The organism is Streptomyces sp. NPDC028298 (assembly GCF_055565895.1).
Genome location: NZ_JBVHTL010000007.1, coordinates 243,023 through 298,692 on the forward strand (window position 1 = coordinate 243,023; position 55,670 = coordinate 298,692).

Consider the following 55,670-nt stretch of genomic DNA (forward strand, 5'->3'; position numbering starts at 1 on the left):
CGAGCGAGTGGTGCAGCGCATCGACGATCCGGCGGTGCGCTGGCTGCTGCGCTACGGGGTGATCCCCCGGCGTCTGCGCCGGCAGGACGTGTTCACGGTGATGCGCCCCTGGCTGGCCCAGGGCATGACGGACCGTTCCGACGCGGACGACCCGCGTCACGACGACCACCACCTCCGGGGCAGCGACGCCGTCTTCCCCTTCGCTGCGGCCGAGCCCACCGACGAGGAGATGGACCGCGCCTGGCAGCGGCTGCTCGACTACGCCGGCACCTCGGCGTGGGTCTCACGGCACGCGGGCGACGACGACACCGTCATCTTCCATCCGAACGTCCTGGCCCCGATGCGTCTTCTGATCTCGGGCCATCAGGTCTTCGAGCGGTTGCACCAGGCCTTCATCGCGCACTTCGACGAGCTCGGCAGGACACACCCCGAGCAGTGGGTCACGTACATGAAGGAGGCGACGTATCACCGGTTCCAGGCCGGAGATCCGCAGGCCGGCACGACGTGGGCCCATGCCGTCCAGAAGGCAAACATGGACGGCAGTCGGGTCGAACAGATCCTGGAGCTGTGCGAAGAGGTGCTCGGCGACGAATACCTCGACGAGGGCCTTCCCCGGCTCCGCCTCGACGGCGGGCTGCTGATCAGCCACCGAGCCGTCGCCGACGCCCACCTGGCCATCGCCGCGGTCGCCGCGCGCAGCTATCTGAACGTTCCTTCCGTCAACCCGTCCGACCCGGCCTGGAACGAGGTCGAACGCCGGCTCGCGTTCGTCCGCAGGTTGCGCGGGGCGGCGAACCGGGCGTTCGGCATGCTGGATCGCGAGGCCTATCTGCAGGCGCTGGTCCTCTACGGCCGCGATCACCTCGACAGGGCGGCTCAGGTCGTACAGAACGCCCTTGACGGCGGAGTCCGCGACGAACTGCGGGAAGACCTCCAGGTGTTGCTCTCGCGCATCCAGGCCCGGACGAGCGATCCGCAGGCCGAAGTCAGCTACCGGGCCGCGATCGACACCGCGCGGACCCGGGGTGGTGGCGCCGAGAGCGAGGCACGGATCTCGCTGGAGCTGGCCGCGAACCTCCAGGCACAGGGGTTCATCGGCGAAGCCGTGGCGCTCCACAACCACGTGGCCTCCTCCGGTTCGCGTATCGATACGGAGCGGCCCTTCACGCGCTTGCAGAACCGGGCGCTGCTGCGCCGAGCGGGTGCCGAGATCGCCTCGTACGCTCCGAGTGCCGCGCTGCGCACGCTGCGAGACCTCGACATGAGCGCCCTGCGTCCGACCGAACGCGTCGACGCCTGTCTGGCCGAGGCGCGAGCACACCTCCTGCTGTGGCACTCCATCCGCGCCCTGGAAGCCCTGGACAGGGCGGAGGAGATCTCCCACTCCGACGTCCGCGACTCCACCCGGTACCAGGGGCTGGCCGAGTGCGCTGTTCTGCGCGCTGTCGTCGAGGGGGGTTTGCTGGCGGTGGACGAGGCGGAGCGGTCCTTCGCACGGGCAGCGGGCCTCTGGAGCGATCTGGGACACCCGGACGGTCATCCACCGACGTTGCTCGCCTACGCCCAGTTCCTCGCCCGGTCGGTGGGTGATCTCCACCGGGCGGCCAACGTGCTCGGGCAACTGCGGACGGTGGACACCTCCGGTGAATTCGCCGTCCCCGCCGCGCTGTTGTGGCGCGAGATGGCGCGCAGCGGTTACGTCGTGGCCGACTCCTCGCTGCTGGAGGTCCCCTTGCGTTCACGCAAGGACCTGCTCGACGGTGGGGTGGCGGCCGTCCTCGCCGACCCTTCCCGCGCCCCGGCTCTGGCCGCGGCTCTCGCCGGCATGGAACCGCCCGAAGCACGTTTGCGCGCACTCGAATCCCTTGCGGGCTGCTCGTCCCCGGAAGGCGACCCCGTACCCGGACTCGACCGGCTCCGGCCGCTCTTCGCCCCTTTGACCGACGGGCCCCGTACGGACGCCGACCAGTGTCTTCGGCTGGCCGAACTGGCGGAGTTCGAGCGGGTGTCGGGGCGCCACCAGGAGGCGGGCCGACTGGTGGAGCAGGCGTACCGAGGTCTCGCTGATTCGGCGGACAAGTGGGATCCGCTCCCGACATGGGCCTGGGCGCGGGCTCAGGTTCGCGTCAACGGCGTCCCCGACCATCGACTCAGCCGCTCCCTGTGCGCCAAGGCCGACAGACAGCCATCACTCCTGCTGAAGGCGACGGCGCATTGGATGCTCGCGCTCACGGAGGGCGAAGTCGACGACAAGCGCGCCTTGTTGAACCAAGCCTCGGAGTACGTGAGCAAGGTCCAGCGGCCGTCTCTGTGGACGCAGTACATCCTGCGGTCCATCGCCCTCGTGAACCAGGACAGGTCGACGGGCCAGGCGGCCCTGCGCATGGCGTCGACCCTGGGGTACCCGCCGGAGGACGACTCCGCGCCCTCGGTGGAGCTCGTCCGGTCCGAGCACGAGGACGTCTACGACGTGGACCCCTCCTTCCGGATCACCTCCACGCCGCTGCCGACGGCTCATGCCCTGTATGCCGACTGGCGCAACGCCGTGTCCGCCAACTCCTCCTCCCTGCAGCGTCACGCGCGGGCCGCCCCGCCGGTCGACACCGTCAGGATCCAGTCCGACGACGCCTGGTTGCACGCCTTCCCCTGGGAACTCGCGCTCCGGGACGACACGGCGGCCGTCTACCGCACGCTTCCGCAGGCGGCGGAGATCGTCGACGTGCGGGCGGTCCAGGCGGCGCTCAACGCGGGCACGACGGACAAGACGGACAGGAAGCTGGCCACCGACGGTGTCTGGGGATCCCGCACCCAGATGGCCGCCGCGGGCGCACTCGGAGTCGCGCTGGTCGCGGTGGGCGGGCCGCTCATCGCGTTCGAGGCCATGACCATGGCCTTGAGTCTCGTACGGAGGACGCGTGAACTCACGCAGAAGCGTTCCGGTCTCCGGACGGTCCTCGTCCTGCGTGACGACTCGGCCGAGGACGACGCCTCGGCCCTCTCCCCCACCGCTCGCCTCATCGGCTACCACATGCACGGATTCGACGTCCGGGTGATCCAGGCGTCCGCCGGGTTGCCCACCCTCAAGGTTCCGCCCGCCGTGGTCCATGTGCGTGCCCCGCTCCGTCTGAAGGGGGGCACGGTTCCCTTCTTCGACCTGTCGGCCACCCGCCTGAGCCACGGCGAACGGCTCGCGCGCGCGGCGAGTGGCTCGGACCTCACACCGGACCTGCTCACGGACTGGCTGGCGCAGTTCGAGCCGGGCACACAGCCGATGGTCGTCCTCGATCCGCCGCTGCCCGGATCGCCCGCGGACATCCCCCTGCAGGTGGTGCTCCGCAATTTGTTCGCAGCCACCCTCTTCTCCTCGGGATTCGCGCCGACGGTGCTCGGAACGGGGCTCGTCGCCCAGGCGGGCAGCCGTCAGACAGAGCTCCTGGCACAGGCCGCCGCGGGAGACCTCTCCCTGTTGCAGTTGTCCTCGCGACTGCGCCGCGCGTCCAACGGCACGCCGCTCGACCTGGCGGGCGCGGACTGGGGCGAGGGCATCCTCGAAGCGGCCTGCGTCACGCTGTTCGCGAGCCCGGCCGCCCTGAGGATCTCCGAACCCGAGACGGCCTCCGCGCCATGACCGGCGACCCCGCCACCGGCCGTCCGACGGAGGACGCCGGCTACCGGGCCCGTCGCGAGGCCGAGGTACGCCACCTCACCGGCGGACTGACGGGCGAGCTGGACGACTGGGTCCGCGCGGCAAGGGAAAAGGGCCCGTTCGAAAAGCACCGATCGCAGATCGAGAGTGTCGTACGGGTCGTGTCCGGGGCGCTCCGCAGGCTCCAGGAGCTGCCACCGGCCGAACATGAACAGCGCGCGCCCGAACTCGTCCTCGACCTGCATCACCTGTGGGACTTCTTCCGCACCAAGCTGCTCGCCCGCCACATCCCGCGCTACAAGACGTTCCTCGACGCGGCCGACGAACTGGCCTGGGCCGTCTACGACCCTGTCCGCAACGCCGCACAGGATCGCTCGGCCCTCAAGGAACCGCCGCTCGTCTTCCTGAACCGGAACCCGGTGCCCTTCGCCACGCCTCGGGGCAGCGACTTCGAGGACCTGCTGCCCGCGGGAAAGCAGCGCACCCTCGGTGGACGTCGGGCGAGCCGCTACCTGCCGTTCCCGCTCATCGGCGTCCCCTGGTCCGCCGGCCATCACCTTCCGGCGCTTCTCGTCGTCGCGCACGAGACCGGCCACCACGTCGAGGACGACTTCGCCCTCACCGAGCCGCTGCGCACCCGCTTGGCGGAGCGTTCCGGGCTCACGCGGGAGGGCATCGCACGCTGGGAAGGGTGGCTGGGCGAGACGTTCGCCGACGTGTGCGCGACACTCGCGTGCGGAGAAGCGTACGTGTGGGCGCTCACCGACATGCTCAATGCCGCCGGAGAAGCGGCAGGAACGGGCACCGACACCTATCCCCCTCTGCGCACGCGCCTGCTCGTCTGCCGTGCCGCACTCACCGTCGGCCCCGACTCCACCGGACCCGGCGCCGTCACGGCCGGACTGCCACCCTTCGGGAGCCCGCAACCGGGAGACACGGAGGCGGAAGCGGTGGTCGCCGCGCTCACCGGTGAGGGGTTCACCGAGCTGGGCGGGGCGACACTCGGTTCGCTGATCGGTCTGCGTCGCGCCGACAGACTGGGAGAGGCCGTCGACCGGCTCCTCACCGGCCTGTGGTCCCGCCGCGGCGACGTCACCGGGGTCCTGGCCGCGGCAACCTTGGCTTTCGTCCACAGCCCGCGGTCGTACGACGAACACGACGTCGGCGACCTCGCACTCACCGAGGTCCTGTCCCTCGTCCCCGACGGGCCCCGAGCGGCCCCGGCCCCCGTCGCGATGCTGGCCCGACGCGACGAGGACGCGGGCGGGGAGCTGCTCGATCTCCTCATATCGGGCGAATGACCAACGAGGGCGGCGCTTCGGAGCACCGGGTGCGCGGGCCCCATCATCCTGGTCGGCATGTTCCGCCGCATCGCCTACACCGCCGCCGACGCTGCGTGCCGCCAGGAGCCCAAGACCATGATGCGGTCCCTGGCAGGCTCAGTCGGTCCCCCGGCGGGGCCGCGGGTCAGAGGCAAATGCAGATGCAGCGACTGCGGGTCGCAAGCGTGTTGAACGCCCACGGAGGAACCAAACCGTGACCTCCGACCTCCAGCTGTGCGGCGCGAACACCCTGGATCTCTCGCGTGCGGCGGTCGACGTCTCCCTCTGTGAGGAGTTCGCGGGGCTTCTCCTACGGGTAAAATTGGGCACAACGGGATAAGTAGTCTCCCCGGGGCACACGCTGCCTCCGATGGTTCGGCAGCGTTCCTTCGCCAGGGGTGTCCGGCTGTCCCGAATCGGGGTGCAGATGAGAGTCAGGCCCTTACGTCACACCGGTCAGTAGAGGCTCGCGATGGATCCATGGCTGATCTGGTTGATCACCGCGGCCGTGTTGGCTGCGGCCGAGATCTTCACCGTCACCGCTGCGCTCGGAATGCTGAGTGTGGCCGCTTTGGTCACGGCGGGGTCCGCGGCTGTCGGACTTCCACTGCCGATTCAGTTCTTGGTGTTCACCGTCGTGGCTGCGGTCAGCGTGTTGTTGGTGCGTCCCATTGCGCTGCGCCACGTTCTCCGGCCCCAAGCGGCGAGGTTCGGCGTAGACGCACTGATCGGAAGGGGCGCGCTCGTCATCTCGGAGGTGACGGGCCTGGGTGGCAGGGTCCGCATCGGTGGTGAGGAGTGGACGGCCCGCGCCTACGACGAGACGGTGGTGATTCCTCCTGGAAAGATTGTTGACGTCATGGAGATCAGCGGCGCCACCGCGATCGTCTACCCCCGGGACTGAGGCCATGGAAACAACGGCGGCGTTGATCGGCGGCCTGATCGTGGCGCTGATCGTGGTTTTCACCGTGGTGCGGGCGGTCCGGATCGTGCCCCAGGCGCGCGCTCGCAACGTCGAGCGGCTCGGCCGTTACCACCGGACGCTGAGTCCCGGCCTCAGCCTCGTAATCCCTTACATCGACCGCGTTCGACCGATGATCGATCTGCGCGAACAGGTCGTTTCCTTCAAACCGCAGCCTGTCATCACCGAAGACAATCTGGTTGTCGAGATCGACACCGTTCTGTACTTCCAGGTGACCGACCCACGCGCGGCTTTCTACGAGATCGCCAATTTCCTTCAGGCGGTCGAGCAGCTCACCGTCACCACCTTGCGCAATGTCGTGGGGTCCATGGACCTGGAGAAGACGCTCACCTCACGGGACACCATCAACAGCCAGCTCCGTGGTGTGTTGGACGAGGCCACCGGAAAATGGGGGCTGAGGGTCAACCGGGTGGAGATCAAGGCCATCGACCCTCCGCAGTCCATCAAGGACGCCATGCAGAAGCAGATGCGAGCAGAGCGGGACAAGCGGGCCGCGATTCTCGGGGCCGAGGGGCAGCGCCAGTCGCAGATCCTCACCGCCGAAGGCGACAAGCAGGCGGCTGTGCTGCGTGCGGAAGGTAACCGGACCGCTGCGATCCTCCAGGCCGAGGGCCAGTCCCGGGCCATCGACGAGGTGTTCCAGGCCGTGCATCGCAACGATCCCGACCCCAAGCTGCTCGCCTACCAGTACCTTCAGACCCTGCCCCAGCTCGCGCAGGGCTCGGGCAACAATTTCTGGGTGATCCCCAGCGAGATCACCTCCGCGCTCCAGGGCGTGTCCCGCGCCTTTAGTGAGGTGCTGCCCCAGTCGCCGGCCACTCGCGAGAAGCCCTCGGACGACATGGTCGCCCAGGCCGCCAACGATAAGGCTCAGGCGGAAGAGGCCGCCGCCGCGGCCCTCGCCGACGCAGCCAAGGCCGAGGGTGCCAACCCCGATACGCTCCCGTCCGACCCGCCTCACTGAAAGAGGAAGCCGACTTGCACCGTATGGTGCGGCGGTCCGTATGGTCAGGATCGCTCGGTCACATTCAGGGTGCCGCCGAGCACGGCGATCCGGCCGTCGGCGGTCTGTTTCCATCGTCGACGTCGTCGGCGAACATGCACCAACGTGCTGCGACACGGGACACAACTTCTGGAGCACTCGGCGTCGCATGGATCGCCCGTCAGCTGCGCGACGGGACCGCTACCTGATGCTCCCAGAGAATTGGCCGTCGGCCGCACCCTGTAGCTGGCGGACAGGGATCCGTGAAATGGCTCCCGCGCAATTCCGTGCCGGGCTTACGTCCTCAGGCTGAGTGCTGATGCCGTGCCGGGCTCCGCTGGAGCCTCTCGTCTGGCTGCTGATCGCAAGGACGCGGATCAACACCGTGCGCTCGCACCTGTCGGTGGCGAATCTGGGGTGGCTGGCCGCCGCCCAGGGTGGACGCGCGGCCGGCCCGGCGCCGCTGCCTGCCGGTGACGGGGCCGCGTTCGAGGTGGACCGGGTCGTGAACAACAGCGGCCCGGTGGGCCTGGCGGTCGACAAGTGCTGGCGGCGGGGATCCTCGGCGGCCGCCAGGCCGGCATCCGCATCGACGACGAAACACTGTCGTTCATCGACCTGTCCTCGCGACAGGTGCTGCAGGTGCGGCGCAACCCGCTGACCCGCGATGAAATCCGCGGCCTGCGCGGCCTGCGCCGGGCCGGACCGCCGCCGCGTCCGGGCATCGAGCCCGTGCGGGTGCGGCGGCGGGTATCCCGGTGACGTGGGGTTGGGCCGGCGCATCGTGGCACGACGTCCGAGCAGTACCCCGGGGTCGAACTGCCCCCGGTAGCAAAGCGTTCCTTGAACTGTACGGGCCTGGACCATCGACGGTTCCCTGTCGCTGAGCAGCCTGCCTCAGAGGACGTCGTATGGCATGCGGTGGCCCTCCAGCCCCTTACAGGAAAGCCCGCGAAGTCCATCGTGCCCACGGGTGACTCCCATGCTTCGACTGAGGGCGTCCGCGCGCGGGGCACGGAATTTCCCGGAGACACGTGGACAAGGTGAACAGCCAGTCGTCGGCAGTCGGCTGCCAGGCGAAGCGTTCGCGCCGGGGACTACGGGCAAACCGTGCGCTAATCGGCCGTACGCGCGAGAATCGCAGAGTGCGTTCCTGCATGCAGGAAGGGCGTGGCACCGTGGCAACCTTTTCTCCCGGCTTCCGGGGACGGCCGAGATCATCCGACGGGCGGCTGCCGCCCGGACAGTACGAGGCGTACGACTTCCCCGTGCTGTCCGCCGGACCCACGCCCCGGGTCAGCCGTGACTCCTGGCAGTTCACGGTGACCACCGAGACCGGTGCCGAGCACACCTGGTCGTGGACGGACCTGATGGGGCTCGCCTCCGAGCGGCCGACCGTGGATCTGCACTGCGTCACCAAGTGGTCCAAGTTCGACACCCACTGGCAGGGCGTCTCGCTCGACCTCCTGCTCGCGGACATCGAGACGGCCGCCGAATTCGCCCTGGTCCATGCCTACGGCGGCTACACCACGAACCTGCCCCTGGAGGACCTGCTGGACGGCCAGGCATGGATCGCCTACGGCTATGACGGCGAGGACGTGCCGCCCGAGCACGGTGGCCCGGCTCGGCTGCTGGTGCCGCACCTGTACCTGTGGAAGTCGGCGAAGTGGGTGCGCGGGATCCAGCTCCTCCTGGACGACGAACCGGGGTTCTGGGAGAGCGCCGGCTACCACGACTATGGAGACCCATGGCGCGAACAGCGGTACCAAGGCGACTAGGCGACCGGCTGCGCTGGCGGGCGGCCACGCTGACGGAGCGGCGGCCGGAGACACCGGCCGCGAGCACCCTCCTCCTGGACGTCCCCGGCTGGCCCGGACACCTCGCCGGCCAGCACGTGGACGTGCGGCTGACCGCCGCTGACGGCTACAGCACCCAGCGCAGCTACTCGATCGCCTCCGCGCCGGGCGCGGAACAGGTCGAGCTGACGGTACAGCGCGTCCCGGACGGGGAGGTGTCGCCGTACCTCGTCGACGCGTTCGGTGTCGGTGACGCGGTGGAGCTGCGCGGGCCGGTCGGCGGCTGGTTCGTGTGGCGCCCGGAGCAGACCGAGCCCGTGCTCCTGGTCGCCGGCGGCTCCGGACTCGTTCCTCTGATGGCGATGATCCGCGCACGCCGTGCCGTCGGCGGCCGGTCGCCGTTCCGGCTCATCTACTCGGTGCGCACCCAGGAGGATCGGCTCTACCAGGACGAACTGCGCCACACCGACCCGGGGTTGGACGTGGCGTACGTCTACACGCGCGCCGCCCCCGAGGGTTCGCGGCGCCCACCCGGGCGGCTGCGGGCCGAGGACCTGGTGGCGTCCGGGTGGCCGCCCGACTTCGAGCCGACCGTCTACGTCTGCGGGCCCACCGGCTTCGTCGAGTACGCGGCCGATCATCTGGTCGGGCTCGGCCACGCCCCCCGCCTTGTCCGCACCGAACGCTTCGGTCCCAGCGGAGGCTGACATGACCACGCTCCCCATCGACACACCGTACGACGCCTACGACGACGACGCTCACGAGGACGGCAACGTCCTGGCCGGTCCCCTCTCGGAGGTGTTCGCCGTCGACCTGACCGTGGCGGTCGCCACCTGCACCGGCTGCGGCAGCGCGGGACCTGTCGCCCGGCTCCGGGTCTACGGCCGCGGGCCGGGGCTGGTCGCCCGCTGCCCGGACTGCGCCCACGTCGTGCTTCGGCTGGTTCGCGGCCCCGACACGGCCTGGTTGGACCTGCGCGGAACCGTCAGCCTGCGCATACCACTCGAAAACAGCTGAGCGAGCGACGCCCGACGGAAGGGCCACTCCGCCGACGGGTACAGCTACGGGCACGTGAGTGGCGAGGCAAGGGAGCTACTTCTCCACTCAGCACTGCTCGGTGACCTACCGCTCACGAAACTGCGCCGGCTGTGGCGCTGCCGCCGCGCAACTGAGCGGCGCGCACCGGGCCTGCGCCGATCCCGGATCGATCCCTGGCCCACGCCCCTTCAGGAACACTGCCTGCGGAGCGTGCCGCAACGAAAAAGACCCCGTCCCCGACAACCGGGACGGGGTCTTCGCAGAGCGCCGGGCAGGCGTGGGGGCTTCCGCGCATCCGAGGGCGGCCGAAGCGGCATCCGGGTCTTCTTCCGCCGGCGTGAGCCCTCCTCCCCGGAGTACCGGGCTCCCGGGCTCCCGGGGCCTCGCACCGACCGGAGAACGTGAGCAATTGCGCATGCAGCGCGCGACCGTGCCTCCTGTGCAGTCCCGCGGTGCACGAGTACGACAGCTGACCACTGGGCGCGCCCCGGCGACGGGACGGACCGCGCCCGTCCACTCGTTCAGGGAGAGCCGACAGCGTCCAGTCGTGCTCCGGCGGCCAGTCGGGCCACCACCTTCACGTGCGGCCGGCGGGGCGCGGGCAGCGCGAGTGTCCGCCCTTCCTTCGAGGCCGACACGCCTCCGCTCACCGACAGACCCGTCACGGCCCGGCTGCCGGCTGCCAGCACGTACCAATGACCGCGCGGCGAACGCCACCCCGTGGTGGCGACGACGTGCTGACCGAAGCGGCTACAGGTCGCGGTCGACCGCGCGTGGGCCACGATCCGGGCCGGCGCGTCCGGCGCGTCCCTGCTCGTCCGCAGGGCCACCGTCACGTCGCCGGGACCGCGCCAGGTGTCGGCGCGGGCGCAGGTCCATACGGCCTGACCGCCGCCGTCGGGCAGGTGCTGCTCGGCGAAGTCCCACGCGTTGACGGCACGCACACCGGTGTTGCCGAGCGACCCGAGCACGCAAGCCTGGTGTGCCCACGCCACCAGGGCCGCCGAACCGGTGGCCTCACGGGGCTGGTGCGGACGCCCTCGTCCCGGCAGGGGGGTGTAGGTGAGGTGGACCGGGGACAGGTCGCCCAACCCGGCGAGCAGGAAGGTGTGGTGCTCGGCGATGCGCTCCGAGGACCGCAGCTGCAGCACCGGACGGCTGCCGCAGCCCCGGCCCACGGGCATCGTCGGCACCGGTTCCGTGATGCCGTCCTTCGACACCCGCAACGGCCGGGCGAGGACATCGGGGCGCAGCAGGTCGCGAGTTCCGGCCTCGGCGATCCAAGGGGCCAGCAAATAGCGCGTGGAGCCCTTGCCCGAGCCGAGGGCGACGGCCGCCGCGGTCGTGACGTCCGCGTCGTCGGTGCGGGCGACGCTCAGCTCCGTGTCCCCGGCCGAGGAGAGGGACTCGCTGTACCGGGCCAGGCGCGTGCCGTCGTGGAGCAGCACCACGGTGCGGTCGGCGACATCTCCCGCGTACAGCAGGAATGGCGCGTTCGTCGGCGCGGCGGCGGTCGTGTCGGGAGCGAGCCGGACACGGCTCCCGGCCTTCGGACGCGCCCAGGCGGACAGGGCCCGGCCCAGCAGTTCTCTGTCGTTCACCCTCGAACCACGGGCCGGCCACGCGGTGAAGTCGACGCGTGACGTGTTGTCCCACACTCCCGCCGCGGTGCGCACCAGGTTCGCCGGCGCAGCTGCGGCACCGGCGGCAGGCGCGGACGGGCCGGGCGTCGTGTCACCGGCGACGGTCACCACCAACGCGGCCGCCGCGAGGCCGATCGCGGCGACTCCCAGGCCCAGCCTGGTCCGTCGGCTGCGGCGCAGCAGATCGGTGGGGCCGACCTGGAGGGCGCAGGCGTCGAACTCCTGCGAGGACAGCAGCGCGGCGACCGCCCCGCCGGGGACCGCCTCGAGCAGCCGGGCGGTACTCAGGGCGGCGGCCGCGTCCGCCACGCCCGCCGATTCGAGCACGTGGTGGACGGCGTCGTCGGACAGGCCGTGAACCGCGCGCAGCAGACAGGCGGCACGGGCGGCGGCGGACACGTCCGAAAGGCGCCGGAACAGGTCAAGTTCGTCCAACCCGCCCGACCGCGGGAACATCCGGAGCCCCACGACGAAGGGCATCCGGGGCACGAGCGCCCCGGATGGAGCGAACCGTGCGGGCCACAGGCGCGGACGCCGGCCGTGGGCCAGCGCGGCGCGCAGCACCTCCACGAGGAGCGACCGCTGGACCGTCTGCCTGCCGCTCGCTTCCTCGCGCGGTCGAGGGACGATGGGCAGGCCCGGCGTTGCCCGCACATGGGGCAGAGCCCGCTGTACCAGAGAATGTGCCGCGAGCACCCGCCGATGTCGGCCGAGCGATGCGGGAAGGACGAGATGTGCCAGGCGGACCAGGTCCCCGTACTGCTCGACAAGGACGGATTCGGCCTCCCGCGCCCGGGGCCTGACGGCGGTGGCGGGCCGGAACGAGCGAAGGTGCATGAAGCGGGATGCTTTCCGGGAAGGGTCGTGGACAATACCGATCCGTCAAACGAGTGAACGTCGGGCCGGTCACCGGCCTGTCGCGTCGAGCACTGTCGGGACCGTCCGCACGCCGCCGGTCGGCGCGCCCCGCGGACGGGCACGTCGTGGAGAGCAAACGCCCCGTGTCAGCGACGATCGGGCCCTCCTGGGCCGGGCCGGATGCTCACTCCGGGTCGGCGAACTCCGTGCAGGTGCCGTTGCACATCAACCTCTCCCGCCAGCCGTCCTCCAGGGCGTCCGCGATCTCCACCGTGACCTCCCCGCTGCGCTCCCAGGCCCGCCACCACTGGGCGGTCCGGGACGTCCAGAAGTCCGCGTCGGCCGCCCACGGCGACAGATGCTCCGGCACCGGCTCGGCGTCGAGGTCGACCCGGGGCCCCATCCCGGGTCGCCTCATCCGAGACCCCAGGGTGGAGAGAAGAAGTGACAACTGGCTGACCAAGGCGTGTGCGCTGAGGGTGAGGAGACGGCATGACCGAACCCATCGATCGCAAAATCGAGTCCGTATGGGACTATCCGCGGCCCCCCGCTGTACTACAGGACGACCGCCTCGTCCGGGTCGAATGCGGTGGCCATGTAATCGCTGAGACTCGACGGGCATTGCGGGTACTCGAGACCAGCCATCCCCCGACGTTCTACATCCCGCCGGAAGACGTCAGGTCCGATCTGCTGTTCCCGACCAACGGCCACTCCTGGTGTGAATGGAAGGTGCTGCCGGCCAGTTATCCCTCAAGCGGCTTCGAGACCATCGCCACCCTCGCCGAGCGCGCCGCAGTCAGCGCCCCCACCGTCCTGCGCTTCGTCAATCGCCTCGGCTACAGCGGCTTCCCGGACTTCCAGGCGGCCCTGCGCGCCGAGCTCGAAACCCGCAACGCCTCTCCCCTCTCCCTGTACGAGGCCACCGACGACGCCGGCTCCGCCGACTCCGCCGCCGGGCTCATGGCCCGCAGCAGCAAGCTGTTCACCGCCGCCGTCACCCAGACACTCGCCGAGACCCCGCCGCACGACCTCGAACACGCCATCGCCCTTCTGTCCGACCGCAAACGGCGCATCACTCTGGCCGGAGGGCGCTTCACCAACCTCCTGGCCCAGTACCTCGGCCTTCACCTCATGCAGCTGCGCGAGGACGTCCGCTTCCTTCCCGAACGGGCCGTGGAGCGCACCGCTGTGCTGGCCGTGCTCACGCGCCGGGACGTTCTCGTGATCTTCGACTACCGTCGCTACGAGCAGGACAAGCTCGCCATCGCACAGCTGGCCCAGGAGCACGGGGGCAAGGTCATCGTCTTCACCGACACCTGGCTCTCGCCGGCCGCATCTCACGCCGAAGTCGTCTTTCCCAGCCAGGTCGCCACCCCCTCCCCGTACGACAGCCTCGTTCCGACCCTCGCTGTCATCGAGACCGTGGTCGCCGGCCTCATCACCGCAATGGGAAGCGAGGCCCATCAGCACATGAAGCACGTCGAGGACACGGCCCATCGCATCGGCCTGGTCTGATGGACAGCCCGGAAGAACGCAGCGTCACGCTTCATCCGCCGAGGAGTACGTAGCAAAACCGCGTCAAGCGCCGGTCAGTGCCCGGTTCGTCCATCCGTCACGGCCCTGAACTCGGCCCACAGAAGCGCATCCCGAAGATCAGCGGGGCTGAGCAGCGGCAGCGGCCGGGGAATCGACCCCGGTCTCAGGGTTTCCAGGTACGCAAGAACGACGAGATCCGGTCTGGGGTGCAGCGTGGGTTGTTCAGTTCGTGGGCGAGTGCCGTGAGCTGTTCGCGGGTGGGGCTGACAGGGATGTTGCTGGCTTCGAGGTACATGACGGCGACGGCGCAGGCGACGGTGAGGTTGGAGCGCTCCAACCAGCGGCAGCGGCCCAGGGTGTGAACGAGAGCGGCGGCACGGGCATAGGGGCCGTCGTAGACGGCGATGTCGAGGAGTTCTCCGCGGTGGCGGGCGACGGCTGCGATGGGCACGCCGTAGTCGTCGGGGGCCGGGTCGCGGCGCCCGGCCCGTTCCGCCACTTCGAGGATCCAGGATTCGTCGACGTGCAGGATCACGCGGCAGCGCCCGGCCGCGTGTCGGCGTAGGGGGCTTCGAGCTGCTGCTCCAGGTCGTCGAGAAAGCCGCCGTGGGAATCGATGAATCGTTGGGCGGCTGCCATGCCGGCGGCGCGGGCGCCTGTGGTGTCCTCGATGATGAGCCGCTCCACGTAGCGATTGAAGTCCAGCTGACGGGCCCGGGCGGCGGCCTGGCCCGCCTCCAGCACATCCGGTTCGAGCCTGACCTGCGTCTGCTTCTTCGCCGTAGCCATACTCGAAGGGTAGCAGGGTGGTAGCAGGATGAGGGGCTCTTGACCGGAATACCGGCTACACCAACTGCTCCGCAACCGCCAGGGCGGTCCACGCACGTAGGGGTCGACCGGGCTGTTCAGTTGGCCACCGGGTGGTAATTCCACGCCGGCCGCCGCGCTTCGACCACCCGTCCCGTCACGCGGCAGGTGTCGCCGGCGCTGCCGGTACAGGCCACGCAGTACCAGACGCCCGGGCCTTCGCTGGCGGACGGCTCGGAGATGATGTCGACCGTCTGCGACTGGTCGAGTACGCGGTTCAGGGTGCGCCCGAGCTGGGTGATCTCGTCGTCGCGGTCGGTCGGCACTTCCAGCCGCAGACCGGGTGACGTGTCGGCACCGGCGGCGACAACGGCGGCGAGCGCCGGGAAGCGGTGCCCGTCGTGCTCGAGTACTTCGTGTGCCGTTGGGTAAGGCTTCGAACACTTCCCCCAACGGCACAGGAGCCTCGTGCGTTGCGGTTCCCTCTGCGTGAGGCGAACGGCTTATTGGATCAGGTCGGTGTGCGGATGCTCGGGAGAGGCCGGGCAGACGTAGATCTGCATGTTGTCGGTGCTGCCGACTTCGACCTTGGTCGGCTGCGAGGGGCGCTGGCCACAGCAGCTACCGACGGTGTTGGCGGCGTAGGCGGCGGCCTGGTCTTCGTGAGGTGCCCAGTTGTGTCCCTCGCCGCCGTCCCATTCGTAGGAGGCGATGGTCAGCAGCGGGACCATCTGTACATCACAGACCGTGCAGTGGCGGGGGTTGGGGTCGGTGCGGCCCCACGGAGGCCAGCCACCGACCTTCCAGCCGGGAGCGTCAGCCAGATGGACGTCATAGAACTCCCGTGGATAGTCCGCGTAGGAGTCGTCCACGTCGGCACCGCCTGCCTGCCATCTGCTCCAGTCCTCCACCATCAGCCGCATCTGCGGGCTCAGGTCGAGGCTGTTGGGGTACTCGGTGATCGCTTCCGGTGCCAGCACACAGGGTTCCGGCACATAGCCTTCATGGTTCACCTCGTACGGCTCGGGGGGTGTGTCGAGGAGGTCGACGACCTCGGCGGCGGAGCGCCAGAACAGCGCGGTCGCCGGCTTCCAATTCGGATCGTGATCGTAGGGGCACCAGAGAACCTGGAGCAGATCGGCCTGTCCGGGCGGCCGCAGCAGGGGTATGTCACGCAGATACAGCTGGGCGACGGGCAGCATGGGGACCGGGCAGTCCGCAGGCAACGGAGGGGCGGCGTCGAGTCGCGCCGCGATCCTTGCGGCATTCCGTTCCTTGCTCGCCTCCTCCTCGGGCGTTGTCCCACGGCCATGGTGATCACCGTGTCGCCGGGCCCGCATGCGCCTTGTGAGCCGCACGTCGTCCGGCGACTGGCGGAACCGACTGTCACGGTGCAGGTGCGAGGCTTCGCAGTGCGGCCACGGCTCCGCAGCCGGCCACAGCAACGGCCCGCCGACCGAGCTCTCCCCGACCGAAGGCGACCCCGGGCGGGGATGCAGCCGCATCGCAGGACGCGCCAACGGCACCAGCTCGGGAAAGACCGCGGTCACATCCACGGAACGCGGCGGAGTAGTACGTACAAACACCATGCCGGTGATCCTGTCACCAGCCACTGACAACCTATGGCCGCCTCAACCGGCTTCGGTGGCATCAGTGTTCAGCTGGTCGAGTCCAACGCACGTAGCCTCCGTCACAGCGACAGCAGGCGTGCCTGTGTGAACACCTGCCGTGCTTCGGCTCAGCCATCACTCGATCAGTGGCCACTCTGAAATGGCTCAATCCTTGACGAACACCAGGGAAGCGATGAGGGAGCCCTCGAGAAAGCCCAGGAATGCAGCCAGAAAACCCACGAGGGCGAGTGGCACGAGGACCATCAACAGGATCAGCATGAGGCTCCGCGCGAGGCGGGCACCAGCCTCGTGGAGTCTGTTCCCCGCCGGGTCCTTGTCCGTCATGATCCCCTCCCCTGCCCGGACACTACAACGCGAGCAGGACAGTGATGGTGGCGTTGAGGCCCGGCGCCGGACGCCCCTGTTCACGCTTGTCGGTGTCAGCTGCCGGTGTCAGTCGACTGGATCGCCCATGGCGGGTGTGGGCGCTCCTGCCTCAGACTCGCCGAGGAGCCGCGTGGCCTCCTCGCGCACGCCGGCGTCCTCATCATCTGAAAGCGCTTCGAGTAGCTGCACGAACTGGTCCCGCCGGCCATCGGCGATCATCCAGCTCTGATGGTTGAACACGTCTGCCTGGAGCTGGTCAGCTGTCCACCACTCTTCGGCCCGTGACAGCGTCGCCAGCACGATGCGCAGACCGACAAGGTCCCGTCGTCGCAGCAGTGCCTTCGCCGTTTCTTGCGTGACAGCAGTGTCGTGCCGGTCCAACAGAAGTCGTTCAAGGACCGGCGCGACTTCTTCCCGACCTGCGATCACCGCAAGGTGCCTGCCTGCGGCGGCTCTGCGGGCCCATGACTCCGACTCGGCATCGCGGAGAGCTGCCGTCAATCCGCCCGCCCCTGATTCTTCGCTCACGCAGCCATAGTGCCTTCCCGCGGGTTGATCACTTCGCCTGGGCGAGCCAGACCGCGTCGGGGCCGGCCGGGAAGCGCAGTTGTCCGGTCGTGTCGTGCACGGCGCGCCACACCGTCTCCGCGACGTCGCTCTCCTTGGTGAACAGGTCTTGGCCCGTGAAGGCGTCCATGGTCTTCCTCGCCCACGGTGCGTAGGGGGCCGGGACCAGTTCGTCCATCGAGGCGCCGTTCGTCGCGTTGGCCGCGAAGTTGGTCGTCAGGCAGGCGCCCGGCTCGACCGTCTTCGCCTGTACGCCGAAGGGAGCGAGTTCGAGCGCGAGGGATGCGGTGAACCCCTCGATGGCCATCTTGCTCGCCTTGTAGACGGCCGAGAGGGGCATGTGGCCGAGCACCACGCTGGAGGTCACGTTGACCACCACGCCGGAGCCCCGCTCGCGGAACTGGGGCAGCACCACCTGGGTTGTGGCCATCACACCGAACGTGTTGGTCTCGAAGACGTCCCGCACCCGAGCCATGGGGGTGCCTTCGAACACGCCCATCGACGGAACTCCAGCGTTGTTGACCAGGACGTCGATGGGCCCCGCTGCCTCGAACGCGGCGGCAATGGACTCGGGCTTGGTCACGTCGAGTTCGACGACGCGCAGCCGGTCCGACTCGGGGAAGAGCTCCGCACGCGGCGTACGCATCGTGGCGATGACGTTCCACCCCTGCGAGTGGAAGTAGAGGGCGGTCTCCCGTCCGTATCCGGATGAGGCGCCAGTGATCAGAACCGTCTTCATGCTGAGATCCTCACGATGTGGTGGGATCCGCGACGAGCAGGCATTTTCCTACTCAGCGGATGAACTACTCATCCCATTGAATCGCTCTGACCTGCATAAATAGTAGAACTATTCTCCTGTTGACTTGCACGATCCTCTTGGCGTGTGTCAATTCCGATCAGGGCAGGACGTTCACGGGGGTGCGCGCGGTGTTCCGCAGGCGGGCCGCATCCCGGCTCGGCGGCTCACCGAACTGGCGGCGGTACTCGCGGCTGAACTGCGACGGGTTGTCGTAGCCGACGCGGTGTCCGACGCCTGTGACGTCTCCGGGGTGGGTGGCGAGCAGCAGTCGGGCCTCCTGGAGACGGATCTGTTTCTGGAACTGGATGGGGCTCATCGCCGTCACCGCCTGGAAACTCCGGTAGAAGGCGGAGACGCTCATGCCTGACATCCGCGCCACGTCCTCGACCCGGAAGGGCTGCGCGTAGTGCTCGCGGATCCAGCGCACGGCCCGGGAGATGTGGCTGAGGCCGCTGTCGGCCAGGCCGAGCTGGCGCACGGTCGCACCCTGCTCGCCGGTGATCAGGCGCCACAGGATCTCGCGCTTGACCAGCGGGGCCAGTACGGCCCGGTCGCGCGGCTGGTCGAGCAGGCGCAGCAGCCGGACCACCGCGTCGAGCAGGGCGGGCGCGGCGTCGCTGACGGCGATCCCCGACGGCGTGCCGCCGGCAGGGCGGGGGAGGTCGCCCGGGCCGGCCTGCAGCAGCAGTTCGGCGACGGCGGACGGTTCCAGGGTGAGGCCGAAGCCGAGGGCGGGCTCCTTGGGATCGGCCTGGGTGAACTGCCCGGTGACGGGCAGGTCGACGGATGCGACCAGGTACTGCCCGGGGCCGTACTCGTAGACCCTCTCGCCCAGCGCGAGTCGTTTGGCGCCCTGGGCGATGACGGCGAGCACCGTGCCGGACGTGGAGGGCGCCGGCGGATCCGGCCGGGCGACCTTCGAGATCAGGACGCCGTCGATGGCGGTGGTCCAGTCGGGCCGGGCATGCCGGTCCAGCAGGGTTCGGAACTCTTCCAGGGACATGCTCCCATTGCAGCACCTCTCCGCCGCCCCGCCCTCGATCGCGAGGATCGTGCAAGTAGTCGCGAGCATCGTTCTAACGTTTCAGCAGGTCAGGAGCTTTGAATGGAAGCAGCTACTCCATCACTATCTCTACGAAGGAGAAACATCGTGCTTTCCCGATACGGCTTCAACGCCACCCTGACCGCCAAGCCCGGGTTGGGCGGCCGGCTGGTCGATCTGCTGCTGACCGGCCTGAACGAGGGGAGCCCCGGCGCGAGCGAGCACTGCGTCGTCTACCTCGTCTCCCGTTCCGCCTCCGACACCGACGTCATCCATGTCACCGAGGGCTGGACCAGCGAGGAGGAGCACCACCGGATCTTCGCCGGCGAGCCCGCCCAGGCCATCGTGGCGCAGATCGCCGGACTGCTGGCCATGGAGCCCGAGTACACCGACCACGTCCCGGTCCTCGGCAAGACCGCCTTCTGAGCCCCCGGACCGATCTGCCGAACAGCCACTCAGCCTCCCGCCCAGGTGCCCGTCTTCGCTCGTCCGGCACCACACCACGAAAGGCCCACGCCATGACCCAGGCACGTCCCGCCCTGGACCCCGAACTGCGCGAGCTGCTGACCGGCATGCCGCTCATCCCCCAGCTCACTCCGGACGTTCTCGCGCACCTGCGACAGCTCCCCTCGGCGCCCGTCGACTCGCTCTTGGCGCACCGGCAGGTCGACAGGCGCGAGGTCAGCGTGCCAGCCACGGACGGTGCCGAGATCCGCCTGTCGGTCTTCAGCCCGACGAACACCGATAGCACCAAGCCCGCCCCTTGCATCTACTGGATCCATGGCGGCGGGATGGTCATGGGCGACCGCTTCTCGCAGATCGACATCCCGCTGGAATGGCTCGACGAGTTCGGCGCGGTCGTGGTCTCCGTGGACTACCGGCTCGCACCGGAAGCGACCGGCACCAGCCTCGTCGACGACTGCTACCAAGGGCTGCTCTGGACCGCCGAACACTGCGAGGAACTGGGCATCGACCCCACCCGGATCATCGTCGCCGGCGCCAGCGCCGGAGGTGGCCTCGCTGCCGGCCTCACCCTGCTGGCACGCGACCTCGCCGCCCCCACGATCGCGGCTCAGGTACTGATCTGCCCCATGCTCGACCACCGCAACACCACCACCTCCAGCCGCCAGTACTCCGGTGTGCCCGGTGTCTGGACCGGCGAGATGAACGAGTTCGGTTGGCGAGCCGTTCTCGGCGACCTCACGGTCGAGGAGGTGTCCGCATACGTCTCACCCGCCTTGGCCGAGGACCTCTCGGGCCTGCCGCCCACCTACATCGACGTCGGCTCCGCGGAGGTCTTCCGCGACGAGGACACCGGCTACGCCACCCGCATCTGGGCTGCCGGCGGCCAGGCCGAACTCCACGTCTGGGCAGGCGGCTTCCACGGCTTCGACGCCCTGTACCCGCAAGCGAACATCTCGGTCACGGCCCGCCGAACCCGCACCGACTGGCTCACCCGACTCCTGCGCTCGAACGGCTCCGCGTGACGCGGACAACCCACTCATGCCGGTGCCGCAATCAGAGGTCGAGGTCGGCGACGCCTGAGACTCGAACGAGGCCGGCCTCTTGTCGGGCGACATGGGCGGGGCAGTGGTTCACGGCACCTTGTATGTCAGAGCTGATCTCGTCGCAGATGTACGTGTGTCCCCTCGCCCTGTGCGTCCCTGACGTCGATGGTGATGCTCTGCCAGTCCTCGGCGGGTTCCTCCGGGACTTCCCCCACCCGGTACTCGGCCTCCGCCAGTAGCTCCTCGGTCACCCGTACGCCGGTGAGGCGCTCTGCCAGCGCCAGGACCGCTGCCTTCCTGTCGATATCGGGATGTTCGTCGCCCGACGGGTTGAGGCCGACCTCCAGCATCACGCCGTTCAGTTCGTCGGGAGTGCTGCCTGTCCTTCGCGCGGGCCACTCGAAGGTGGTCCGCAACTCGCCCTCTTCGTACCAGTGGAAGAAATGCATGGGCTTCCCACCGTTGCTCGAATGCGAGACAGCACGCGTCCCGGCGGAGAGCGTCTCCATGAGGCGAGCTCGGGTGCCCAGATCGCCGCCGAACTCCAACGCGAGGGTCCAGTCCGCTCCCCCTCCCCGCACGGTGAACGCTCCCGCCAGGAAGGCTTCGGGCCATTCCTCGTACCCGTCCGACAACTCCTGCTGCGCTTCGATGAACTCGCTGAGCCCCTGACACACACCTCGCGGCTGGGCCCCCACGATCCGGAACAACTCCGCAGGCGAGACTCCCCGCACCAGCGTCAGGGTGTAACCGACGTCCAATCCGTAGGCGAACAGGGAGGACGAGGAACGTATCCAGCCGTAATCGGCTGCGGTGGCGGAAGTCATGCGGGACATCCTGCCAACGCCCACTGACAGTGGGCCGCGGCGTGCTGAACCCTCAGGGATGGCATTGGCCGTTCGCGATGAGGTCTGGCGCAAGTCACGTGATTTGGCTACGCAACGTCACGTGCAAGAAGGCATTTGCGGAGGAGGCGGAAGCCAGTGCCGCCGAATATTCACGGTAGTCCTTGGGCAGGGCACACCTTGGGTCAAGCTGTGACCCTATAGCCGTACAAGTCCGGGGGCAGGCACGATGAACGATCAGGTGGTGACGGCGTTAATCTCTGGCCTGGTAGCGCTGCTGGTGGCTGGTGCCAGCGGGCTGCTGACTCTGGTGCAGATTCGCCGCGAACGCCGGAGGTGGCTAACGGACCTCAAGGTGGCCTGGGCGCTGGAGAACCACAAGGCACGCCTGTCGTCCTACCCTGATGCCTTCGCCGTTCTCCAGCGTTTGTCGCATGGCGGTGCCGACCCTGTGACGCCGCAGGTTGCCGCCAGGGTCGCGACCGAGCTGAACGATTGGTTGTACTCCGCGGGCGGCATGTGCGCCGATGCGGCCACCCGGGGTGCGCTTCTGGGACTGCGTCAGCGCTGCCGCAGATGGGCCAAGAGCGGGGGCCGACGGCCTGACGACCTCTACACCTGGCGCAATCTGGCGCTCGCGTTTCTGCGGCGCGATCTCGACATTGTGGGACTCGAGAACTATGAGTCCGACCCAGACGCCGCAATGTTGAAACAGCTGCAACAGGAGCTGGAAGCCTCACTGGGGTCGGATACTCGCTCCACAAGCTGGCTGCGAAGCGTTACGCGAGGAGCACACGCTTCCGGAGGAGGAGGAATCCGGGGCGGCCGAGCATCTGCCGTTTGAGCATTTCGATCCGGTTGACAGCTCATTCGGCTGGGCCGGAGTTCCGGTCGGTGGTCAGGCCGGCGGTCACTGCTGGCTCTGCGAGGGCGATCGCAGCCCCCGCAAAGTCCCCCTCGGCGACCATCTGCCGCCGCAACAGCGAGCTGCCCTCGAAGCCTGCCTCATTCCCCGCTGACCGCCTCAAGCCGCGGCGACAACAGCCCCCCATAGGCGAGCGAACTGGGCGCTGACCGCGTTGCCGGTGCGTCTCCTAAAACGAGGCCTGAGCAGCGGCGTCGCGTTGGGCTCAGTCGCGGTGGGCGTGCGCCCCCGCCGCCCGCGGCCGCGACGACGCCCTCGGTCGCCCAGTCGTCGTCGAAGAGCATGGGCGACCAGGCGGGCGTGAGCCTCGGGGAGTCGGCCGTCGCGGTGTTTGGTGCGGGCCTTGGCGAACCAGGCACCGAGCCTGACCGTGTCGCCGTCGAGGGCCTTGCGGGGTCGTGATCACTCCTCCAGCGGCAGCTCCCGCCCAAAGTCTCGGAGCCAACCAACCCCCTCACCGTCTTCGACCACAGGCTGGTGGCCCTACGCGTCCGTGCGCGCCTTGCTGGCCGCGGGCTTCTGCTGAAAGAAGGCGTCCGCTCCGAACCCTTCCCAATCGACGGTCATGGACTTCCTTGACAGCCCATACACCCGCCCTACTGTCCGGTCGGTATTGCCGTCATCACACTTAAGTCTGATGACGTACAGTCCAGCCTCTTTGGACGCTTTGCCTCGACAGTGATGTTTGCCGTTCAGTTCGACTTGTTGGCCGTCGACAAGGAGGATGACTGCGCTTCCGCCGTTATCCCAGGCGGGGTAGAGCCAATGGCCATCGAGTGGAGGGTCAGCCTCGCCTCCGACGGCCTGAGCGCTGGGTGTACTGGCCGTGCTGCCAGGGCTTGCCGTCGACGTGGGCTCCGAGGAGGACTTCGCTCCCTCAGACTCTGCGCCGCCACACCCGGAAACAGCGACAGCTGCCACCAGGACGATCCCGGCGACCTCGCGTACTCGCTTGATCACATGATCCCCTCGAAAGACCCGCCTGGACACGCCGGAAGCGGCAGGTCGGCAGCGGATCATAGCTTCCAGGGAACCCATGACACAGCCCCAGCTCATCAGGCCAAGACCGCCACGGGCGCCGGCGATCCTATGGATCGGTGCCCAGACCGCCGGATCGTCCACAACCTGGTTCAGGTCCGTCATCTGGAGCTTCTCCAGCCAGTGCGACAGCACCAGTACCTCGTCACTCGTGAGCTTGATCGTGACCTGGCTATCACCCATGCACACCCCTACGGTTCGGCGAGTTGGGCACCCCAAGGAAACGCGGCGAGCTCCTCCTCGAACTGCGGCCACGTCTTCCCGATGCGAGGGAAGCGGCGCACCAAGTCGTCGATGTCCGGGACGATATGCGACCTCGGAGTCGACCCCTCCCCCGCTCCCGGCCTCCGCCTCCGCCTCCACCAAGCCGCGGTACAGCCGGGTGCGGGCGGCAGGGAACCACCGGACCAGCGCTGCCCCAGGACTGTCCGGTGCAGCCGCATCGAACGAGGCTTCAACGCATACGTTCATCCCGCGCACCCTGCTGGTGCCCGGCCATAGGAAATCCTGCGACGATCCCCACATTCCGAAGCGATCACTGAACTCGCACTTCAGAAGCCTCTCTGGCTCCTCAACCTCTGCCGAAACCGCAGCTCAGGTCGACACATCACAACAACCAGAAATCCTGCAACGATCCTTCTGCAATTGCCTGCGCGCGTTTCCCGGGAGTGTGGCGGGCGTGGCGTCACGGGACGATGGTGGCCGCGTCCCACACGATAAGTGTGTCGCCACGGTCCTTGGTCATCAGGTGTGTTCGGTCGGGTGACATGCGGCAGTCGAGTACGACGTCCGTGTGGGCCTCGAGGGTGTTCAGGAGTTCGCCGGTGCGGGTCGACCGGATCTGCACGCGTCGGGCGTCAGGCACGGCCAGCCAGTCCTCGGTGGTGGCGAAACGTGTACGTGTCTGTTCCAGTGTGAAGCGCTCACGAAAGCCGGGCAGTTCCAGGACCCGGAGTCGGTACAGGTCGCCGATCGCGATCCACGAGCCGTCCGGGGCCAGACCGAGCCGGTAGATCTCGTGCGGCTGATCGGGCAGCTCCGTGAGCAGTCGCCCGGAACGCGGGTCCCAGAGCAGGATCTGACCCCTGCGGCCGCAGGCGGCAAGGGTTGCTCCGTCGGCGGCGAGCGCCAGTTGTGACATCCCCTGCGACGTGGGCTTCGTTCCCACGCGTTCGTTGGTGAGCGGGTGGACGAAGCTTCCGGTTGAGGTGTTGTAGGCAACCCACATGCCGTCCGGACCATACACGGACTCACCCACGGCGCCGACCTTGAAGGGGACTATTTCCTCGCTGCTGACAGCGTCCCAGGCCTGGGCTTTTTGGCCCACCGTTTTGGTCATGATGAAACTGCCGTCCGGAGCGACGGCGCAGTGCCGGAGCATGTCGGACGGGCCTCGGATCGCCCGTCGCAGCGCCTGGGATTCCAGGTCGTACACGTGGACGAGCCGGTCGTTTCCGACCGCCACCAGCCATGTGGCGTCCGGTGCCAGAGCGAAGTCGAAGGTGAACCGAGGCAACTGCAGCACGGCACGGACCGCCGACTGCGTCTGGACCGCGAACTGCCCGGCGACGGAGGGCTGCTCCGCATCTCCGTGGTGGTCCGCGTGCGCTCGCGGAAGCGGCACATGGCCCAGGGCCTGCAGCAGTTCGGCCTGCCTCCCCGGATCCAGCCGGGAGCCATGCTCCGCCCCGCTCATGACCTCGTCGATCACCGAAGCGGTGGCCCTGGACTCCGGGGAGTCGACCAGTGCAAGATCGGCCAGCAGGCTCTGTGCTCCGAGCCGCTGGATCTTGGCGATCTGCCAGCCTGGAAGTGTCACGAGTCTGGCGGCCTGAGTCGGGTCGCAGTGCTGCATGTGCCACACCAGATGCCGCCACCAGTACCCGGCGCCGGCGGGCAGGGCCGACCAGGGGTCGCCGGGTTTCAGCAGTGCGAGGGCGTTGTCCACGAGTCGTCCGTGCCAGTCGGCCGCCTCGTCCGCCGACCAGCGCGACCTCAGGCGCTCGTGCAGGGCTTCTGGGACGGTCAGTCGCCACCTGCCGTCGTCGGCCTTGGCGGCGCGTACGAGACCCACGCGCTCGAAGTCCTCAAGCAGGACCAAGGTGCGGTGGGGATGGCGATTCGGTCCGGAGTCCACATCGACCCAGGCTTCCTTGACCTCGGCCATGTCCAGCTCGACGCCCGGGGGGACAGCCGCCAGACGGCGAGCGTCGAGGGAATCCGAGCGACTGAGCCCCAGATCCTCCAGCGCCCGGCCGACAGAGTCATCGCCCCAGTCTTTGTAGCCTGTTACCTGCTCCCAGTGCTCCCCGAGCCGGCGATCGAGCCGACGCCGACCCCACCGTGTTCTCATCACCTGCGCCTCTCCCACCCGGACACCCAGTGAAACAGTCCGAACGCCTGGTTGCAGACATTCCCTCCAGGCCGGCGCGCGAACTCTGAGTATGCCCTCAACCCGGGACGGTTCTGCCATCCGGCCATGCCCTCGAGGACTTGCTCAGCCACCTGGGCCGTCACCGCTGGGTCGTGGAGCGGCAACGCTGAAAGGGCTCACTCATTCATCATCCGAACCTTCGAGCCCGAGATGGTCCGGCGTTTCGAGGAGTGCCGCCTGTCTCTGGGCATCGGGCTCCCGGCCGGCTACCTCGCGGATGATCTGCGCAAGCCTGTGCCGATCATCGGCGGAGAGCTGGTCGAGCGTGGACGTGACGTCTTCGAGCCACGGCACGCAGATTTCCGGATCTGCGGCGATGAACTCAGCCTGGGTGTCACGCTGGAGCCACGTGTACACAATCGCCTGAGGGTTGCCGCCAACTTTGGTCTTCGAGGGGGCGGCCCAGTAGTCCAGATGCGCCGGGTCCGGGTCCGTGGCGAGGTAGACCCAGCCGTTGAGCCAGCGTGTGGGCGGCTTCGATATGACCTTGACGAGTTGAGGGAACGATGTTCGCAATCGATGGCGGATCCGTGGTCGCCAGTCCAGTTCGGAGCGAAATCGCAGGTGTGCTCGGGGCGTTTGTGTTGGCATCATGCGGCCTCGGTGGCGCATCCGCTGGTGGCACGTATGTCATAGGCGGATGATGATCAAGGCGACGTCGTCGCGGGCGCTGCTGCTGACGCCGAGGTCCGCGAGCAGGGCGTCGGCAAGGTGTTCGGGTTCATGATGGGCGTGGTGGGTGAGCGCGTGAGTGAGGCGTTGCAGGCCGACGTCGATGTCCTCGCCGGGGCGTTCGATGAGGCCGTCGGTGTAGAGCACGAAGGTGTCGCCGCTGGTGTAGGGCAGCTCCGCCTGGGGGTAGGGGACGGGTTCGGGACGGGTTCCCAGCGGAGGGTCGGTGGCCTGGTCGAGAAGGTCGAAGGTGCCACCCGGGTGGACCACGATGGGGGGCGGGTGGCCGGCGTTGCTGTACGTGATGCGGGAAGCACGGGTGTCGACAACGGCTTGGACGACGGTGGTGGCCAGGGCACCCTCCACGTCGCCTGCGTACAGGCACAGGACGTCCAGGGCTCCCGCAGGCTGTTCCACGGCCCGGACGACGGCGGACAATGCGCTGCGGAGCATACCCATGACGGCGGCGGCCTCCAGGCCGTGGCCGACGACGTCGCCGACCGCGACGGCAAATCTGTCCTCGGGCAGGTCGACGACGTCGTACCAGTCGCCGCACACATTCAGTGACCCGGTGGCCGGCAGGTATCGCACTGCGGTCTCCCGGTGCCGGGCCAGGTGAGGCGCGTGGAGCATGGCCTCCTGCAAGGTGACGGCGACCCGGCGTTCCCGGGTGTGGGCTTGGTGCAGTTCCTCGTTCAGCCGCTTGAGCTCAAGTGCCCGCGCGTACAGTTCGACCTCCCTGGCTTCCACGTCGCTCAGCGCGCCGCCTTCCCCCAGGCGAGCATGGGAGCGGATGAACGAGGTCACGTCCTCCCCCCTGTGCAGGATCCACTCCACCTGCCCATCCGGCCCGAGCACCGGGGTGTTGATCGCGGACCACCAACGCTCCTCGAACACACCAGGCCGGCCGGCCACGGGAATGTCGTACTTCATGGGCGCCATCGTGTCCCGCTCCTTCGAGCGCAGGACCCGGCGCAGGGAGGCGTGCAGATTCCGCACCCCGTCAGCATCCGGGTCCTCCGGATTGTCGGGGAAGGCATCGAAGAGATATCTCCCCAGCAGATCCTCCCGAGTACGGCCCGTCACCTGGCAGGCCGCCTCGTTGATGTCCGCGAGCACCAGATCCGGGCCCAGCACCATGCAAGGGCTGGGCGTGACCGCGAAGAGCGCCTGGTAGTCGATCGCCGCCCCTGCCACACGGCGCGGACCCGCAACTGGGCTGTCTTCGTCCCTCACCCTTACGTTTCTACCGGTCGTCGAGGCCCACGGCACCTGCGCGCTTCGCGGAGCGGGCATCGGCCGCTTTGGTGCAGTTGTCGACCCCACGAACAACACCGCGCCCCTGCCTGCGGCATCTGCAGGACCGCGCCCGCAGGAGTGTGCAGTGTGACCCGTACCCCCGGGGCACGGACGCCGCGTGATCACGCTGCAGGCAACTCAGCCCAACCCCCGGCGGGCACTTAGGCCAATCACGACCGATCCAGTTCACCACGGGCGGTGGCAATTCAGGTCCGGTCGGTGGTGGAAATGCTGGCGGCCCCAGGAGGCGGCGTCGGTGAAGTGGCCACCGCCGCGACCCTGGCCGTGGCCACTGCGTTCGACGCCGCCTCCCTGCCCGAGTCCGCCATCCCCTACCTCGGCGTTTGGGCTGCCCCGACCCGCTGCACAGCGATTTCAGCTCCTGGCCCTGGGGCGCCGACTGCAGCACTGGGCGTTCGAGGTGGCGAGCCGTCGCTACGCCCTCCGCCCTCTCAGCTTCGACTCGCGGTGGCGGATGGGCACAGGGGCGCCTTAGTGAAACGCCTTCGTCCGAATCGGTGCTTTTACACAGCGTCCATCCGCATGAATTATGAGCGTTTCGTGATGGTTTGCCGTTCACAGCGTCACCGTCCGGGCCGATAAAAGATGTCGTGGTCCCGTGTCTGCTTCTTACGATGCTTGTGCAATACCTGCCCAGAGAGCACACACCGGGAGTCGAGGGACGAAATTGGCGATCGCACACGGCGGGGATTGCTTGTTCGTCGGGACTTCGGGTACTGCGATTGAATGAGCATGGCATCAGAAAATGCCCCGGGCTTACTGAAAGTTGTTGTTCGTGACGCACCTCGACGACCTCGGTGGTGAACAGGCGAGAGGATCGCGCGGTGACCCCGAGGCCATCGCCCTGGAGATTTCCGACGCCGTCGAAAGCCTCGCCGACCTGTGGTCCGGCGCCGTACAGGATGCGGCAATGCGGTTGTCTCCGGCCCAGTCAAAGGCGTTGCGCACCCTGAGCAGGTCGCCGGCCTTGAATCTCACGGCCTTGGCCGAGTGGCTGGACATCGGGCTGCCCACGGCCAGTCGGCTATGTGATCGCCTTGAGGCGGCTGGTTTGATGGAACGGGCCTCGCATCCGAGCAACCGGCGCGAGGTGCAGCTGATTCTGACCCGGGCCGGCCGGCACGTGCTCAGTGATATGGCCGGGCGTCGAGCACAAGCTCTGGCTGCCGCTCTGGGAGGGATGGCGCCTGCCGAGAGGGCCGCGTTGAGCCGGGGGCTGAAGGCCTTTCTCGTAGCGCAGGAAGCAGCCTTGTCGCGGTCTGAGGAGACTTGACGGGGTTCGTAGCGCCTGAGGGGTACAGGGACCTGTTCCGGGGCGCGGCCGTTCCGGTCCAGGCAGGCGACCGAAGCGTCGGCGGCGAGTTCTTTGCTGCCGACGTTCCTGGCCAGGCCCGGGGGCCGTGGCGCGTGCTGCTTCGTAGAGGGAGGCTCGGGTCATGTGGCGCTGAGGGTCTGGCGCAGGGCTCGTTCTCCGAGGAAACCGCCGTCGGCGTCGCGGGCGCCGTGTCTCCAGGGCCTGGCACCCGTCACGATGGCCGTCCGCGCCAGTCCAGGCACACCACTAGGGCGTCGTCGGTCGGCAGGGCCTGGCCACGGTGGCCCGTCAGTTCCCGCAGGACGGCCCGGGGGACGTCGGCGGGCGGCAGCAGCCGGGTGGACATGATCGCCCGGGTCAGGGCGGCATCCCCGTACGACTCTCCGCCGGGAGAAAAGGCTCCGTAGACGCCGTCGCTGACGAAGACGAGACGGTCGCCTGGCTCGACCTGGAATTCCTGGGCTGCGTAGTCGGTCTCCTCGAACATGCCCAGAGGCATCTGCGCCTCGAAGGCGACGCGCTCGAGCGTTCCGTTGCGCAGGCGCAGCACCTGCGGGGAGCCGGCGTCCACGACCTGGACCTGTCCGCTGATCAGGTCGAAGTCGAACATGAGGGCAGACAGGTAGCAGCGCCCCCGGTAGTGGGCGTAGACCGCCTGGTCGGCGAGGGCGGCCTGGTCGGCGAGGCCGATGCCGGCCCGCCGGGCGTTGCGCAGAGCGTTGACGGACAGATTGGTCAGCAGGGAGGCCTCCATCCCCTCGCCCATGCCGTTGGAGACGTACAGGAGGAGCCGGTCGGCGGTCACGGACCAGTCGAAGTTGTCGCCGAAGATCGCGTAGGCGGGCTCCAGCTGTGCTCCGAGCTCGTATTCGGGGCAGGCGTAGGAGCGGCCGGGCAGCAGTTGCCACTGCATCTCGGCAGCCAGGGTGAGCCGGTCCTTGCGTCGTGCTTGCAGGTAGAGGTCCGTGTCGCGTTCGGCCACGACGACCTCGTGGGCGAGTACCTCGGCGATCTCTGTCAGTTCGTTCAGGCAGCTGCGTGCGTGCTCCCCGCCGGGGAGGGTCACCGAAAGGACGCCGAGTCGGTCGCCGCGCGCGATGACGGGCAGGTGGACGCTCACCAGTCCGTCTGAAAGGCCCTCGATGAAGGGTTCCTGGGCACCGAAGGCTCGTCCTGCCGGGCTGTTGTGTATCGACACCGGCTCCAGAGTGTGCGGCAGTCTGGAGACCGGTTGCAGCACGGTCAGGCCGTAGTCGGCCATGAAGAGCTCGACGGTGTCCGCTTCGTACTGCTCAGCCAGGACGCGGCGGACCGCGTCGAGCAACTGGTGGGGCGCCGCCGTGCGCAGAGCGCGCTCAGCGGCCACGAATCTGTTCACAGTGGTGAATACGCCGATCTTTTGTCTGACGTGGGAGGCCTTCGGCTCGCGACGAAGTCATGGAGAGGTGCATGGTCCGGTGCAATCCATCTCTAGCCAGTTCGCTCGCCCCGTACGCCGGCCGTCGTCTTCGTGCCTGCGAGAGGGTGAACCGGACCTCGTCTCGGCGTTGCCCGTCGCCGGGCACGTCGCGCGGAGCAGTCTCATGGCCACGGAGCGGCAGGCGCCGGGTGTCAACGGCGCACTCGTGCCGGTGTCCCCTTTGTGGGTGCTGCTCGCCCGCGAGGCGGCCAGTGCGGGCTGAGCGGTGCGCCGCGCGATGAGACGCAATCTCGGCTGCCGGGTCCCGGTGAGCAGAAAGCGGCGTGATCTCCATCCAGCGGAAGACTGCCGCACGCTCCTGGAGGGCAGGTGGTGGTCGCGCCTTCCGCTCAGGCTGCCGTTTCTCGATGCCTGCCTGCGGGCGTCGCGCCCTCTTGGGCCAGGTGGAGTGCGGGCTGGCTGAGCAGCGTGTGCTGCAGGCTGGTGAGACCGTCGGTCAGTGCGGTGCGCTGGCTGGAGGGCACGGCAGCAATCGCCTGGTGCAGCAGTTGGTCGCGCAGTTCACGAATCCGGGCCAGTTGGTTGTGGCCGGCGGGAGTGATGGAGAGCAGGACTTCGCGGCGGCTGTCGGGACAGGCACGGCGTTCTACGAAACCGAGGGCCTGCAGGCGGTCGATCAGGCGGCTGACCGAGGGGGGCGCGGCACCCAGGAGCTGGGTGAGGTCGCGCATGCGGATGCCATCCTCGCGGTCGACAATGCACATCACGCGCAGCTGTGAGGCCGGAATGTAGGGCGGCGGGGTCTGGCTACGGGCCTGTTCCCAGAGGATGTCGAGAAGTTCGACGATGCCCTGGACCTGACGGGCCGCTGCGCGGACGGGTTCGGAGGTGGGGCGGGTGCGCTCGGTCATGCGGTTCCCCTCCGAGAGGTTGGGCCCCCCTTTTACACCGGTCCGTGTGTTCGGACATCACTCGCTGACGTCCGATCCAGCACACGTGGAGCCGGCGGGGGTGCCGTCCTTGGACGTATGACGATATGCCATGCGCTGGGAGTCGTGCAGCCCGCCGGCCGGGCCGGCGTCCTGCGCCTCGTCCCGAGCGCTCTTTTCGACCGTCTGGTCGGGGGCCAGGTGGTCCAGAGTGCCGGTGATGTCCAGCATCCGTTCCAGAGCCGGTGTCCGGTTGTCCAGGTGGAGGGTGACACGCGCGGCGACGGCCCGGCGGTGGAGCATGAGCAGCATGGCGAGCCCCATGGAGTCGATACCGCTCAGGGCCGTGCAGTCCAGGTGCAGGTGGCGCAGACGCGGATTGACGGTGAGGTGCCGGGTGGCGCCGGCGAGGAAGTGGTCGGCGCTGTCGTAGTCGAGGAACCCGTGCACCTCGACGTGAATCGCCTCTCCTTGGGCGGGGGCGGTGGTCAGGCGCAGGTGGTCGAGGTCGAATCCGTCAAGGCGTGTCATACGGTGTTCCTGGTGTCGGAGGCGATCACTGATCCTGCCCGGGTGAGGAGGTCGACGGCCTGGTGGAGCGTGGATGTGGCCCGGGGGAAGTCCTTGAGCTGCTCGCTCAGGATGCCCAGGGCCGGGATGAGGGAACGGGCGGGGACGCCGCGGGTGGTGAGGATGCCGGCCGTCCAGAGGATGAAGTCGGTGAAGAGGTCCACGTCGTCGGTGTAGAGGGCGGTGGCCAGGAAATCGACGATGTGTGCGATGTCCTCGGCGGTGCGTTCACGCTGGGCGTCGGTGTAGTCCCGTATCGCGGGAAAACGTTCTTCCAGGGTGCCCGTCACCGTTCGCACCAGGCGGGTACGGGTGCGGGCGACCATCGTGTACTCCTGGTCAGCCAGGTGCGGCAGGTCGTCGATGGGCTGGTGCGCCGCTGCGGGGCGGGGAAGGGGGCCCTGCTCGAGCCGGTCGGCGGCGGCCCGGGCGTCGGGCGCCCACGCGTCGGCGCCCAGCTGGCGGGCGTACTGGCCGTGCCGGCCGAAGGCTGCGCCGCCGACCAGGACGGGGGTGCTGGTGGCCTGGACCGCGGTGATCGTGGCGTGCGCGGTCGGCAGACGGACGGGGATCGAGCTGGACAGCGCGACGAACTCGGGGCCGGTCTGGTGGATGTGGCTGATCAGATGGCTGGTGGGGACCTGGGCACCGAGATAGTCCACCTTCCAGCCCCGCAGCTTGAGCACTTCGGCGACCAGGCGTGCGGGCAGGCCGTGCCATTCGCCGTCCACGCACGCCACGGTCGCCCGGCCCCGGCCGGCTGCCGTGTGCTGGGCACAGCGGTAGGACAGGGCGGCGACGGCGCGTTCGTTGATGGCGGTGGCCGCATGCTCCTGGGCAACCGTGATGCGGTTCGCCGCCCACTCCTGGCCCAACCTGCGTTGCACAGCGCCGACGAGGTCCAGGAGCACGGTCTCGGGTGAGGCGCCGTCGTCCAGGGCGCCAAAGACGGTGCGGGTGGCTGTCTCTTCGTCGCCGGTGCTGACCGCCTCCCACAGCTGTTCTTCCCACTGCTGCGGAGCGTTTGATATACGGGTCACGCGGTGAACCTGCCCCGGGTATGGCCGCCCACCGCACTGAGATGAGCCGAGCGGGGTGCAGCGATGATCATCACCGCCATATCGTCGTGGACCTCGGATCCGACCCACTCGGAGGCGAGCATCAGCATGTGCTCGACGACCGCTTCGGCCGGCATGGCCGCGCAGTGCGCGAGGGCCTTCTTCAGCCGGGACTGCCCGAACAGCTCATCGCCCAGCGGGCCACCCTTGGCCTCGGTGAAACCGTCGGTGAACAGCACGCAGAAGTCCCCGGGTGCCAGCGTCTCCTGCGTCGTCGTCGCACGGGCCTCGGGCAGCACGCCGACGAGCGTGCCGCGTGACGCGCCTTCCTCGACGCTGCCGTCGCCTCGCACGATCAAAGGCGGCTCATGCCCGGCGCTGGTCACCCGCAGCCGCACGCCGCTCCCTTCCCGCACGACGGACGCCATGATCAGTGTGGCGAAGCGTGTCGCCTGAGAGTTGAGGAGTGCACTGTTGAGGAGGTCGATCACGCGTTGGTGGTCATCGGCCATCGGCAGCAGCGCCTGCAGCGTGTTGCGGATCTTCCCCGTCAGCACTGCCGCCTCAAGGCCCTTCCCGCAGACATCGCCCAGGACGGCGAAGGACTCCTCGCCGTCGGTGGCGGCCGGATGGACGTCGTAGAAATCGCCGCCGATCCGCTCATGGTCCTTCGCCGCCCGATAGCCGCCCGCGAACTCGACGCCGCCCGCCCTCCGGAGAACGGGCGGAAGCAGATCCCGCATCAGCGTCTGGGCGAGGGAGGACTGCTCGGCGTACAGGCGGGCCGCAGACATGGCTGCGCCGGCCCGAGCCGCGAACAGACGGGCGAAGACCTCCTCTTCCGCGCTGAACGCGGCCTCTCCGCTGCGCCGCAGGAGGACCAGGGCACCGGCGGGAACTCCGTGACCGGGAAGCGGCGTGATGACGATGGAGCCGACCGGCCCGAAGCCGTCCGGGACCAGCCAGCCCGGAGCGGTCGCGGGGTCTATCCACCGCGACGGCACCGGCGGGAACCCCTGCAGGGCCTCACCGAGGCCGAGGACCTCTTCAGGATCAACATTCCACGTGAAGCGCTGCGGTTCACCCCCGCTCAGACACAGGACGACCGGCAAGCCGCGTGCCTTGCGCGGGGCGATGACCAGGGCGGCATCGGCAAGGTACTCCGCCGCGAGCTGCGCGGTCACGTCCATGCATCGCTCCAGATTCAACGACGAGAGCAGCGTGTTGGACGCCTCGGTCAGAAAAGCCGTCCGCTCACGCTCCATCCGCAGAGCCTCACGCGCCAGCCGACGGTCCGTGTCGTCCACCAGCCACCACAGCACGTCCCCGTCGTCCTGCACCGAGGGATGAGCCTCGAAGACCCGCTCGTCCACCGGCCCGAACACCACAGCGCCCGCCAGAGGGGCGCCTGTCATGTGTAGCGCGTGCCCGTCCGCAAGCCATGCCGGAACGTTGCCGCGCAACGGCTCGCCGGGGCAAAGAGCGGGAAAGAGATGGCCGGCCTGTGGGTTCGCGTGACGTACCGTGCCGGACCGGTCCACGATCACGACCGGGTACGGCACCGACACCAAGGCCATGGCCGCGTGCGCCGGAGCGCCAGTGCTCACGGCAGGTCCCTGCTCGATGGAAGTCACAAACACCAAGGCCCGCTGAGCGAACCCCTCACCTCATCCGGTCGATGAATTATTGCCTCACGGCAACCATCCTCTACCGCTACCTCTCCTGGCAACCCGCACCCCGCTCGCCCTTGCTCCAGGCGTGCGTGTCGCCGCCAAAACAGCGGGAGGGACGTGGGGCCGCCACCAGGACGGACCGGCCCCATCGGACAAAGGAGCAGGTCAGCGGCCCTTCAGAGTGAGATGGCACACGTCCGGAGCAGCAGGGGTCCAAGGAGTGAAGAACTTGAGGAGAGCCTGCAAAGTTCACCGCTGAGCAGGCAGCGGACACTCAAGCCGACCATCCGACGGCGGCCGGTCGAGGCAACATTGTTGATGCGCACCGACCCGTTCCGTGAACTCGACCGCCTCGCCCAGCACCTGATGGGCCCGGGAACGTGGTCCCGCCCCTCCGCGATGCCGATGGACGCCTACCGGGACGGCGACCAGTACGTCATCGCCTTCAACCTGCCGGGCATCGATCCCGACGCCCTGGACATCGACGTCGAGCGGAACATGCTCACCGTGAAGGCGGAACGTCGGCCCCTGCCTCGGTCGGAGAGCGCCCAGACGGAACTGTCCGAGCGGCCGCTCGGTGTCTTCTCCCGCCAGATCGTCCTGGCCGACACCCTCGACACCGAGCGCATCTCCGCGGACTACGAAGCCGGCGTCCTGACGCTCCGTATCCCGATCGCCGAGCGGGCCAAGCCCCGCAAGATCAGCGTCAACAGCACCGGCGACCGCAGGGAACTCGACAGCTGACCCGGTGAACGTGCCCCACCGGCCGGGGCCCGGGCGGTTTGCCTGCCATCCCGCCTGGGCCCGGTGGCACTGACTCCTCACTCCAGGCCGGACAACCGACTCCGCGAGGAACGCGGTTCACGCGGAACAGCCGGTCCACCGCAGGAAGACGACGGTCACGCAAGGAAAGCCGACGCGCCCCATGACTCCTCTCCCTCCCCCCGCGCCCCCTGTCCAGACGGCCACATCCACCTTCGAGCAGATGCTGGAGAAGGTGCGCTACGAAGGCGCCTACCCCACCCGCGCCCAGGCCGAAGGCGTCGTACGCCGGGTCATCGCAGGCCTCGGCCGCCAGTTGACGGGCGCCGAGCGGATGGCACTGGCCGCTCGCCTCCCCCAAGAGGCAGCCGACATCCTCACCTCCCAGATCCCCACCGGCAGACCTTTGACGGGCTGGGGCTTCGTGAAGGACCTCGCGGAGCGAAGCGGAGGCAGTCTGGCGACGACCCGCTGGGACACCGGGTCGGTGCTCGGCGTCGTCGCACGCCTGGCCGGAGACGACCTGACCGCCCGGATCATCGGACAACTGCCCGACGGTTATGCCCTGTTGTTCGGGCGGGCTCAGCTCGTCCGGGCCGCCTGACCGCCGGCTCGCCGCCTGACCGCGGGCCCGGCGCCGTCACCCAGAACGCATCACACCCAGTACTGTGACCGCGAAGGTTCACCGGGTTCGCCGGTCGCTGCGATCGCTGGACTGGTTGGATTACGGCCGACAATGAGGTGTTCGGTCCGGGGCGGGCAAGGTTCCCCGGCGATCCTGCGTCGGGAGGGCACATGCAGCGCGGCGAGGTCTGGTTGGCGGACTTTGACGAGCGGAGGCCGGTAGTACTGCTGTCGGGAGACGAAGCGTCCGGGTTCCGAGCGATGCAGGTCGTCGCTCCTGCGGGGACCGAGATCAGCGGTGTGGCCGTCGAGGTGGCAGTGGGGGCGCCCGAGGGGCTGCCTCTTGAGGGCGTCCTTCGAGCGGCGCTGCCACGTCCCGGTCTTGTCCCGTGCACTTGGCTGGTGACGCTGGCCCAGGAAGATCTGACCGAGCAGGTGGGAGTCTTGTCGCCAGCGAAGCTCGGCGAGATCGAGAATGCCCTCCGTGCCGGCGGACTCGAGGAGGCGGCGCACCAGGCTGCTTGATCAGGCACCGAGCGAGGGTCGGCCTCCCCGGCAAAGGCCCTTCTCGCTGCGGATGCGGGCGCGTTCCTTGGGCTGGACGGCCAGGACGTCAGGATGGCGGGCAGCGGTACGCCGCGCGGTACAACAAGATGACCAAAGCTTCTGCCGTTCGGCCGCGGCCAGTTGGCCAGTTGGCCGCAAACCGTATGCCCTCCCGGCCTGTTGCCGTCGCGGGCCAATGATGTAGCCCTCCGGCCATCCACCGCCCTGAGCGGGCCGGCACAGACGGCACGGATCCCGGCAGCCACCAGGCTGCCGGGATCAGGGTCGCTGAGCGCCTACTTGGGCCGGACAGCGTCCTTGACCTTCTCCTTCGCCGCACGCAGGTCCCCCTGGGACTCCTCGGCCTGACCCTGGGCCTTCAAGGACTCGTTGCCGACCACACCGCCGACGACCTTCTTCACCTTGCCCTCGACCTGCTCGCCCTTGGCCTGAGCCTTCTCGTCCGCAGCCACAACCGCCCACCCCTGCCTCACATCGGAACTCACGTACGCCCTCCATGTCACCCCAGAACGCATTCTCAAACCAGCGCGACGACCGCCACGCTTTCGCAGCCGCGGACCACTTAAGAGATACGTAAATCCCGCAGGAATGAAGATCGGACTGCAGGGCACACGAAGGTCCGGAGGTTGATAACTATGGTTCCTATTCTTCTTGTTCTTCTGCTCGCCCTGATCCTCTTCGGTGCCGGTTTCGCGCTGAAGGCACTGTGGTGGATCGCCGTCATCGTGCTGATCGTGTGGGTCCTCGGCTTCGTGATCCGCCCGACAGCAGGCGGCGGCAAGCGTGGCCGCTGGTACCGCTGGTAGGCAGCAACAACAACAGAAACCATGGGTGGGGCCCGACGCCACGGCGTCGGGCCCCACCCATGTCCCGTCCCGGTGACCGCGGGATGAAAGTGGTGATTGCGTAGATGCGGGGTATCAGGGACTCATGGCCGGGGGTGGCCGTGACGCCAGGAACCATGGCCTCCAGCACGGCACCTCCGGCCATCCGCATTCGACGTGAACGTGATGTGTGGGGCCCGGAAGCAGGGGAACCCGACTTTCTGAGAAGGCGTCACCAAATTCGATGATGCCTGCAAAAACCGCAGTTCGGCTGCGGCGGAAGCAATCAATCTCGACAAGGGAGCCGTTCTTTATGAGTGACAACATCTGGGGCTACCAGCCGACCACCGGCCACATCGCGGGCACCGACCTGATCGGATACAAGGTCGAGGCCACCGACGGCAGCATCGGGAAGGTCGACAAGCACTCGGACGACGTCAACTCCGCCTACCTCGTCGTCGACACCGGCGTATGGATCTTCGGCAAGCACGTACTGCTGCCGGCCGGGACCGTGCAGTCGGTCGACCCGGCCGAGCGGAAGATCTACGTCGCCCTCACCAAGGACCAGATCAAGGACTCCCCCGAGTTCGACAAGGACAAGCACGTCGGCGACGCCGGGTACCACGAGCAGGTCGGCAGCTACTACCAGGGCCAGCGCGGTATCTGACGTCCAGCACCAACCCAGAAGTGGGGCCGCCCGGAGACGCTCCGGACGGCCCCACTTCTCGTGCGCCAGAGACCGTCCGCCAAGTGGTCGCTCGGGCGCGCTGAGTCCGTTCTAAAATCTGCCGGCATGCATTGTTCGGACCCGGGTACACCGTCTGTCGCCGGCGTGCACGGAGCCGGCGATCAAGGGCTGGATCACGCAGGAGGGGCCTGATATGGCAGTGACGAAGACAGCAGAAGCACGCACCGAGGTGCTGCCCGAGATAGCGGACCCTTCCCAGATCGCCCCCAAAGATGCCCGGCAGTTGTCCCGGCTGTTCTTCGACCGGCTCGCCGTCCTGGAAGAGGGCACACCCGAGTACCAGTACGCCCGCAACACCCTCATCGAAATGAACATCACCCTCGTTCAGTACGCCGCGGGACGTTTCCGCAGCCGCGGTCAGGACGAGATGGAGGACATCGTCCAGGTCGGCACGATCGGACTGATCAAGGCCATCGACCGGTTCGAGCTGTCCCGCGAAGTCGAGTTCACCTCCTTCGCGGTCCCCTACATCGTCGGTGAGATCAAGCGCTTCTTCCGCGACACCTCCTGGGCCGTCCACGTCCCCCGACGCCTCCAGGAAGCCCGCGTCCAGCTCGCCAAAGCCACGGAAGAACTCCGCAGCAGGCTCGGGCGCACGCCCACCACCCATGAACTGTCCCAGCTGATGTCACTGTCGGAGAAGGACGTCATCGAGGCCCGAAAGGCCTCCAACGGCTACACATCAAGCTCCCTCGATGCCGCCATCACGTCCAGCGAAGACGGCGAAACCGCACTAGCCGACTTCATCGGAGTGGACGACAACGCCCTCGAACTGGTGGAGGACTTCCATGCCCTCGCCCCGATGATCGCCCAGCTCGACGACCGCGAACGCCGCATCATCCACATGCGGTTCGTCGATGAACTCACCCAGGCCCAGATCGGCGAACACCTCGGCATCTCCCAGATGCACGTCTCCCGCCTCCTCAACCGCACCCTCGCCAAGCTCCGCGAAGGCATGCTCGCCACCCACTGAGCTCACTCGTTCGCCACACACACCGGCGGCGCCCCCACGGTTCGACGTGGGCAGCGCCGCCGGGTCGTTCATCGGTGGAGCCCGGCGCCCGGCACAAACCCTCCCCCATGTGGCTGGGCAACCCCCACCGCGAAGTCGGTAGCCGACGTTCTCAAGGCAGTCGCTGCCAGCAGGGTCGTGGCATGCCTGTCGCCGGCGGATGTCGTTTCGCGAGAGATCGCGCGCTGGGAGCGATCCTGTGGCGCGGCTGCTGAGAATTCGGCTTCCGCTGCCCGGTGGCGGCGGCCATGCCAAGTTCCCCATATGCAGCCATTTGGCGCCCCGTTGGCGGCCTCGAGGTTCCCCGCGCGCGGCTGGTCAGGACTTCCCCGCCTGCTTCGGGAAAGTCCGCTCTGGGGCGGCTCAGGGCGGGTGAGGAAGAGCAGGGAGATCCTTCAGGCGTATGACCTGACAGACGGTTACCGCGCCACGACGGAGTGGGCCGGGTGCGCAAGCCGGCAAACCCTGAGCGCAGGGAGAGCAGTCATCTGGCGGGCGAGCCAGACCTCGATGGTCTGAAGGAGGTCGTCCTCGAGGAACCGTGGGCGGTGAGGAACCCGCGCAGCAGGTGGGCTGCAAGGCTTTTGCCCGAGAGCTGCTGGAGCACGTCGGCCGGCACCGGTCCGCCGGGGGTGACCTGGATGGCCAGCAGGATCCGCTGGACCCGCCGGGCGCGGGTCAACGTCGAGCGCGTCCAACCGTGCATGTCCCCCAGCGGGCCGGCTCTGCCTCCAGCCGGCGGCACGTACCGGATCGAGCGGCACACCAGTGGAGGCTGTCACCAGGCGTGGCGGGCTCGAACAGGACCGGCTGCCGGTGATCATGTGGCGCCGGAACAGCCGGCGGCACGGCGACAGGCTCCGCGCTCCCCTCCGTCCCGGCGCCGCCACCCACACCCGCGTAGGCGGAACGGCGTTCCTGGGGGCGGGTGTTGGCCAGGGACAGCCGCACCCAGGTGAGCCAAGGCGCATTGGCTGTCACCATCGGTATCCGCTGGCCTGCGACTTCGACCGGCAAAGCACGTTGGCTGTCACCAGATTGGCGCGCTTCTGTCACCAGTAGCGCTCGAAGCATGGTGGGTGTCACCGGCTCCTGACCTCGGGTTCCTGCACGGCGACTCCAGGACGGGGCTCACACTTCAAGCCGTCGGCGGCGGCCGTGTCCCGTCAGCCGGCGGGCTCCTCCGGCACTGTGCTGTACCGGTGCCGTGCCCAAGCGGCAGCGCGACCCAGCACGCGAGGTACCAGGCCACCACCACGCCCACCAACCAGGGTACGAAGCCGTCGTGCGTGGCCACCCGGAGGATCAGGAACAGGGCGGAAGTGAGCGTGGCGACCAGCAGCGCCAGGCCGAGGAAGATGAGCCGCGCCGCCCAGCGCACCGCCTGCGCCTTGATGCTGCGGCCGGAGATCAGCCGGTGGAAGGGGACGGGCGCGATGAGGGCGCCTGTCGCCGTCGCGCCGAGGACGACCGTCGTGATGTAGATGAACCGGTCCGCGTGCGACAGGTGCCCGAAGGCCGGGGTGAACGCCACGCTCAGCAGGAAGCCGAAGAGGATCTGGACGCCGGTCTGTGCGACCCGGATCTCCTGCATCAGTTCGTTCCACTGCCGGTCGGCCCGCTCGGCCTCGGACTCCTCCCGCTGCGCTCCCTCGGCGCCCTGCGCCTGACTCGCCGCCGGTCTCGCTTCCGCGACCCCGCTGTCCGCCACAACCCCTCCCGGTGTGCTCGTCCGTATGGGCGAGCGGATACCCCCATTCGCCGCCACCGTGCACCCCGAATTGGCTTTTCCTTGACCTCGCGTTGAACGGCGCCATACATGGGACTACGCGTTCGCAGCGTGCACCAGCGCCGCTGCCTGCGCTGGTTAGCGGCGCGGCGGCATGCCCCGGGCCACCTCGCCGCTTCCTTCAGCGCGCTGGGCTGTCTGCCGGTGCGCTGCTGGAACGTGCCCGTGCAGTCCACCGTGCCTCCATGGCCGACTACCTCGCCCAACGCGGCGCCCTCACCGCCGGAGCCGGAAAGCTGGCCAGCCTCTTTCGCGAGCCCACCCTCCAGGAACAGTTCGACCGGGCCGGGGAGCAACTGTTGCTCTCGTTGTCGACCTTCGTCATGCTCGCCCGGGCACACTTGGCGTTCGCCGGCGGCATCCTGCCGTGGTTGAGGCCGGGCCAGACAAGGTCAAGGCGCTGACCACCGGCGCTCTTGATGACCATGTACTGCTGGCAGGTCTTCCCCGATGTCACGCCCTGTTGGGCGGTCTCCTTGGACTTGGCGAACGGGAACTCGTCGCACTGGGCCGGGGTGGGTGTGGAAGGGTCGGCGGTGAAGGTGGTGTCGCACACGATGTCGCGGTTCTTCCTGGCCACGGTTTCGTTCGACTCACGGTGCAGGGGGTGTCCCTTGCCTTCCCAGCCGGGGCGGCTGGACATACTGGCTTGAACCATGCCGATGTATTGGCGTGTCAGGTTGTACCGGGTCGGGATCACAAGCGTGGGCGTGTACTTGTCGATCACGCACCCTGAGTTGTTGGCGACCATCCTGTCGCAGCACACCTGCCATCCCGAGTTCTGGCTCACCCCCCAGAAGTAAGAGCCCTCCGCGTTCGCGTAGGTGGCCTTGAGGGTGTACTCGAGCATGAGGGTGTCGAAATCGACGTCGCCTGTCAGTGCCTCCTGACAGGATGCGCGGATGAGCTCAGCTGGCCACCCGCTCCCCGACAATGACGATCAGCCGCTTGCCCGCCTTCTGGAGCTGGTCGGAGCCATCGAACCCTGGGACAGCCTGGAGCGCACCCACCTGAAGACCGCCGCGCAGTGGATCGCCAGCGGTGCCCCGGTCTACCGGGTGCACAAGCCGGACGTTCCCGCTATGCACCTGGTGAGCTACTTCGTCGTCCTCGACGACACACGCGGTCAGCTGTTGCTCGTCGCGCACCGCAAGGCGGGCCTGTGGCTGCCGGCTGGCGGACACGTCGAGCCGGGAGAGGACCCGTGGGCCGCGGTGGTCCGCGAATGTCGTGAGGAGCTGGGCATCCACGCCACGGCATCGCCGATCACCGGCGAGCTCCCCCTCTTCCTCACCGTCACCGAAACGCGGGGGCCGGGCGCACACACTGACGTCTCGCTCTGGTACCTCCTCACCGCCGACGCTGACGCCATCACTTCTTACGACCAGGACGAGTTCAAAGCGATCCGGTGGCTGACCGACGAGCAGGTGCTCGAGGAGTCGGACGAGCTGCTCGACCCCCACATGCACCGCTTCACCCACAAGTTGCAGCACGCCCGGGCCGGAAGGGCTTGCGGGTAGCCTCCCCCGACCGTCCACGGTGCTGTACGCCCCAGCCCCGACGGCACATGGCCGAGAACGACATCAGCACCGCTCACGTTCACCGTCCCCATGGGGAGTCGTGACCGCGAGGGTGGGGAATTACGGGCTCTGTCGGGGATCTTGTGATGTCGCAGAACCTGCCGGGCCGGTCCTTTCATACTTGTGGCGACCTCTTACCTTGGTGCCATGGGAGAGACGAACGCGAGGGTGCGGGTCGAGTTGACGCACGACGACGTCCACGCCGGTGAGCACGGTTCCCGCGCGCGGTGTCTACCCGAGCCGTGGATGTGCGATGTCTTCTATCTCGACGGCAGCCTGAGGGACATTCGGGTCCTCGACACAACCCGCGTCGAGTGGATCGCGGTCCTCGAACGCCTGCGTGTTGTAGCCGACGAGACCGAGGTGGAGCACCCCTACCCCCAGCTCGATCCCGTGCATCCCGCCTTTACCGACCTCTTCCGCGTCTGGGCGGACGACCCGGAGGGCCACGCCACGAGTTTCTCCTTCCGGGCCCGCTTCGGCGCCGTGTGGTTCTTCGCCCTGCCCTGCGACGAGGAGGAGATCGAGTTCTCCGTCTGGCCCGAGGACGTCCTCGACGGGGCGGGGGTGGCTGCCGTGCTGCAGTTCCTGGTCCAGGTCGCGACGGCCAGTCAACGACGAGCCCTGCTGACCGGCGAGACCGTCCGATATGACCCGGGGATGCTGACGCTGATCTCCCACGACCCTGCCACCGGCCTCACTTCCCACATCTGAGAGGGCGTTAAGTCCCTTCTCTCTCCGCTCGCGATCACTCGCTCGTTGTTGTGATCATCTCAATCTGGCAAGGTGGCCGCATGACAGCGCAGGCGGCCCTCAAGGCGGCGCTTGGGAACTTCGTTGGACCAGCGGCACGCACCGCAGGGTTTAAGGGTTCGGGGTCAACCTGGCGATTGACGAACTCGCAGGGCGACTGGGCGGTCGTGAACGTGCAGTCGTCCTCGTCGAGCACGTCTCGGTCCGTGCGCTGCGTCATCAACCTGGCTGTGGCGCCCGCTCCGTGGCTGGACTGGATGCGAGAGTCGCTCGGATCGCTACCGAAGTCGATCAATGAATCGCTTGGGCTGTACCGCGCACGGCTTCATCCGAATGGCACGCCCGCAGGACGCGACTGGTGGTGGGAGATCAGTAACGAACGGGATGCCCGCCCCGCTGCGGCTGACATGGTCGTGCAGCTCGCCGATCACGGCTGACCAACGCTTACCCGGCTACTGGACCGGCAGGCACTACTCGACTCGATCCGCGCGGGCGATCTTGGGCACATGAAGTCCGGGCGCTTTGGGGTGTTCTTCGCACGAGCCGAAGCTCTGCTTATTGCCGAGGACGGACCGAGTACCCGGTTGGACGAGCTCCTGGATCGCGCGACAACGAACGCCATCCCGGCTCAGAAGGCAAACGCTGAGAAATTCGCGGCATGGGTCCGCTCTCGCGCCGCGCACGGAAGTTGATTCTCGCGGTGGCACACCAGACCGGACCAGTTAAGTCCGTTTCTGGTAGCGGCCTCGTCCGGGTTGGGTGAGGAAGCCTTGGCGGGTGAGGCGTCCGAGGCGGCTGCGGGTGATGTTCACGGTCGCCTCGTCAGTGGGCATGCCGAGGAGTTCATGCAGCTCACGGGCTCTAAATTCCTGGTGTGGGTGCTGGTTGAAGGCGTTCACGATGGTTTGGTAGGCGGTGTTCGTCTCGGGCGTATCGGGCTCGGTCCCGGGTGGGACGCGTTCGGTGATGACCTTTTGTGTGGTGGCCAGGTCCGCGAGCCGTGCTTCGATCTCGATCAGGGCTGCGGTCAAGTGCGCGCTCTGGTCGCGTAGTTCGTCGGCCCGGGCTGAGTTCTCGTCGTGCCGTGCCTAGAGGTCTGCCAGGAGTTCGGCGATGTTCATGCGGCCAGTCCGAGACTGCCGCGCCAGGTGGGGGCGGGCGTGGTGAGGCGGCGGGTCATGTTCGCGATGGAGGCCCAGTAGACACGCGAGGTGGAGGAGTCGGGCCGGTGGTCGTATTCGCGGGCCAGGCGGCGGTGGAGCATCAACGTGCCGTTCACCTGCTCCACGATCCACCGCCTGGGCTGCGGGACGAAGCCCTTGCCCTGGTTCTCGGGGTTGCGGCACACGACTTCGACGTCGATGTCCAGCAGGGCGCCGTGGATGAAGGCCTCGTCCTTGAAGCCCCGGTCCACCAGGACTTTCTCCAGGCGCATCCCGCACCGCTCGGCCGCCTGGTCCAGCAATGCGGTGCCGGCGGCGTTGTCGTGGACGGAGGCGGCCAGCACCACGACACCGGTGATCAGTCCCAGGACGTCGACGGCCAGTCCCCGCTTGCGCCCCGACACCTTCTTGTTGGCGTCCAGTCCCGTCGTGGTCTTCGGGACACCCGCGGCCGCACGGACGGACTGGGTGTCGATGATCACGAGGGACGGGTCCTCTAATCGGCGGGCCTTCGCCCGCACCTGACAGCGCAGCAGTTCCTGGATGAGCCGGTCAAGGCCGTCTTGGCGCCAGAGCGTGAAGTAGTAGAACACCGACGACCAGGCCGGCAGATCGTGGGGGCAGGTAGCGCCACTGACACCGCCTCACCCGGTCCTGCTTCCAGGCCGTGATCATCGACTCGATCAACGCTCACTGCTCGTCCGATAGGTCACTCGAATACGGTCTTCGGTCCATGCCCGCATCCCAGCATGCACATGGCGAACGATTGGCTCGTACGACGATCAGTCCCACGATCGAGCGATCACGAACCTAGGAAGATCGGACTTAACACCCTCTAAGACCTTCACCGACGCTCGCCCCTGCACAGCCATCGTCGACCGTCTCACCTCCTACGGGCACCATCATCGAGACCGGCACCGAGTCCTACCGCCTCACCAAGGCCAAACAGCACGCCGAGCGATAGACCAGTCCCCCCGCAGTCCGCTCCTACCCAACCAACTGAGGCAGCTCACGGATCACCGCGTCGATGCCCTGGCTCTCCGCGATGGCAGTCAGCCGTGGACGCAACCTGCCCAGGAAGGACGTACCCTCCACTCCGACATCTCCCATCCTGAGCCCTCTGCCACCCTGTTCGAACACCCAGAAAGTGATCTCGGTCGCCTCCCCATCGACAAAAGCGCCAGTCATCACCCTGAACTCGCTGCTGTCGTCCGGATCCTTATCTGTAATGACCAGGGACGCATTCGTCAGGGGAAGGTCCGCGATGAGCGAGGCGACGTGGACGGTGAGGGCAGCCAGGGTGGTTTCGCGCTGGCCGTCACTCAGTTCCTCCCAGCTCGGACCCACCGCAACTGGCGCCAACTTGCGCCAGTCCAGTACAGACGAGACGAAAGCGACTCTGTCCACCTTCGCCACGTCCGCAAAGTCGGCGAGGAACGTGCTGATGAATGTCGACGCGACTTCTGCGGTGAACACGAAAAAGCAACGTACTCGCTTGATCCTGCCAGCGAAAGATCATCCTGAGGACGGGGGCCGGTCACGCTCGCCGACCGGAATTTGCGCAAGGTCGCCATGCGCAGCCCGTGAGCGCTTGCGAGTGAAGGCATCGACTGACGTGGCCGCAGACCAGGCCCAGTTGACGGCTTGGAGTGCGGCAACTGTCCGCGAATTCCCGTGGAGGCGGGGCGCTCCTTCGGGTCCGGTAGTGGGTAGCCGCCCCAGACGACGCCGAGTTCGGTGCCGCATCCGCCCGTTGGCGCACGGCAAAGCACCGCCCGACGTGGTCAGTCGCGAGGGCGTTCAAACATGGCGGTGGCGCTCGCGTCGTACGTCAGGGTGGAGAGCACATCAGCGTAGCCCCGGTCCAGCACCTCCCGTTCACGAGCGGTGTGTGAGCCCGCGGGGCGCTCGGCCAATCGCGCAACTTGTTCCTCGTGCGCCTCGGTGATCTTCTTGGCGGTCGCCCGCCAGTCGGCGTCGTCCGGTATGCGGACCAGTTCCACGCAGACCGGTTGCAGGCCCTCGGCGAGAGCCGCAGCAGCCCGGTCATGACCGTCTAGGAGCAACCAACCGTCCAGGAAGGACACCCACCACAGGAGGACCGGGGCGAGGGTGCCCTCGCGGGCATGCTTGCGGTACGCCTTCACGCGCGGGGCGTCCGGTGCCGACAGCGGACGCAAGGGCAAGACACCGTGCCAGCCACCCCCGCAGAGCAGTTCGAGGGTGACGTCCGGCCAGTCCTGAACGAGGTCACCATCCCAGATACCCGGAGCGAAACCGGAGCGCGGACTCAGCAGCCAGCGCCCGCGGTGCAGCGGGCCGAGCCCCGTCTCCTCCAGCCACAGCGCGTATCTGTGCGGCCAGTCGACCCCGGTCCGCATCGCTGCGGCGGTCAGAGGCGGCAGCGGGGATCGATGGCCGAGCAGGCGGCGCAGGTGGAGGTCGCGGCAACAGCCGTCGCCCTCCGATCGGGCCTCGATGAGCGGCCGCTTACTCTGCCGGAGGATCCACCTGCCGTCCGTAACCCGCTCGAAGCGCAGCGGAGGCGGGCCTGACAGGCCGTCCGGAACGGCCAGGCCGACACCGCCTCCCGGTAGAGGTTCCCTCGTTGCCCTGATCACAGGATCAGTGTCAGCAAAGGGGTCCCTGCCCGGCAAGGGATTACTCCGGCGCCGTGCGCCGAGCTTGCCTGTTGACAGAAGACCTCGGCAGAGCGCTTCGCAAGGGCGACTCCATGGCCCCAGGCGAGGAACCCAGTACTGTCAAAACTCGGTTCCAGCAAAGGCCTTGGGAAGCGGTAGCGCGCATGCATCCGCCGCGAGCAGCGGCGCCAGACAGAGCCCACGACCCATCGGGACAACTCGACTTCCCGCTTCAACCGGGCCCGGAACTCCTCCGGCCGACGGCCACCTCGCACACCTGGCAATGAGACCGCGCCGAACCGCGCGGATCACAGGGGCCGGGCGCCTCTGTCCGACGCTCCAGCCGTGCCCGGGATCTCCCCGGACTCGGATTCGGCACCCTCGGATTCCGCCTCGACACCCTCGGGTTCCCAGCGAAGCAGGTCGCCCGGCTGACACTCCAGCGCCTCGCAGAGCGCGGCGAGCGTCGTGAAGCGCACTGCTTTGGCGCGGCCGTTCTTCAGTACCGCCAAGTTGGCGGGGGTGATCCCCACGCGTTCCGCGAGTTCACCCACCGACATCTTCCGCCTGGCCAACATCACGTCGATGTCGACGGCGATCGGCATCAGATCACCTCGTCCAAGTCGGCCTGCATCTGTGTCGCTTCGACATCACGGGCGACGGCCTGGGCGAGCAGCATCCTCAGCACGAGCACGATGAGCGCGATTCCCAGGATGGCCACGCCGATCCCACCCATGATGAGGGTGACCCCGGGGTCGTCCCGCTGGCCGGGGGCGTTCAGGGCCGTGACCGTGAACCACACGAGAGCAGCCGCGACGATCGCGCCGATGATGATGTCCACGTACCGGAAGGCGGCGTGGGAGAACACGGTTCCGCGTCGCACCATCGTCACCAGCCGCCATACGCAGACGAGGGCGACCTGAGCCGTCCCAATGCCCAGGATCGTGATCACCCGCAGCGGGGTGAGCGGCAGCGACCCGTCCTCCGGGTCCTTCCCGCTGATCAACGCCCACAGCATCAACGCCTGTACGAACACGCTGCCGGTGAGCACCACCACGAGCACGGCACGCAGCGCACGCACGGTGAGTTTCCCCATGCCTCATCCTTCCATCGATCTACGATGGAAATCTATCGAATATCGATACGTGAAGCAACGGCACGGCAAGCCGTGGGCAGCGACTTCACGGCGGGCCACGCTCCGGCTCCTGCGCAGAGCGCGCGAGGGCGGCATCGGCATCAGTCCGTACGCGAACCAGACCACGGCGACAGCCCCCGAGCCGGCGCTCCCGATCGGCGTGGCCAAGGGGCGCCGGCTACGACTCTCCGCACGCGGCCAGGGCGGTTCGTGCCAGACCGCGCAGCCAGGCGTGGGCATGGTCGGAGTCGTAGCGCTGATGCCACGACAGATATATGGGCGCCAGGGGCAGTTCGAGCGGGAGGGGAAGCACGACCAGGCCGAGGTCGGCGACCGCTGACCGCGTGGTGGCTTCGGGGACGCTGATCAGGAGGTCGGAGCCGCGCGCGAACTCCAGCGCGGCCGCTTCCGTGGGCGCGGTGGCCACCACGCGGCGGGTCAGGCCGAGGTGCGTGAGGGCTTCGTCGAGGGCGTTGCTCAGGTTTCCGCGGCGCGAGACGGTGACGTGCTCAGCGGCGGCGTACTGCTCGGCCGTAAGGGCCTCGACGCGAGTGAGGGGGTGATCTCGCCTCACGACGACCACGAGACGGGTCTCGCCCACGCTCTCGGCACGGATGTCCGGTGCGCTCGGGCGGTTGGCGTTCGCCTCCAGGTCGACCTCGCCGCGTCGCAACTCGGGTGTGTCGATGCTCGATTCCGCGACGAAGCGCAACCGCACGCCCGGCGCCTGTTCGCGAACGGCCGTGAGCAGCGCGGGGCCGGTCAAGGCGACCAGGGAGTCGTGCCAGCGGAGGGTGAAGGTGCGGTCCAGCGTCGCCAGATCGAGTTCACGGCTCGGTGCCAGCACCCCCTGGACCTGCTGCAACAGCTCGTGCACCTGTTCGCGTACGGCGATCGCGTACGGCGTCGGGGTCATCGTGCGCCCCGTGCGCACCAGGATCTGGTCCCCGGTCGTGTGCCGGATCCGGCCCAGGCTGCGGCTCATCGCCGGGGCGGTCACGTGCAGGCGCGCGGCCGCCCCGGCCACACTCCCCTCCTCCAGCAGCGCGTCGAGGGCCGTGAGCAGGTTCAAGTCCAATTGCATGTGAGTAATCCTAGCCGTGCTTGACATGCATTTGAAGTTAACGATGGGGCTCTATACCTTCGAATCAAGAGCGCGGGACGGAACGCACAGCGCGGCCCGACCAGCCTCAACACCCCCCATCGACAAGGGAGTACCACCATGTCCGCAACGCTTCAGGCCACTGACGTCATCGCCTCCGACGCCGACCTGCTCAGCCGGACCACCGCGGTCGTGCGAGAGGCCGGATCGGCGCTGCGCGAGCGCTTCGGCGAGGTGGTCCGCTACGAGACCCGCGAAGAGTTGATGGACGCGCTCGCCGCCAACGACGACGCGGCCCTCGACATCCTGCGCCCCGGCCTCACCAGCCTGCGTCCGGACGCAGGCTGGGTGGAGGACGAGCTGGACGGCGGGGCGCTGCCGGCCGGCGAATGGTGGGTCGTGGATCCGGCCGAAGGCAACGTCAACCACCTGCACGCCCTGCCGGACTGGGCGGTCACCGCCACCCTCGTTCGCGAGAACAGGCCGGTGCTCACCGTGGTCCACCTGCCGCTGACCGGCGAGACCTACACCGCGCTCAGCGGCGCGGGCGCCCACCTCGACGGCCGGCCGCTGCGCGTCGCCGAGACCGCGGACCTCGGCCTGAGCATCGTGGCCACCAGCCAGGCCCGGCCGGACGAGGACGAGAAGGTCGTACGGCGCGTCGGCTCCTCGATCACCGCGATGCTCTTCGACGCGCTCGTCGTCCGCACCGCCGTACCCGCGACCCTGCACCTGACAAACGTGGCCGCGGGCCGGATCGACGCCTTCTGGCAGTACTCCGGCGCCCGCGCGGACCTTCTGCCCGGAGCCCTGCTCGTCACAGAGGCCGGCGGGCGGATCTCCGACGGCGAGGGCCGCCCCTGGACCCCGCAGAGCGAGAGCTTCCTGGCCGCCGCGCCCGGTATCCACGCCGAGGCCGTCGCCACGCTCTCGCGCTGACCGCGCACCACCAGCAGCACCAGCACCAGCACCAGCACCAGCACCAGCACTACCTGTACGTACGAAAGGACAGATCACCATGACCACGATCGCAGTTCTCGGAAACGGCCGCGTCGGCGGCAGCCTCGCCACCGCCCTCACCCGGGCAGGGCACGAGGTGACCGCGGTGGACCGCGCTCCAGGCGCCGCCGCCGACGCTGCCCGAACGGCCGAGATCGTCATCAACGCCACCCCGGGCGCCGGCTCGCTCGAACGGCTCGCCGCACTGCGCGAGGAATTGCGCGGCAAGATCCTCGTCGACGTCTCCAACGCCACCGTCGACGGCCCGGACGGACTTCCCGCCGACCTGATCTACCCCGGCTCCAGCCTGGCCGGGCAACTCCAGGAAGCGCTCCCCGAAACGCGCGTCGTCAAGACGCTCAACACCATGCTCTACACGGTGATGACAGCGCCCACCTCACTCGCCCAGCCGCCCACCGCGTTCCTCTCGGGTGAGGACCCGGAAGCGAAGTCGGCCGTCCGCGGACTTCTCAAGGACCTCGGCTGGCGCCGGGAGTGGATCACGGACCTCGGCGGGATCGGCACCGCGCAGGCCGCCGAGGCCGCGGTCCTGTTCGTACCCCACGTGATCCGGTCCAGCGGATTCGCTCCCTTCGCCCTATCGATCGCCCGCTGACGGGAGCGGGAATCCGCCGCCAACCACCCAGTCACGCCACTCGTTTGACGGACCCGGCGCGGACCTTGCGAGACGGGGCGTGGTGAGCCGGGCCGCCCGTCTCCGGGGGCTGAAGGCTCCGCAGGGACAGGGTGGCAATGAGGAGGAGGCCGGCGAAGACGGTCAGGAGGAGGGCGGACACCCACATCTGCCGACTCCCGGCCGACTGCCAGGCCGTCCACAGGGTGGAGGCGCTCCACAGCAGGATGCCCATCCCGTAGAAGGTTCGGACGCGGTGCAGTTGCCGCACGGCCCGCAGGAACATGACGCGCTCGGTCTTCTGTGCCATGCGGGGCCGTGTACCCCGATCGGGCCTGGATCACCGGCCGGATCAGATCCCTTCGGCACGGACCGAGCAGGCGTGCTCAACTCCTCACGTTGGTCGGGGACCGGCAATGTGCCACTCCACGGGTGCGGACGACTCCAGGAGGCTCCCGCTGGTCACTCCGACGTCGGCCGGACCGGCAGGATCGGCGACCACAGCCTCCCGCGTCGCGTCCACCGAGAGGGTCTCACCGCTCCGCAAGTCGGACGCCGGTGTCCGCGCCGTCGCCCTTCTGGCCTTCCCTCACAAAGAGGTGAGGCAATACCTCGCCTGGTCCGCCGAGAAGGGACCGGACGGCTTGGTCTTCGTGGAAGGGAAGGGGGGCGACTTTCCGCCGTACCTCGTTCGGTCGGAAGTAAAGCCGGGCACGCTCGGCTGCGGGGCTCCCGGCAGGGCTTCCGTTTCTACGACTTTCGTCTCGCTGTCCTGCCATGTCGCACAATCGCGAACTGTCAACCACTGCTCATGCGGCCCTGATTCGCTCTGTCCTAGGCACCTTTCCCGCCGGACAGATGGGGTGGATCACGATGGAATCATCGAACGCTCAGGGTCGAAACGCGGCTGGAACGAGGGGTGGTGTGCGCGTCCCGGCACCCGGCGACCAGGCAGACTGCGCTCCCGCTTCGGATCCCACTCGGCCAGATGCTGGTAGGAACCTTGCACACCATCACGTAGTCGCTGCGTACCTCACGGCCGTTGCTGCGGTCGTCACCGCGGCCGGAACGATACTGACCCTGCTGATGCGATGACGGACAGCAAGTCACTCGGAGATCGTCCGTACACGAGCCCGGTGAGCCCGGAGGCACGCATGACCGAACCCGAGGTGATTGCGCTGGTGGCTGCTGACGTCAGGGCCATTCGTGAGTGGCTCCTGCTGGACTTGCGCCAGGTGCGTGCCCTGAACGGGGCTGAGGTAATCGACTTGACCGACGTACCCAAGCCCGAACTGGCCAGGAAGGTGTTCGGCTCGGCTGAGCCGCCCGCCGTGCGGGCGCACCTGGCGCACCTGCTGGTGAGCGAGAGAGCCGTTGCCGGCGTCACCGCTTTGGACGCCGCGCTCTGGATCGATGCGGCCGGATTGCGTGGCGAGCGAACGGATGTGCGGGGTCTCGCGCGAGAAATGGGGCTGTCGACGCGCCAGGTTCATCGCCGGATCCTCGCCGTCGACGCATCGATGGCACAGTTGCTCACGAGTACCGATACGGCATCGGTTGTCGAGGGAACGCTTGCACCTGACAGACTCGATACGCAGGAACTCTGGGAGGCCGTACGGGCCGAGTGCCTGATGTCGCGGAATCCGGACCGGGCAGCGGACGCCCTGCTGGCCTTGTCGCGAAATCGTTCAGGCAGCGGTCGCACACCGTCGTCACGGAGAGATGACGACGCTCCCGTGTATCGAGCAGGGAACAAGGATGCGCGATATCGAGATGCGGGACGGGCCGTCAACTGGCTTGCGACGACCGCGCACCGGCCACCGCTGGCGCCATTTCGGAATCCGGCGGAGCTGACCGGCAGTCTCGTGACGGCCAGCGCCGTCGAACTGGCTGACGACCCGCACGAGTCACTCGACCAGTTGGAGAGGTCCATCCACAGCAATCAGCGTGAGGTGCTGCCACTGCTGCTCCACCATGCAGGACGTTTGATTCCCGACGTTGCCGCGGCCGGAGTGGACACCCGCTTGCGCTACCTCGGTCTCGCCTACTTCGCCACGTTCGAGCCGCAGAATGTCCACGCTCTGCGCTTCGCACGAGCGCGGCAGGACGAAGCACTTCGGTACAGCCCCAGAGGAGTCCAGGATTGGAGCGTCTTCAAGGGCATGACCGGCCGTGCCTTCATGCTGGGCGCGCTCGGCCACCATGGTGCCGCTGTGCAGGGCTACCTCGCCGCCACCCGCCACTTGGAGCGCCATCGTCCGTACGAGGGAAGGTACCTTCCCGATCTCAGCGACGCGTACGGACGGATCGCGCATCACGAGGCGCTGCGCGGTGGAAACCGGGAACGTGCCCATCGAGCCGTCGCCCGAATGGAACGCATCGCCGCGACTCAGGAAGATCCGGAGATCCACTACACGCTGGCACGCACTCAGCTGGAAGTCGAACTGGGGTTCAGTGTCCGCCGTTCCGATGTGTCCCTGGATCCGTCTCGGCCCGAGGTACTCCGCCGCGTTGACAGGGCGTTCGAGCGGTTCATCGATCTGTCGCTTCGGATCGGCAAAGCCAACCGAGAGCTGGCGGCTTGCGATTTGACCGTTCTGTACGCAACGGCTTCGAGAGACCGCGGGATGCTCGACGACGCAGTACGACGTTTCCAGCAGATCGTCGCCCAGCACGGCGGATACGCCAATCAGGCCCGCCAGATGAACGTGCGGCTCCGGACCGCGACCGCCTTGGGCCGGACCTTCTCTAGTGTTCCGGAAGTGACAAGCCGATTCGATCCTCTGAGTGCGGCCGCCGACGTCGTTCCCAGGCGCCCCAGCGGCCTCCTCATTGAGCCGGCCGTGTTGTGAGCTCAGACTCTTCAGGACTACCTCGAACCGAACGAGTTACGACTCTTCCGCAGTGAGGTGGTGATGCCCTGCGCCGAGGCCGTTCATGGTCTGCCGCGGCTCCGTCGCCGCATGGGGCTGGTCCGACAGCAACTGGACGCCACATCACTACCGGGTCTACCTCTTCTTCCGGCACGCCGCCGCCAAGCATCTGGCCAGTCTCTTTCGCAAGTCCACCCTCTAGGAGCAGGTCAATCAGGCCGAGAAGCAGCTGTGCTCTTCGCGAGGATGGAGTTGCTCTGCGACCGTATCCGACCGGCTGAACGATTGAAGCGGCGCACTTCATCGGCCTGACGAGGCCCGGCCGTCAACGGGCAGTTCGCGGTGCCCTTCGAAGGGAGGGTTTCGGAACCTGTGGGCGCCTTACGCCACCGAGGCCGCGAGATCCCGCTGCGTTCAGCCTCTTTCCTGGTCCTGGGGCCTGGGGCCCATATCACCGTGCCGCGGGTGAAGGGTATGCCGTCTATGGCGTCGGCCAACGCAGAGGGCACGCGGCACTCGATCCTTCATTGACTGCGGCAACCGCCCAGTCATTGACTTCAGCCACCACGCAGTCATTGACTTCGGTCACCACGCTCGATCAAGCGGATGAGCGACTCCACGAGCTGTTGCTCAAGGTGACCACGGCCGCACGGAAGTCAGGACCGCCCCCGATCGGCGCCCTGTATCCCACCGTGAAGACCGCTCCTGACTGCCAGGGCACCGCGAGACACACGGTAACCATGTCGCTCCTCCGGGGGCCGGGTGCCCCGGACGTCGGCCCCAAAGTCCGAGCCGACCTCCAGAAGCAGGGCTGGACCATGGGCGGACGGCGCACGCATGACAACAGAAGGCGATATACGTCCCCGGGCAAATTCGGGGAATTCACCATCTTCGTCTCCTACGTGAAGGGCTCCGGCGAGACGAACGTGCTCGCGAACACTCCATGCCTGAAGGGCTCGCCGCTCACGAATTCCTCGACGTTCCCCGAACCTGGCAGCACCGAACCTCAGTAGGTTCCCATCGGTGTGCACGACGATGAGGCCAGCGGTGCTTCTACGAACCCCGGCCAGCCACAGCCGACTGATCCGCAGCCACCTCACCACACACGCGGAAGTCGTACGCGTCGACCGAGTCGATCAAGGCCGGGTGACCGCGGTATTCACACCGCCGCGGCTCCTCATGAGCCGACTCGTCAACAGGTGTTTCAGCATTCATGACAGCCCCAACGCCAGGCGTACCTCGCCGCCCCGCATCCAGCCCAAATGTCGGCGAACGGCTGCAGCAGAGGATCCGGCAGAGGCTCGCCTTTCACGGAGAACGGCCTTCTTAGGCCTCATCTCATTTGGTGAGTCTGTGCGACGATTCGTCGGCCAGTGGGAGGTCGTGAGCGGGGGCGGAGGCCGATGGAGTACGTCAAGCTCGATGCGCAGGTCGGTGACCTGTCAGGGGTCTTGGACCCGGCTCGCTACCTGAGCCATCTGCCCTCGATCTCCGGTGACCTGCCGCCAGGCGCCCAGGCTTTCGCCATGGACGCAGACCATTACGACTTCCGCAGCAGGCGATGTGTGAAGGACCTGACGCTTCGGGCCGTCCGGGGCGATGGCGGTGAGGAGATGGAGGTCGAGTTCCAGCACAACTGCTGGAAGCACGACCAGGACCTGCTGATCCGCTACACAGGGGTGTCCAGCGTCGTCATCTATCCCGTCGACGAGGAGCGGGGAACGGACCTCGGGACTGTGAT

At 68.0% G+C, this 55,670-nt stretch carries 55 protein-coding genes and 3 pseudogenes (2 of these 58 running past the window's edge); 27 read left to right on the forward strand and 31 right to left on the reverse strand.

Going from position 1 to position 55,670, the window contains the following annotated elements; genetic code table 11:
* The 8 genes and pseudogenes from ACZ4TO_RS29375 to ACZ4TO_RS29410 all read left to right on the forward strand — a co-directional run.
* On the forward strand, positions 1-3,628 hold the 3' portion of the coding sequence (locus ACZ4TO_RS29375) for a hypothetical protein (protein ID WP_468025694.1). 1,472 nt of this gene lie to the left of the window's left edge; only the last 3,628 of its 5,100 coding nucleotides appear in the window; the start codon falls outside the window, past its left edge; the stop codon is at positions 3,626-3,628.
* Positions 3,625-4,947 carry a hypothetical protein gene (locus ACZ4TO_RS29380; protein ID WP_468025695.1) on the forward strand — a complete coding sequence of 441 codons (1,323 nt, stop codon included), beginning with the start codon at positions 3,625-3,627 and terminating at the stop codon, positions 4,945-4,947. The genes ACZ4TO_RS29375 and ACZ4TO_RS29380 overlap by 4 nt, the downstream gene beginning before the upstream one ends.
* A 493-nt stretch (positions 4,948-5,440) precedes the next feature.
* Complete coding sequence (locus ACZ4TO_RS29385; protein ID WP_468025696.1) at positions 5,441-5,872, forward strand: NfeD family protein; 432 nt, start codon at positions 5,441-5,443, stop codon at positions 5,870-5,872.
* A gap of 4 nt (positions 5,873-5,876) precedes the next feature.
* The gene (locus ACZ4TO_RS29390; protein WP_468025697.1) at positions 5,877-6,914 is read left to right on the forward strand and encodes an SPFH domain-containing protein; all 1,038 of its coding nucleotides are present in this window, start codon (positions 5,877-5,879) and stop codon (positions 6,912-6,914) included.
* A 373-nt stretch (positions 6,915-7,287) separates the two neighbouring features.
* Positions 7,288-7,688: pseudogene (locus ACZ4TO_RS29395) on the forward strand (IS481 family transposase); the annotation flags it as partial.
* A 422-nt stretch (positions 7,689-8,110) separates the two neighbouring features.
* Positions 8,111-8,710, forward strand: a complete 600-nt coding sequence (locus ACZ4TO_RS29400; RefSeq protein ID WP_468025698.1) for a sulfite oxidase-like oxidoreductase — start codon at positions 8,111-8,113, stop codon at positions 8,708-8,710.
* A complete protein-coding gene (locus tag ACZ4TO_RS29405) occupies positions 8,680-9,435 on the forward strand; it encodes a ferredoxin reductase (protein ID WP_468025699.1) in 756 nt (251 codons plus the stop codon). The genes ACZ4TO_RS29400 and ACZ4TO_RS29405 overlap by 31 nt, the downstream gene beginning before the upstream one ends.
* 1 nt (position 9,436) lies before the next feature.
* Complete coding sequence (locus ACZ4TO_RS29410; protein ID WP_468025700.1) at positions 9,437-9,745, forward strand: DUF6510 family protein; 309 nt, start codon at positions 9,437-9,439, stop codon at positions 9,743-9,745.
* Between the two features lie 542 nt (positions 9,746-10,287).
* Here the strand turns inward: ACZ4TO_RS29410 and ACZ4TO_RS29415 are convergent.
* Together ACZ4TO_RS29415 and ACZ4TO_RS29420 are read right to left on the reverse strand one after the other, a co-directional pair.
* Positions 10,288-12,246 carry a hypothetical protein gene (locus tag ACZ4TO_RS29415; RefSeq protein ID WP_468025701.1) on the reverse strand — a complete coding sequence of 653 codons (1,959 nt, stop codon included), beginning with the start codon at positions 12,244-12,246 and terminating at the stop codon, positions 10,288-10,290.
* Positions 12,247-12,451: 205 nt separating this feature from the next.
* Positions 12,452-12,685 (reverse strand): hypothetical protein, encoded by a 234-nt coding sequence (locus ACZ4TO_RS29420; RefSeq protein ID WP_468025702.1) that lies wholly within the window; start codon positions 12,683-12,685, stop codon positions 12,452-12,454.
* A gap of 74 nt (positions 12,686-12,759) precedes the next feature.
* Here ACZ4TO_RS29420 and ACZ4TO_RS29425 point away from each other — a divergent pair, with 74 nt between their 5' ends.
* Positions 12,760-13,782: an SIS domain-containing protein gene (locus ACZ4TO_RS29425; RefSeq protein WP_468025703.1), complete on the forward strand. Its 1,023-nt coding sequence runs from the start codon at positions 12,760-12,762 to the stop codon at positions 13,780-13,782.
* Between the two features lie 184 nt (positions 13,783-13,966).
* On the opposite strand, the gene ACZ4TO_RS29430 is transcribed toward ACZ4TO_RS29425, so the two are convergent.
* The 8 genes from ACZ4TO_RS29430 to ACZ4TO_RS29465 form a co-directional block, all read right to left on the reverse strand.
* Positions 13,967-14,338, reverse strand: coding sequence for a fic family toxin-antitoxin system, toxin component (locus ACZ4TO_RS29430; RefSeq protein WP_468025704.1), 372 nt, complete (start codon positions 14,336-14,338; stop codon positions 13,967-13,969).
* A complete protein-coding gene (locus ACZ4TO_RS29435; RefSeq protein WP_468025705.1) occupies positions 14,335-14,592 on the reverse strand; it encodes a hypothetical protein in 258 nt (85 codons plus the stop codon). Before ACZ4TO_RS29435 ends, ACZ4TO_RS29430 begins: the two co-directional genes overlap by 4 nt.
* A gap of 116 nt (positions 14,593-14,708) precedes the next feature.
* Complete coding sequence (locus ACZ4TO_RS29440; protein WP_468025706.1) at positions 14,709-14,936, reverse strand: hypothetical protein; 228 nt, start codon at positions 14,934-14,936, stop codon at positions 14,709-14,711.
* Between the two features lie 177 nt (positions 14,937-15,113).
* Entirely contained in the window at positions 15,114-16,199 is a 1,086-nt protein-coding gene (locus tag ACZ4TO_RS29445) for a hypothetical protein (RefSeq protein ID WP_468025707.1), read from the reverse strand.
* A 186-nt stretch (positions 16,200-16,385) separates the two neighbouring features.
* On the reverse strand, positions 16,386-16,565 hold the full coding sequence (locus tag ACZ4TO_RS29450; protein ID WP_468025708.1) for a hypothetical protein: 180 nt from the start codon (positions 16,563-16,565) through the stop codon (positions 16,386-16,388).
* A 108-nt stretch (positions 16,566-16,673) separates the two neighbouring features.
* A complete protein-coding gene (locus tag ACZ4TO_RS29455) occupies positions 16,674-17,135 on the reverse strand; it encodes a HEAT repeat domain-containing protein (RefSeq protein ID WP_468025709.1) in 462 nt (153 codons plus the stop codon).
* A 28-nt stretch (positions 17,136-17,163) separates the two neighbouring features.
* Complete coding sequence (locus ACZ4TO_RS29460; protein ID WP_468025710.1) at positions 17,164-17,913, reverse strand: SDR family oxidoreductase; 750 nt, start codon at positions 17,911-17,913, stop codon at positions 17,164-17,166.
* A gap of 157 nt (positions 17,914-18,070) precedes the next feature.
* On the reverse strand, positions 18,071-18,976 hold the full coding sequence (locus ACZ4TO_RS29465) for an AraC family transcriptional regulator (RefSeq protein WP_468025711.1): 906 nt from the start codon (positions 18,974-18,976) through the stop codon (positions 18,071-18,073).
* A 147-nt stretch (positions 18,977-19,123) separates the two neighbouring features.
* Here ACZ4TO_RS29465 and ACZ4TO_RS29470 point away from each other — a divergent pair, with 147 nt between their 5' ends.
* Together ACZ4TO_RS29470 and ACZ4TO_RS29475 are read left to right on the forward strand one after the other, a co-directional pair.
* Positions 19,124-19,441 carry a putative quinol monooxygenase gene (locus ACZ4TO_RS29470; RefSeq protein ID WP_468025712.1) on the forward strand — a complete coding sequence of 106 codons (318 nt, stop codon included), beginning with the start codon at positions 19,124-19,126 and terminating at the stop codon, positions 19,439-19,441.
* 92 nt (positions 19,442-19,533) lie between these two features.
* On the forward strand, positions 19,534-20,502 hold the full coding sequence (locus ACZ4TO_RS29475) for an alpha/beta hydrolase (RefSeq protein ID WP_468025713.1): 969 nt from the start codon (positions 19,534-19,536) through the stop codon (positions 20,500-20,502).
* 125 nt (positions 20,503-20,627) lie between these two features.
* Here the strand turns inward: ACZ4TO_RS29475 and ACZ4TO_RS29480 are convergent, their stop codons facing one another.
* Positions 20,628-21,350, reverse strand: a complete 723-nt coding sequence (locus ACZ4TO_RS29480; protein ID WP_468025714.1) for a DUF6461 domain-containing protein — start codon at positions 21,348-21,350, stop codon at positions 20,628-20,630.
* 247 nt (positions 21,351-21,597) lie between these two features.
* Between ACZ4TO_RS29480 and ACZ4TO_RS29485 the strand changes: the two genes are divergently transcribed.
* Entirely contained in the window at positions 21,598-22,212 is a 615-nt protein-coding gene (locus tag ACZ4TO_RS29485; protein ID WP_468025715.1) for a hypothetical protein, read from the forward strand.
* 564 nt (positions 22,213-22,776) lie between these two features.
* Here ACZ4TO_RS29485 and ACZ4TO_RS29490 read toward each other — a convergent pair.
* The 4 genes from ACZ4TO_RS29490 to ACZ4TO_RS29505 form a co-directional block, all read right to left on the reverse strand.
* Positions 22,777-23,514 carry a hypothetical protein gene (locus ACZ4TO_RS29490; protein WP_468025716.1) on the reverse strand — a complete coding sequence of 246 codons (738 nt, stop codon included), beginning with the start codon at positions 23,512-23,514 and terminating at the stop codon, positions 22,777-22,779.
* A gap of 502 nt (positions 23,515-24,016) precedes the next feature.
* Positions 24,017-25,702, reverse strand: a complete 1,686-nt coding sequence (locus tag ACZ4TO_RS29495; RefSeq protein ID WP_468025717.1) for a WD40 repeat domain-containing protein — start codon at positions 25,700-25,702, stop codon at positions 24,017-24,019.
* A gap of 183 nt (positions 25,703-25,885) precedes the next feature.
* Complete coding sequence (locus ACZ4TO_RS29500; protein ID WP_468025718.1) at positions 25,886-26,359, reverse strand: hypothetical protein; 474 nt, start codon at positions 26,357-26,359, stop codon at positions 25,886-25,888.
* A gap of 36 nt (positions 26,360-26,395) precedes the next feature.
* On the reverse strand, positions 26,396-27,634 hold the full coding sequence (locus ACZ4TO_RS29505; RefSeq protein WP_468025719.1) for a SpoIIE family protein phosphatase: 1,239 nt from the start codon (positions 27,632-27,634) through the stop codon (positions 26,396-26,398).
* 898 nt (positions 27,635-28,532) lie between these two features.
* On the opposite strand from ACZ4TO_RS29505, the gene ACZ4TO_RS29510 reads away from it, so the two are divergent.
* Positions 28,533-29,030 (forward strand): MarR family winged helix-turn-helix transcriptional regulator, encoded by a 498-nt coding sequence (locus ACZ4TO_RS29510; protein WP_468025720.1) that lies wholly within the window; start codon positions 28,533-28,535, stop codon positions 29,028-29,030.
* A gap of 253 nt (positions 29,031-29,283) precedes the next feature.
* Here the strand turns inward: ACZ4TO_RS29510 and ACZ4TO_RS29515 are convergent, their stop codons facing one another.
* The 5 genes from ACZ4TO_RS29515 to ACZ4TO_RS29535 all read right to left on the reverse strand — a co-directional run bounded on the left by ACZ4TO_RS29515 (position 29,284) and on the right by ACZ4TO_RS29535 (position 34,626).
* Positions 29,284-30,450, reverse strand: coding sequence for a PP2C family protein-serine/threonine phosphatase (locus ACZ4TO_RS29515; protein WP_382797078.1), 1,167 nt, complete (start codon positions 30,448-30,450; stop codon positions 29,284-29,286).
* A gap of 431 nt (positions 30,451-30,881) precedes the next feature.
* Positions 30,882-31,403, reverse strand: coding sequence for a MarR family winged helix-turn-helix transcriptional regulator (locus ACZ4TO_RS29520; protein WP_468025721.1), 522 nt, complete (start codon positions 31,401-31,403; stop codon positions 30,882-30,884).
* A 57-nt stretch (positions 31,404-31,460) separates the two neighbouring features.
* Complete coding sequence (locus ACZ4TO_RS29525) at positions 31,461-31,952, reverse strand: STAS domain-containing protein (protein ID WP_468025722.1); 492 nt, start codon at positions 31,950-31,952, stop codon at positions 31,461-31,463.
* The gene (locus ACZ4TO_RS29530) at positions 31,949-33,031 is read right to left on the reverse strand and encodes a cobalamin B12-binding domain-containing protein (protein WP_468025723.1); all 1,083 of its coding nucleotides are present in this window, start codon (positions 33,029-33,031) and stop codon (positions 31,949-31,951) included. Before ACZ4TO_RS29530 ends, ACZ4TO_RS29525 begins: the two co-directional genes overlap by 4 nt.
* Entirely contained in the window at positions 33,028-34,626 is a 1,599-nt protein-coding gene (locus ACZ4TO_RS29535; protein WP_468025883.1) for a PP2C family protein-serine/threonine phosphatase, read from the reverse strand. Before ACZ4TO_RS29535 ends, ACZ4TO_RS29530 begins: the two co-directional genes overlap by 4 nt.
* Positions 34,627-35,034: 408 nt before the next feature.
* On the opposite strand from ACZ4TO_RS29535, the gene ACZ4TO_RS29540 reads away from it, so the two are divergent.
* The 3 genes from ACZ4TO_RS29540 (at position 35,035) to ACZ4TO_RS29550 (ending at position 36,633) form a co-directional block, all read left to right on the forward strand.
* On the forward strand, positions 35,035-35,466 hold the full coding sequence (locus ACZ4TO_RS29540) for an Hsp20/alpha crystallin family protein (RefSeq protein ID WP_468025724.1): 432 nt from the start codon (positions 35,035-35,037) through the stop codon (positions 35,464-35,466).
* A gap of 181 nt (positions 35,467-35,647) precedes the next feature.
* Complete coding sequence (locus ACZ4TO_RS29545; RefSeq protein ID WP_468025725.1) at positions 35,648-36,088, forward strand: DUF2267 domain-containing protein; 441 nt, start codon at positions 35,648-35,650, stop codon at positions 36,086-36,088.
* Between the two features lie 191 nt (positions 36,089-36,279).
* Positions 36,280-36,633, forward strand: a complete 354-nt coding sequence (locus tag ACZ4TO_RS29550) for a type II toxin-antitoxin system PemK/MazF family toxin (protein WP_468025726.1) — start codon at positions 36,280-36,282, stop codon at positions 36,631-36,633.
* A gap of 317 nt (positions 36,634-36,950) precedes the next feature.
* On the opposite strand, the gene ACZ4TO_RS29555 is transcribed toward ACZ4TO_RS29550, so the two are convergent.
* On the reverse strand, positions 36,951-37,127 hold the full coding sequence (locus tag ACZ4TO_RS29555) for a CsbD family protein (RefSeq protein WP_468025727.1): 177 nt from the start codon (positions 37,125-37,127) through the stop codon (positions 36,951-36,953).
* Between the two features lie 183 nt (positions 37,128-37,310).
* Between ACZ4TO_RS29555 and ACZ4TO_RS29560 the strand changes: the two genes are divergently transcribed.
* The 3 genes from ACZ4TO_RS29560 to ACZ4TO_RS29570 all read left to right on the forward strand — a co-directional run bounded on the left by ACZ4TO_RS29560 (position 37,311) and on the right by ACZ4TO_RS29570 (position 39,220).
* The gene (locus ACZ4TO_RS29560; protein WP_355986450.1) at positions 37,311-37,481 is read left to right on the forward strand and encodes a hydrophobic protein; all 171 of its coding nucleotides are present in this window, start codon (positions 37,311-37,313) and stop codon (positions 37,479-37,481) included.
* A gap of 331 nt (positions 37,482-37,812) precedes the next feature.
* Positions 37,813-38,166: a PRC-barrel domain-containing protein gene (locus tag ACZ4TO_RS29565; RefSeq protein ID WP_468025728.1), complete on the forward strand. Its 354-nt coding sequence runs from the start codon at positions 37,813-37,815 to the stop codon at positions 38,164-38,166.
* Positions 38,167-38,380: 214 nt separating this feature from the next.
* On the forward strand, positions 38,381-39,220 hold the full coding sequence (locus ACZ4TO_RS29570; protein ID WP_468025729.1) for an RNA polymerase sigma factor SigF: 840 nt from the start codon (positions 38,381-38,383) through the stop codon (positions 39,218-39,220).
* 1,205 nt (positions 39,221-40,425) lie between these two features.
* On the opposite strand, the pseudogene ACZ4TO_RS29575 reads toward ACZ4TO_RS29570, so the two are convergent.
* Positions 40,426-40,970 (reverse strand): annotated as a pseudogene (locus tag ACZ4TO_RS29575) (DUF6328 family protein).
* Between the two features lie 271 nt (positions 40,971-41,241).
* Positions 41,242-41,898, reverse strand: coding sequence for a hypothetical protein (locus ACZ4TO_RS29580; RefSeq protein WP_468025730.1), 657 nt, complete (start codon positions 41,896-41,898; stop codon positions 41,242-41,244).
* Between the two features lie 52 nt (positions 41,899-41,950).
* Between ACZ4TO_RS29580 and ACZ4TO_RS29585 the strand changes: the two genes are divergently transcribed.
* The 3 genes from ACZ4TO_RS29585 (at position 41,951) to ACZ4TO_RS29595 (ending at position 43,818) form a co-directional block, all read left to right on the forward strand.
* Positions 41,951-42,568 (forward strand): NUDIX hydrolase, encoded by a 618-nt coding sequence (locus tag ACZ4TO_RS29585; protein WP_468025731.1) that lies wholly within the window; start codon positions 41,951-41,953, stop codon positions 42,566-42,568.
* Positions 42,569-42,775: 207 nt separating this feature from the next.
* Complete coding sequence (locus ACZ4TO_RS29590) at positions 42,776-43,342, forward strand: hypothetical protein (RefSeq protein ID WP_468025732.1); 567 nt, start codon at positions 42,776-42,778, stop codon at positions 43,340-43,342.
* Between the two features lie 80 nt (positions 43,343-43,422).
* Positions 43,423-43,818 carry a DUF4304 domain-containing protein gene (locus ACZ4TO_RS29595; protein ID WP_468025733.1) on the forward strand — a complete coding sequence of 132 codons (396 nt, stop codon included), beginning with the start codon at positions 43,423-43,425 and terminating at the stop codon, positions 43,816-43,818.
* 285 nt (positions 43,819-44,103) lie between these two features.
* On the opposite strand, the gene ACZ4TO_RS29600 is transcribed toward ACZ4TO_RS29595, so the two are convergent.
* The 7 genes and pseudogenes from ACZ4TO_RS29600 to ACZ4TO_RS29630 all read right to left on the reverse strand — a co-directional run bounded on the left by ACZ4TO_RS29600 (position 44,104) and on the right by ACZ4TO_RS29630 (position 49,405).
* Positions 44,104-44,412 carry a hypothetical protein gene (locus tag ACZ4TO_RS29600; protein WP_468025734.1) on the reverse strand — a complete coding sequence of 103 codons (309 nt, stop codon included), beginning with the start codon at positions 44,410-44,412 and terminating at the stop codon, positions 44,104-44,106.
* An 86-nt stretch (positions 44,413-44,498) separates the two neighbouring features.
* A pseudogene (locus ACZ4TO_RS29605) lies at positions 44,499-45,219 on the reverse strand (IS5 family transposase).
* A 312-nt stretch (positions 45,220-45,531) separates the two neighbouring features.
* Entirely contained in the window at positions 45,532-46,020 is a 489-nt protein-coding gene (locus ACZ4TO_RS29610) for an ABC transporter substrate-binding protein (protein WP_468025735.1), read from the reverse strand.
* A gap of 308 nt (positions 46,021-46,328) precedes the next feature.
* A complete protein-coding gene (locus ACZ4TO_RS29615; protein WP_468025736.1) occupies positions 46,329-46,925 on the reverse strand; it encodes a hypothetical protein in 597 nt (198 codons plus the stop codon).
* Between the two features lie 569 nt (positions 46,926-47,494).
* The gene (locus ACZ4TO_RS29620) at positions 47,495-47,791 is read right to left on the reverse strand and encodes a helix-turn-helix domain-containing protein (protein ID WP_468025737.1); all 297 of its coding nucleotides are present in this window, start codon (positions 47,789-47,791) and stop codon (positions 47,495-47,497) included.
* A complete protein-coding gene (locus ACZ4TO_RS29625) occupies positions 47,791-48,282 on the reverse strand; it encodes a DUF2975 domain-containing protein (protein WP_468025738.1) in 492 nt (163 codons plus the stop codon). The genes ACZ4TO_RS29620 and ACZ4TO_RS29625 overlap by 1 nt, the downstream gene beginning before the upstream one ends.
* 217 nt (positions 48,283-48,499) lie before the next feature.
* A complete protein-coding gene (locus ACZ4TO_RS29630; protein WP_468025739.1) occupies positions 48,500-49,405 on the reverse strand; it encodes a LysR family transcriptional regulator in 906 nt (301 codons plus the stop codon).
* A 138-nt stretch (positions 49,406-49,543) separates the two neighbouring features.
* Here ACZ4TO_RS29630 and ACZ4TO_RS29635 point away from each other — a divergent pair, with 138 nt between their 5' ends.
* Together ACZ4TO_RS29635 and ACZ4TO_RS29640 are read left to right on the forward strand one after the other, a co-directional pair.
* The gene (locus tag ACZ4TO_RS29635; RefSeq protein ID WP_468025740.1) at positions 49,544-50,362 is read left to right on the forward strand and encodes an inositol monophosphatase family protein; all 819 of its coding nucleotides are present in this window, start codon (positions 49,544-49,546) and stop codon (positions 50,360-50,362) included.
* Between the two features lie 79 nt (positions 50,363-50,441).
* Positions 50,442-51,038 carry an NADPH-dependent F420 reductase gene (locus tag ACZ4TO_RS29640; protein ID WP_468025741.1) on the forward strand — a complete coding sequence of 199 codons (597 nt, stop codon included), beginning with the start codon at positions 50,442-50,444 and terminating at the stop codon, positions 51,036-51,038.
* Between the two features lie 31 nt (positions 51,039-51,069).
* Here ACZ4TO_RS29640 and ACZ4TO_RS29645 read toward each other — a convergent pair whose 3' ends face one another.
* Positions 51,070-51,366 (reverse strand): hypothetical protein, encoded by a 297-nt coding sequence (locus tag ACZ4TO_RS29645; RefSeq protein ID WP_468025742.1) that lies wholly within the window; start codon positions 51,364-51,366, stop codon positions 51,070-51,072.
* 844 nt (positions 51,367-52,210) lie between these two features.
* On the opposite strand from ACZ4TO_RS29645, the gene ACZ4TO_RS29650 reads away from it, so the two are divergent.
* From ACZ4TO_RS29650 to ACZ4TO_RS29660, 3 genes are all read left to right on the forward strand, one after another.
* On the forward strand, positions 52,211-53,908 hold the full coding sequence (locus ACZ4TO_RS29650; protein ID WP_468025743.1) for a hypothetical protein: 1,698 nt from the start codon (positions 52,211-52,213) through the stop codon (positions 53,906-53,908).
* Between the two features lie 85 nt (positions 53,909-53,993).
* On the forward strand, positions 53,994-54,131 hold the full coding sequence (locus ACZ4TO_RS29655; RefSeq protein WP_468025744.1) for a hypothetical protein: 138 nt from the start codon (positions 53,994-53,996) through the stop codon (positions 54,129-54,131).
* 1,201 nt (positions 54,132-55,332) lie between these two features.
* Positions 55,333-55,670 carry the 5' portion of a hypothetical protein gene (locus ACZ4TO_RS29660; RefSeq protein ID WP_468025745.1) on the forward strand. The gene runs 130 nt beyond the window's last position, so 338 of the gene's 468 nt are visible here — the first part of the coding sequence; its start codon is at positions 55,333-55,335; its stop codon lies beyond the right edge, outside the window.

Bases quoted from the DNA above. Each gene is read 5' to 3' on its own strand.
- ACZ4TO_RS29380 (WP_468025695.1), top strand. From the start codon at position 3,625: ATGACCGGCGACCCCGCCACCGGCCGTCCGACGGAGGACGCCGGCTAC.
- ACZ4TO_RS29385 (WP_468025696.1), top strand. From the start codon at position 5,441: ATGGATCCATGGCTGATCTGGTTGATCACCGCGGCCGTGTTGGCTGCG.
- ACZ4TO_RS29390 (WP_468025697.1), top strand. From the start codon at position 5,877: ATGGAAACAACGGCGGCGTTGATCGGCGGCCTGATCGTGGCGCTGATC.
- ACZ4TO_RS29405 (WP_468025699.1), top strand. From the start codon at position 8,680: ATGGCGCGAACAGCGGTACCAAGGCGACTAGGCGACCGGCTGCGCTGG.
- ACZ4TO_RS29410 (WP_468025700.1), top strand. From the start codon at position 9,437: ATGACCACGCTCCCCATCGACACACCGTACGACGCCTACGACGACGAC.
- ACZ4TO_RS29415 (WP_468025701.1), bottom strand. From the start codon at position 12,246: ATGCACCTTCGCTCGTTCCGGCCCGCCACCGCCGTCAGGCCCCGGGCG.
- ACZ4TO_RS29420 (WP_468025702.1), bottom strand. From the start codon at position 12,685: ATGAGGCGACCCGGGATGGGGCCCCGGGTCGACCTCGACGCCGAGCCG.
- ACZ4TO_RS29425 (WP_468025703.1), top strand. From the start codon at position 12,760: ATGACCGAACCCATCGATCGCAAAATCGAGTCCGTATGGGACTATCCG.
- ACZ4TO_RS29435 (WP_468025705.1), bottom strand. From the start codon at position 14,592: ATGGCTACGGCGAAGAAGCAGACGCAGGTCAGGCTCGAACCGGATGTG.
- ACZ4TO_RS29445 (WP_468025707.1), bottom strand. From the start codon at position 16,199: ATGGTGTTTGTACGTACTACTCCGCCGCGTTCCGTGGATGTGACCGCG.
- ACZ4TO_RS29450 (WP_468025708.1), bottom strand. From the start codon at position 16,565: ATGACGGACAAGGACCCGGCGGGGAACAGACTCCACGAGGCTGGTGCC.
- ACZ4TO_RS29460 (WP_468025710.1), bottom strand. From the start codon at position 17,913: ATGAAGACGGTTCTGATCACTGGCGCCTCATCCGGATACGGACGGGAG.
- ACZ4TO_RS29465 (WP_468025711.1), bottom strand. From the start codon at position 18,976: ATGTCCCTGGAAGAGTTCCGAACCCTGCTGGACCGGCATGCCCGGCCC.
- ACZ4TO_RS29475 (WP_468025713.1), top strand. From the start codon at position 19,534: ATGACCCAGGCACGTCCCGCCCTGGACCCCGAACTGCGCGAGCTGCTG.
- ACZ4TO_RS29480 (WP_468025714.1), bottom strand. From the start codon at position 21,350: ATGACTTCCGCCACCGCAGCCGATTACGGCTGGATACGTTCCTCGTCC.
- ACZ4TO_RS29485 (WP_468025715.1), top strand. From the start codon at position 21,598: ATGAACGATCAGGTGGTGACGGCGTTAATCTCTGGCCTGGTAGCGCTG.
- ACZ4TO_RS29490 (WP_468025716.1), bottom strand. From the start codon at position 23,514: ATGGGTGATAGCCAGGTCACGATCAAGCTCACGAGTGACGAGGTACTG.
- ACZ4TO_RS29500 (WP_468025718.1), bottom strand. From the start codon at position 26,359: ATGATGCCAACACAAACGCCCCGAGCACACCTGCGATTTCGCTCCGAA.
- ACZ4TO_RS29520 (WP_468025721.1), bottom strand. From the start codon at position 31,403: ATGACCGAGCGCACCCGCCCCACCTCCGAACCCGTCCGCGCAGCGGCC.
- ACZ4TO_RS29525 (WP_468025722.1), bottom strand. From the start codon at position 31,952: ATGACACGCCTTGACGGATTCGACCTCGACCACCTGCGCCTGACCACC.
- ACZ4TO_RS29535 (WP_468025883.1), bottom strand. From the start codon at position 34,626: ATGGCCTTGGTGTCGGTGCCGTACCCGGTCGTGATCGTGGACCGGTCC.
- ACZ4TO_RS29545 (WP_468025725.1), top strand. From the start codon at position 35,648: ATGACTCCTCTCCCTCCCCCCGCGCCCCCTGTCCAGACGGCCACATCC.
- ACZ4TO_RS29550 (WP_468025726.1), top strand. From the start codon at position 36,280: ATGCAGCGCGGCGAGGTCTGGTTGGCGGACTTTGACGAGCGGAGGCCG.
- ACZ4TO_RS29560 (WP_355986450.1), top strand. From the start codon at position 37,311: ATGGTTCCTATTCTTCTTGTTCTTCTGCTCGCCCTGATCCTCTTCGGT.
- ACZ4TO_RS29565 (WP_468025728.1), top strand. From the start codon at position 37,813: ATGAGTGACAACATCTGGGGCTACCAGCCGACCACCGGCCACATCGCG.
- ACZ4TO_RS29570 (WP_468025729.1), top strand. From the start codon at position 38,381: ATGGCAGTGACGAAGACAGCAGAAGCACGCACCGAGGTGCTGCCCGAG.
- ACZ4TO_RS29580 (WP_468025730.1), bottom strand. From the start codon at position 41,898: ATGCTCGAGTACACCCTCAAGGCCACCTACGCGAACGCGGAGGGCTCT.
- ACZ4TO_RS29585 (WP_468025731.1), top strand. From the start codon at position 41,951: ATGAGCTCAGCTGGCCACCCGCTCCCCGACAATGACGATCAGCCGCTT.
- ACZ4TO_RS29590 (WP_468025732.1), top strand. From the start codon at position 42,776: ATGGGAGAGACGAACGCGAGGGTGCGGGTCGAGTTGACGCACGACGAC.
- ACZ4TO_RS29595 (WP_468025733.1), top strand. From the start codon at position 43,423: ATGACAGCGCAGGCGGCCCTCAAGGCGGCGCTTGGGAACTTCGTTGGA.
- ACZ4TO_RS29615 (WP_468025736.1), bottom strand. From the start codon at position 46,925: ATGCGGACCGGGGTCGACTGGCCGCACAGATACGCGCTGTGGCTGGAG.
- ACZ4TO_RS29620 (WP_468025737.1), bottom strand. From the start codon at position 47,791: ATGCCGATCGCCGTCGACATCGACGTGATGTTGGCCAGGCGGAAGATG.
- ACZ4TO_RS29625 (WP_468025738.1), bottom strand. From the start codon at position 48,282: ATGGGGAAACTCACCGTGCGTGCGCTGCGTGCCGTGCTCGTGGTGGTG.
- ACZ4TO_RS29630 (WP_468025739.1), bottom strand. From the start codon at position 49,405: ATGCAATTGGACTTGAACCTGCTCACGGCCCTCGACGCGCTGCTGGAG.
- ACZ4TO_RS29635 (WP_468025740.1), top strand. From the start codon at position 49,544: ATGTCCGCAACGCTTCAGGCCACTGACGTCATCGCCTCCGACGCCGAC.
- ACZ4TO_RS29640 (WP_468025741.1), top strand. From the start codon at position 50,442: ATGACCACGATCGCAGTTCTCGGAAACGGCCGCGTCGGCGGCAGCCTC.
- ACZ4TO_RS29645 (WP_468025742.1), bottom strand. From the start codon at position 51,366: ATGGCACAGAAGACCGAGCGCGTCATGTTCCTGCGGGCCGTGCGGCAA.
- ACZ4TO_RS29650 (WP_468025743.1), top strand. From the start codon at position 52,211: ATGACCGAACCCGAGGTGATTGCGCTGGTGGCTGCTGACGTCAGGGCC.
- ACZ4TO_RS29655 (WP_468025744.1), top strand. From the start codon at position 53,994: ATGGTCTGCCGCGGCTCCGTCGCCGCATGGGGCTGGTCCGACAGCAAC.